The sequence below is a fragment of the Kitasatospora sp. NPDC001225 genome (assembly GCF_053597855.1).
This window is the reverse complement of sequence record NZ_JBSFJC010000080.1, coordinates 1-41,376: the sequence shown is the minus strand read 5'-3', so window position 1 is coordinate 41,376 and position 41,376 is coordinate 1. Positions and strand designations below refer to the sequence as shown.

Sequence of the window (41,376 nt, the reverse complement as noted above, 5' to 3'; positions counted from 1 at the left end):
GTACTGCAGGGGGGACCCTGTGGGAGAGTAGGACGCCGCCGAACAATTCTTCAGAAGAACCCCCATCCGGGTCCCGGATGGGGGTTCTTCGCGTTTTCAGGGACTCTTCGCGTTGTGGGCCGGTTACGGGGCGGGCCGGAAAGAATCTTGGCCGGCCGTGTCGAGAACCCGTGCCCGGCACCGTCCCCGGAGTGGACGCGGCCACAATGGGTCGCACCAGCTCCGAGGATCCGAGGAGAAGACGATGGCCAAGTACCTGTTGCTGAAGCACTACCGGGGTGCCCCGAGCGCGGTCAACTGCGTGCCGATGGACCAGTGGACGCCGGAGGAGGTCACGGCGCACATCCGGTACATGCAGGAGTTCGCGGACCGGCTGGAGAAGACCGGCGAGTTCGTCGACGGCCAGGCGCTCGCACCCGAGGGGACGTGGGTCCGGTACGACGGCGAGGGGCGTCCGCCGGTCACCGACGGTCCGTTCGCCGAGACCAAGGACCTGATCGCCGGCTGGATGGTGATCGACGTCGACAGCTACGAGCGGGCCGTCGAGCTGGCCGGGGAGCTGTCGGCCGCGCCCGGGGCCGGGGGCGAGCCGATCCACGAGTGGCTGGAGCTGCGTCCGTTCCTGGCGATGCCGGCGACCATCACGGAGTGACGTCCCCGATGGACGAGGCCCTGCTGAGGAGTCTCACACCGAGCGTCATCGGAGTCCTCGTCCGCCGCGGAGCTGACTTCGCGGCGGCCGAGGACGCGGTGCAGGAGGCGCTGGTCGAGGCGGTCCGGCTCTGGCCGGCCGAGCGGCCGCGCGATCCCAAGGGCTGGCTGGTCACCGTGGCCTGGCGCAAGTTCCTGGACGCGACCCGGTCGGAGGCCGCCCGCCGGCGCCGGGAGGACCTGGTCGACCAGGAGCCGGAGCCGGGGCCCGCGGCCGCCGTGGACGACACGCTGCAGCTCTACTTCCTGTGCGCCCACCCGTCGTTGACGCCCTCGTCGGCGGTGGCGCTGACCCTGCGGGCGGTGGGCGGGCTGACCACCCGCCAGATCGCCCGGGCCTACCTGGTGCCCGAGGCGACCATGGCGCAGCGGATCAGCCGGGCCAAGCGCACCGTCTCGGCCGTCAGGTTCGATCAGCCGGGGGACGTCGCGACCGTGCTCCGGGTCCTCTACCTGGTCTTCAACGAGGGCTACTCCGGCGATCTCGACCTCGCGGCCGAGGCGATCCGGCTCACCCGGCAGCTCGCCGCGGTGATCGACCACCCCGAGGTGGCCGGACTGCTGGCCCTGATGCTGCTGCACCACGCCCGGCGGGCGGGCAGGACCGCGCCCGACGGCGCGCTGGTGCCGCTGGCCGAGCAGGACCGCGGCCGGTGGGACACCGGGCTGATCGCCGAGGGCATCGGCATCCTCCAGGGGGCCCTGGCCCGGGACCGGCTGGGCGAGTTCCAGGCCCAGGCGGCCATCGCGGCGCTGCACGCCGACGCGCCCACCGCCGGGGAGACGGACTGGGTGCAGATCGTCGAGTGGTACGACGAGCTCGTCCGGTTGACCGCCAGCCCGGTGGTGCGGCTCAACCGCGCGGTGGCGGTCGGCGAGGCCGACGGTCCGCGCGCGGGGCTGGCGGCGCTCGCGGAGCTGGACGACGCGCTGCCCAGGTACGCGGCGGTGGCGGCGTACCTCCATGAGCGCGACGGGGACCTGGTGGCGGCGGCCCGGTTGTACGCGGAGGCGGCGCACCGGGCGCCCGACCTTGCCGAGCGCGACCATCTGACCCGTCAGGCGGCCCGGCTCAACACGCTTCTGAAGGATCGTCGGACGGACTGAGTCCGGCCGGGGGAGCGGGGCTCAGAGCCGGCCGGCGGCCTTCAGCGCCAGGTAGGTGTCGGCGAGGGCCGGGGCGATCCGGGTCGGCGGGGCGTCCAGGACGGTGACGCCGTGGCGGGTGAGGTGCTCGGCGGTGGCCCGGCGGTCGGCCCGGGTCTGTTCGGCGGCCGCCGCGCCGTAGACGGCCTCCAGGGTGCCCCGCCCGGCGGCGAGGGCGTCCAGCTGCGGGTCGGCGACCGAGGCGAGGACGACCTCGTGGCGCTTGGTGAGCATCGGCAGCAGCGGACGCAGGCCGTCCTCGACCGGGGCCGCGTCGAGGCCGGTGAGCAGCACGATCAGCGAGCGCTGCGGCGCCATCTTGAGCGCGGTGGCGACCAGTGAGCGCATGTCGGTCTCGTGCAGCGCGGGTTCCAGCCCGGCCATCGCGTTGGTGAAGGCGGGCAGCACCTCGTGGGCCGAGCTGCCGGCCACCGCGACGCGCTTGCGGGAGTCGTGGGCGAGCAGGTCGACCCGGTCGCCGGCCCGGGTGGCGAGGGCGGTGAGCAGCAGCGCGGCGTCGAGGGCGGCGTCCAGGCGGGGCGCGTCGCCGACCCGGCCGGCCGAGGTGCGGCCGGTGTCGAGGACGACGAGGATGTGCCGGTCGCGTTCGGGGCGCCAGGTGCGGACGGCGACGGTGTTGCGGCGGGCGCTGGCGCGCCAGTCGATGGAGCGGACGTCGTCGCCGGGCAGGTACTCGCGCAGGGAGTCGAACTCGGTGCCCTGGCCGCGGGTCAGGACGGAGGTGCGGCCGTCGAGTTCGCGCAGCCGGGCGAGCCGGGAGGGCAGGTGCTTGCGGCTGGCGAACGGGGGCAGCGCGCGGACCGTCCAGGGGACGAGGTGCGAGCCCTGGCGGGCGGCCAGGCCGAGCGGGCCGAGCGAGCGGACCGTCACCCGGTGGGCGTGGTGGTCGCCGCGGCGGGTGGGGGTGAGCACGGTGGTGATCCGGCGCCGTTCGCCGCCGGGGAGGGCAAGGGTGTGCCGGGAGGCGGCCTCGGCGGTGCCGGGGCGCCAGGCGGAGGGGGCCCAGGCGTCGCGGACCAGGCCGCGGAGCGGCCGGCCGGACGGGTTGGTGACGGTCAGTTCGACGGTGGCGGGCTCGCCGAGCCGGACGGTGGTGTCGCCGGCCCGCCCGAACCGCAGGCCGCGGACCGGGGCGGCGAGCACCAGGTCGACCGCGACGGCGACCAGCACCGCACCGGTGACCAGGCCGATCCCGGTCCAGGACGGCAGCAGCAGGCCCACGACGAGCGCGCCGAGTGCGGCGAGCAGGGCGGTTCGCCCGGTGAGGGCCATGCGGTGCGCTCCTTCGGAAGCCCGTGCGTCGGAACCCGTGGGCCGGCGGCCGGAACGGGGGCGGTACGGCGGGGTGGGGTCAGCGGGGTGCGGGCGTCTGGGTGAGGACGGCCTGGATGACGGAGTCGGCGGTGACGCCCTCCATCTCGGCCTCGGCGCGCAGCGCGACCCGGTGCCGCAGGGTGGGCAGGGCGAGCGCCTTGACGTCGTCCGGGGTGACGTAGTCGCGGCCGGCCAGCCAGGCCCAGGCGCGGGAGGCGGCGAGCAGGGCGGTGGCGCCGCGCGGGGAGACGCCGATGGACAGCGACGGGGACTGCCGGGTGGCCCGGCAGAGGTCGACGATGTAGGCGAGGACCTCGGGGGAGACGGTCAGCTTGGCGATCTGCTCGCGGGCGGCGGCGACGTGCTCGGGGCCGGCGACCGGGCGGACGCCGGCCGCGCCGAGGTCGCGCGGGTCGAAGCCGGCGGCGTGCCGCGAGAGCACCTGGAACTCCTGGTCGCGGTCGGGCAGCGGCAGGACCAGCTTGAGCAGGAAGCGGTCCAGCTGGGCCTCGGGCAGCGGGTAGGTGCCCTCGTACTCGACCGGGTTCTGGGTCGCGGCGACCAGGAACGGGACGGGCAGCGGGCGCGCCTCGCCGTCCACCGTGACCTGGTGCTCCTCCATGGCCTCCAGCAGGGCGGCCTGGGTCTTCGGCGGGGTGCGGTTGATCTCGTCGGCGAGCAGCAGGTTGGTGAAGACCGGGCCGGGCTGGAAGGAGAACTCGGCGGTGCGGGCGTCGTAGACGAGCGAGCCGGTGACGTCGCCGGGCATCAGGTCGGGGGTGAACTGGATGCGCTTGGTGCCCAGGCTGAGCGCGGTGGACAGGGTGCGCACCAGCAGGGTCTTGGCGACGCCGGGGACGCCCTCCAGCAGCACGTGGCCGCCGCAGAGCAGGGCGACGACCAGGCCGGTGACGGCCGCGTCCTGGCCGACCACGGCCTTGCCGATCTCGGCGCGCAGGGCGGTCAGCGCGGCGCGCGGGTCGGTGGCGGGGGTGGCGGGCGCCGTGCCGGGGACGGGGCGGAGCTGGGCGGTTGCCTGGTCGGTCACGGGTTCCGTACCTGCCTTTCGAGGGCGTCGAGGTCGTCGGCGAGCCGCAGCAGTGCGGCGTCGTCGGTCGGGGGCGGGCCGTACAGCAGGGCCCGGACGTCCCCGGCGGGCCGTTCGGACAGCCGGTCGGCCAGGGCGACGCAGAGCGCGTCGGGGTCGGGTGCGCCGGCCTGGAGCGGGACGCCCAGGGCGGGGGCGAGGCGGTGCGCGGTGGCGCCGCGCAGGGCCTCGGCGGCGCGGCCGCGGGCCTTGGCGCGCCGGTAGAGGCGGGCGCGGCCCTCGGTGGTCTCGGCGGCGCGGACCACCACGGGCAGGTTCTCGCTGACCACCGGGCCGAGCCGGCGGCCGCGCCAGAGGGCGGCGAGCACGGCGGCGACGGCGAGCTGGTAGCCGGCCCAGTGCCAGCCGCTCGGCAGGAAGTCGCCGAAGCTCTTGGTGCGGGCGCCCTCGGGGAGCGGGGCGGAGTAGTCGGGCAGGTGCCAGGTGAGGCGGGGCTGCGAGCCGAGCAGGCCGAGGGCGAGGGCGGCGTCGCCGTCCTTGGCGAGTTCGCCGTTGTGCAGGAAGGTGCCGCTGCCGAGCACGACGACGTCGCGGTCGCCGTCGCCGGCCGGGAGGACGACCAGCGGGTAGCCGTGGGCGCGCGGGTAGCAGCCGGTGCCGCGGCTGCCGCTGGTGTAGAGCATGCCGCCCTGCTGGGCGCTGCCGGCCCGGACGGCCTCGGTGAGGGCGCACTCCGCGGGGGTGGAGCGGACGGAGGCGTACGGGAGCCCGCCGGCGTCGTCGGACAGCCGGATGCCGGGGGCGAGCGCGGTGAGCGCGGCCGGGCCGGGGGCGACCAGCACCAGCCGCCGGTGCCGGGCGGCGGCGACGGCGCGCAGCTGGGCGGGGTCGAGCAGGTCGGGTTCGGGCAGGACGAGGGTGTCCGGGCCGGCCGCGGCGGTGGCCGGGTCGGTGGTGAACTCGGCCTTGAGGCCCTGGCGTTCGAGCAGGGCGACGACGGCGTGGGTGCCGTCGCGGTCGTACGAGCGCGGGTCCAGCGGCGGGTAGCGGCGGTCCTGGCCGAGGGCGGACACGGCGGCGGCGCCGATCAGCAGGGCGGCGAGGACGGCCAGGTACCAGCGGGCGCGGCGCCACAGGCCGCGGGTGGTCGGGGCGAGGCTGGTCGCGGCGGCGGCGGCGGGCGGCTCGGCGACGGGCGGTGCCGCGGGTGCGGGGGCGGGGACGGTATTGGTCATGCCGCTCCTCCCGAGGCCGTAGCCGGAGCCGGTGCGGGGGGCGCGAGGACCGGGCGGGTGCGCTCCAGCGTCCGGTCGAGCTCGTGCAGCAGCCGGTACGCGCTCTGGTCGGCGGTGCGCTCGCCGTACGCGATGTCGTCGAAGGTCCGGGCGGCCGCGGCCAGCGCGGCGGCGTGCTCGGGCAGCGCCCGGCCGGCCTCGGCGGCGGCCTCGTCGGCGGTGCGGCCGGGGCGGTTGTCGAGCAGGGTGCGCTCCTCCAGGCCGCGCACCAGGGCGCGCATCTGTTCGCGGACGGCTTCGGTCCAGCGTCCGGCGGCGGCGTGCCCGGCGGCGTCCGTCCGGTACTGGTCGGCGCTGCGCGGGCCCTCGGCGCCGTACACGTCCTGGACGGTGCGGGCGGCGCGGCGGGGTGCGCCGAGGCGCCACCAGACCGCGCCGCCGATCAGCACCGCGACGATCAGGAAGAGGACCAGCCCGGTGGTGCCGGTGGTGCCGTCGCCGGAGATGCTGTCGAGCGCCTTGGCGATGTGGTCGTAGATCCAGTCCGTGACGCGTTGCAGTACGGACGGGTCGTGCTTGTGGTACTCCGCGTCGAGCAGCTCGTCGCGGGCGGCCTCGCGCGCCGGGTCACGCGGCACGGTGACGGGTGCGCCGCCCGCGGCGAGGAGCCTGTCCCCCCAGTTAGGCATCCGGTTCAGCGCCTCGCCGGTGCCGGGTCGCCCTGCGCGCCCCAGCCGGTGCCGCTCTGCTCGGGCAGGCCGGCCGCGCGGGCGAGTTCGATGTCCAGGGCCTCGCGGCGGATCCGCTGGTCGATGTAGACCAGCACGCCGACGGCGGCGATGAAGGGGGTGGTGAAGGTGCCGGCGATGATCCCGGCGACCGCCAGCAGGAGCAGCATGGCCACGCCCTGGTCGGCGGTGTCGGGCAGGCCTTGGGCGTCGAGGCTCTCGAAGCCGAGCAGCAGGCCGAGGAACTGGAACGGGACGACCACGACCATCGCGACGACGAGCGCCAGCACGTGGCCGAGCAGGTTGATGCCGAAGACCCGCCACCAGGCGCCGCGGACCAGCCGCCGTGAGCGCGACAGCGCCGTCAGCACGCCCTGCTTCTCCAGCATCAGGGCGGGCGCGGCGAGGCTGAAGCGCATCCACAGCCAGACGGCGACCGGCACGGTCAGCAGGCCGACCAGGGTGAGCAGGCCGGCGATGGCGACGGAGCCCTGGCCGGCGAGGGAGTAGCCGATCAGCGGGGTGAAGCCGAGCAGGACCACGCCGGGGCCGAGCAGGACGGTGAGCAGGGTCAGCCCGAGCAGCTGCAGCAGCCGGGGGCGGGCGTCGCGCCAGGCCTCCCCGGCGGTCGCCGACCGGCCGAGGACGGCGCGGCTGACCACGATGGTGAGCAGCGCGGTGGCGAACACGTTGAGCAGCAGTTCGAGCGGCAGTCCGGCCAGCATCCGCAGGGTCTGGGTGGCCTCGCCGGTCTTGCCCTTGACCAGCAGGTTGACCAGGAGGCTGCCGGCCTGGGCGACCACGGCGAGGCCGAGCGAGAGCGCGAGCACGGTGCGCCAGTGCCGGCGGACGGTGGTGACGGCACCGTCGAGCAGTTCGCCGAAGCTCAGCGGGCGCAGCGGGATGACGCCCGGCTTGGGGCTCGCCGGGGCGCCCCAGCCGTACGGGCGGTGGCCGCCGGGAGGCTGCTGGCCCCACCTCTGTCCCCACTGCTGTCCGTTCCCGGGGGCGCCGGCCGGGCCGGTCCAGCCGGGGGCGGCCTGTGGTGGTGCCGACGGCCCGGGCACGGCGGCGGGCGCGTCGGCCGGGGGCCGGGCGTCGTCGCGGGGCGGCTCGGACGAGCTGGGCGAGGCCCAGCCCGGGGTGTCGGTCATCACTGCTCCTCGGAGGGCGTCACGGGCGCGACTGCGAACGGATCTTCCGCCCGCGCGCAGCGCCCATCGTGCCATGGGGCCGGAAACCGGCCCCATGGCGATCCGGTTGCTGATCGGCAACGGTCCTCCGCGGCGGGTCGGGCGGTGGTCCGGCGCGGGTTCGCGGGGGGTCCGGAGGCGTTTCCGGGGGAGCATTCGCCCGGTATGGCCGGAATGCACCGGTGGGGGAGTTGGCCGTTCTGGAGCATTGGCACTGCTGTGCGGCAGGTCACAATCCGGTAATGAGAAGATGGACGCATGAAGGGACGCGTCCTCGTCGTTGATGACGACTCCGCACTGGCCGAGATGCTCGGTATCGTGCTGCGGGGTGAGGGTTTTGAGCCGTTTTTCGTCGCGGATGGGGACAGGGCGCTAGCCGCCTTCCGGGAGACCAAGCCGGACCTGGTCCTGCTCGACCTGATGCTGCCCGGCCGGGACGGCATCGACGTGTGCCGGCAGATCCGGGCCGAGTCCGGCATCCCGATCGTGATGCTGACCGCGAAGACCGACACGGTCGACGTGGTGGTGGGCCTGGAGTCGGGGGCCGACGACTACGTCACCAAGCCGTTCAAGCCCAAGGAGCTGGTGGCCCGGGTTCGCGCCCGGCTGCGCCGCGCCGAGGAGCCGACGCCCGAGCAGCTGACCATCGGCGACCTGGTGATCGACGTGGCCGGCCACTCCGTGAAGCGGGACGGCCGGGGCATCCCGCTGACCCCGCTGGAGTTCGACCTGCTGGTCGCGCTGGCCCGCAAGCCCTGGCAGGTGTTCACCCGCGAGGTGCTGCTGGAGCAGGTCTGGGGCTACCGCCACGCGGCGGACACCCGTCTGGTCAACGTCCATGTGCAGCGCCTGCGTTCCAAGATCGAGAAGGACCCGGAGCGCCCCGAGATCGTGGTGACCGTCCGCGGCGTCGGTTACAAGGCGGGACCCAGCTGACGTGACGGAGCGGGCAGACGACACCCCGTCGGGTTCCGCGACCGACGGGGCGGGGGCCGTGCGCGGCGACGTGCTGAGTTCGACCACCCGTCGCCGACGCGGCCCTTCCGGCGTGTTCGCGCTGGTGAAGCGTCAGCTGCGCCGTCCCGCGCACCGGGTGGCCGCGCTGTACCGCCGGTCGATCCAGCTGCGCGTGGTCGCGGTGTCGCTGCTGGCGTCCATCGCGGTCGTCCTGGTGCTGGGCGTGGTCGTGGTGGCGCAGGTGCGCACCGGCCTGCTCGGAACCAAGACGGACGCCGCCCGCGCGCAGGCCCGGATCGGCTTCCAGGTCGAGCAGAAGAAGATCGACGAGGCCCGGGACCAGAAGCTGCGGGGCACCGCCGACCCGACCGTCGACGAGATCGGCACCTGGCTGCTGCGGCAGGTCAACGACCTGGCCGGGAGCGGGCAGACCGTCTACTCGGTGATCGCGATGTCCCCCGGCACCGGCGCCGTCGTCCCCGACGGGGGCGGCTTCGCGCCGCGCTACTCGGGCGACATCCAGCCGATCAGCATCCCGGACACCCTGCGGGCCAAGCTGGCCGCCGAGCCCGGCCAGATGTTCGACCAGCCGACCCGGATCCAGCGCTCGCCCGGCAGCAGCGTCACGTCCGAGCCAGGGCTGGCCCTCGGCATGCAGTTCCGCGGCCCGGCGGAGACCTCGTACCAGCTGTTCTACGTCTTCTCCTTCGGTCAGGAGACCGACACCCTCAACCTGGTCACCGGCACCCTGGCGACCGCCGGGGTGTTCGTGGTGATCCTCATGGGCGGCATCGCCTGGGTCGTGGTGCGCCAGGTGGTCACCCCGGTCCGGATGGCCGCCGGGATCTCCGAGCGGCTCGCCGACGGGCACCTGGAAGAGCGGATGAAGGTCACCGGGACGGACGACATCGCCCGCCTCGGGGAGTCCTTCAACCGGATGGCCAACGCCCTCCAGGCGCAGATCCGCCAGCTGGAGGAGCTGTCCCGGGTGCAGCGGCGCTTCGTCTCGGACGTCTCGCACGAGCTGCGCACCCCGCTGACCACGGTCCGGATGGCCGCCGACCTCATCTACGACAGCCGCGAGGACCTGGACCCGATGGCGGCCCGCTCGGCGGAGCTGCTGCAGGGCCAGCTGGACCGCTTCGAGTCGCTGCTCGCCGACCTGCTGGAGATCAGCCGCTTCGACGCCGGCGCCGCGATCCTGGACGCCGAGCCGGTCGACCTGCGCGAGATCGTCGCCCGGGTGGTGGAGGCCGCCGAACCGCTCGCCGAGGCCAAGGGCAGCGCCGTGGTGATCCGCGGCGACGGCGAGCCGGTGCTGGCCGAGGTGGACTCCCGCCGGATCGAGCGCATCCTGCGCAACCTGGTGGTCAACGCGCTGGAGCACGGCGAGGGCCGCGACGTGGTGGTCCGGCTGGGCTCGGCGGACGGCGCGGTCGCGGTCGGCGTGCGCGACTACGGCATCGGCCTCAAGCCGGGCGAGGCGTCCCGGGTGTTCCACCGCTTCTGGCGGGCCGACCCGTCCCGGGTGCGGACCACCGGCGGCACCGGCCTCGGCCTGTCCATCGCGGTCGAGGACGCCCACCTGCACGGCGGCTGGCTCCAGGCCTGGGGCGAGCCCGGCGGCGGCTCGCACTTCCGGCTCACCCTGCCGCGCACCCGCGGCGGCGAGATCAGCCGGGCGCCGTTCCGGCTGGAGCCGGAGGACTCCCGCAACAACCGGGGCCTGGGCGCGCAGGGCACGCCGTACCGGCGGGCGATCAGCCCGGCCGGCTCGACGGCGACGGCCGCCGTCGAGGAGCAGGCGGAGACGCCGGAGACGGTGAGCGGCGGCCTCGGCAGCGGGCTCGGCGGGGTGCTGAACATCGGCCCCGGGCTGGGCCGGCGCAAGCTGCCGGAGGGTCCGCGCGCGGACCCCTCGGGCGTGTGGACGGCCGCCGGGTACGGGGCCACCGGCGCCCAGGTGATGGTGGACCCGACGCCGGGACGGCCGTCGGTGGCACAGCGGACGGCGGAGCCGGACGCGACGGGTGGGACGACGGACGCGGAGGGGTCGCAGCGTGCGAAGGACGAGCAACAGGACTGAGCCGCGGCTCCTCGCGGTGGTCGGCGGGCTGCTCGGCGCCCTGGTGGCGAGCGGCTGCGCGGCCATGCCGGATTCCGGCGGCATCACCAGGGTGGAGCTCTCCCAGGGCTCGGCCGACAAGGACCTGCAGGCCCGGGTCTACCCGGTGGCGCCCGCCCGGGGCGCCAAGCCGCGCGAGCTGCTGAACGGGTTCCTGGACGCGGTGACCGCCGACGAGGGGTACGACACCGCGCGCAAGTACCTCACCGAGAGCGCCGCCGCCACCTGGAACCCGGACGCCGGGACGAAGGTGCTCTCCGCCACCGGCATCCCGGTCGGCCAGGACGTCACCGACGCGGACACCACGGCGTCGTTGCAGGTGAGCGGGCAGCTGGTGGCCGGCGTCGACGAGCGGCACTCGTACGCGCGGGTCGCCGGGCAGAACAACGACTCGTCCGACTTCACCTTCGTCCGGCAGAAGGACGGCGAGTGGCGGATCGACAAGCTGGCGCCCGGCGTGATCATGAACGAGACGAACTTCCGGAACAGCTTCCGGCAGGTCGAGCGGTTCTTCTACACCGCGCCCGACCCGTCCTCGGTGGTGTCCGGGAGCACCGGCCAGGAGGTGCTGCTCGCCGACCCGGTCTACCTGCGGCGCCGGATAGACCCGCTCACCTCGGCCGTCCGGGCGCTCGTCGACGGCCCCTCCGTCTGGCTCTCGCCGGTGGTCCGCACGGCGTTCCCGGCCGGCACCACGGTCGACAAGGTGAGCATCGACGACAACCGGGTCGCCCACGTGCAGCTCGGCAAGGCGGACACCGGCGAGCCGATGGCCTGCCGGCGGATGGCGACCCAGCTCTTCTACACCGTCGCCGACCAGGGCAAGGGCCAGATCACGCGGCTGGAGCTGAAGGGGCCGCACGGCTCCTGCACGGCCGCCCGCGGTGACTCGCCGTCCACCGGCCCCGGTGCCCTGGCCGGGTCGACGACGGCGACGCAGTACTACCAGCGTGCCGACGGAGCCCTGGTGGCGACCGACGAGGTGCGCCCCGGCGATCCGGTCCGCGGGGTCCTCGGCAAGCCGCAGTCGAACACCAAGCCGCCGCTCGGCGCCTTCGCGGTCAGCCGCACCGGCTCCCAGGCCGCCGCGATCAGCGAGGACGGCCACCAGGTCTGGTCGGTGCCGCTGTCGGACAGCGCGGTGGCCATGGGCGAGCCGGTGCTCACCTCGCCGGCCAAGGGCGGCGACAAGGAGGACGGCTTCGCCTCGCCCACCTGGGACGGCCGCGGCGACCTCTGGGTGGTGGACCGCAACAAGCAGGCCCCGCGGGTGGTGATGGTGCGCGGCGCCAAGTCGTACACCGTGCCGGTCGAGGGGCTGACCGGCCAGACCGTGCAGGCGCTGAAGATCTCCTCGGACGGCGTCCGGGTCGCCGTGGTGGCCAGGACCCCGGGCTCGGCCGTCCGCTCGCTGTGGTTCGGCCTGGTCGTGCACGACGGCACCCCGCAGGCGCCGACCGTGAAGATCACCGCGCTGCACCGGGCCGCTCCCACGCTCACCGACGTCGCCTCGGTGTCCTGGGCGGAGACCGACCAGCTGCTGGTGCTCGGCAAGGAGGCCGACCGGACCCAGCAGCTGTACTTCATCAGCACGGACGGCTCGCAGAGCACCGAGACCCAGCTGCAGAGCGCCGAGAGCATGCTGACCGTCTCGGCCTCGGAGTCCCGCGGGGACAGCCTGACCCAGACGCCGCCGGTGCTCGCGATGGGCGAGGTCAAGCAGACGGACGGCAAGCCGAGCGAGATCAAGGCCTTCCGCCTGGTCAACAACCAGTGGCGGGAGACCTCGCTGATCGACAAGCCGCGGTCCTTCTTCTACGCGGGCTGACGCCGCGTCCGGGCGGGGCCTCCGGCCCGGCCCGGCGGGGTGTCGGCGGCCGCGGTGACGGTCAGTCGGACGGGCGCACCGTGGCCGCGACGGTGGCGCCCGCCCGGACCGGGAGGCCGGCGTCGGCCAGCGCCCGGGCGGCCTCGGTGAGGCTGGCCCCGGTGGTCACCAGGTCGTCCACCAGCACCGGGTGACGGCCCGCCAAGCTCCCCGGTCCCGCCAGGCTCCCCGGTCCCGCCAGGCCCGCGCGCCCGGTCCGGGCGCGCGGCAGCACGGTGAGCGCGCCGTGCAGGTTGCGGCGCCGTTCGGCCGCGTTCAGCCCGGCCTGGTCGGCGACCGGCCGGGCGTGCCGCAGCAGCGGCGCGGCCCGCACGTCCAGGCCGGCCCTGCGCAGCGAGCGGGCGGCCGCCCCGGCCAGCCGCAGCGTCGGATCGTGCCCGCGGGCGCGGACGGCCGAGCGCGCCGAGGGCATCGGGACCAGCAGCAGAGGTGCGGCCCCGGCTCGCGCCCCCAGGGCGGAGCGCACCGCCCGGCCGAGGGCCTCGCCGAGCGGCGCGGCCAGCCGCAGCGCGCCCCGCTCCTTGTGGGCGAGCAGCAGCTGCCGGACCGGACCGGTGTACGGCGCGGCGGCGTGCGTCCAGGGCAGCGGGGTGGGGGCGGGCCGTGCGGTGGCCAGCGCGTGCCGGCAGGCCGGGCAGAGCTGGGTGCGCTCGCTGCCGCAGCCCGCGCAGTCGGCGGGCAGCAGGACGTCCAGCAGCCCGGCCAGTGCGTGGCCGAACGGCCCCTGGGCGGACGGCGGACGGGCGGGGGAGGGGAACGGCGGCACGGCTGCTCCTGGCGGCGGCAGGCACGGAGAGTCAGCACAGAATCGGCCGTACGGGGGGCGTTGTCCAGGTATTTACCCTTACTTCACCCGCGAGAGGGTAGACAGGGTGGACCAGCTTGACCGCCCGACCGCAGTATCGGGTCATACCCTCCTTATCGCCTGGGGAGGCGAAAAACCCGTGTGAGGTGTTCGATAAGGCCCAGGGGGTTTCAAACGTCCCTGGTGGGGAGGAAGTGAGGTGAGGGCCAGTCGTTTCCGCCGCTGGCGGCGGGGACGGGGGGCCGGCAGTGGATGGGCTGGTCCAGCTGGGTCTCAGTCCGGTCCGGTAGCACCCGGATCGGCGTCAGCACGAGGGATCGGAGTTCTGCGTGGACATCGTCGTCAAGGGCCGCAAGACCGAGGTGCCCAAGAGGTTCCGCGAGCACGTGGCCGAGAAGCTGGAGAAGGTCCAGAAGTTCGACGCCAAGGCCATCAGCCTCGACGTCGAGGTGTCCAAGGAACACAACCCGCGGCAGGCCGACCGCTCCGACCGGGTGGAGATCACTCTCCGCAGCCGCGGCCCCGTGATCCGGGCGGAAGCCGCCGCCGGTGACCCGTACGCGGCGCTCGACCTGGCTTCCGCGAAGCTCGACGCGCAGCTGCGCAAGTCCGCGGACCGGCGTCGGGTGCACAAGGGCGGCGCGAACGGCCGCACCCCGATCAGCGTCGCCGAGGCGACCGCGGCCCTGGCCGCGCTGCCGGAGACGACGGCGCCGGAGGGCGAGACGAACGGCGCCGTCCGCAAGACCATGATGGGATCCCTGGAAGTGGAGGGCGAAGGCCCGCTGGTGGTCCGGGAGAAGACGCACCCGGCCGCCCCCATGGCGCTGGACCAGGCGCTCTACGAGATGGAGCTGGTCGGCCACGACTTCTACCTCTTCGTGGAGAAGGACAGTGGCCTGCCGAGCGTGGTCTACCGCCGGCACGGTTACCACTACGGCGTCATCCACCTGCAGACCGACCTCGCGGCCGGCCCGGGTGGCGGGGCGGGCGGCGCGATCGGCGGGGCCGACGACGAGGACTGACCGTCCGAACAGCGATGGAGGGGTGACCCCGGCGGCCGTGGCCGCCGGGGTCACCGGCGTTCGGGGGCGGTTGGGTTCGAACGGCGGCACGGTTCGAACAGCGGTGCGTCGAGGGTGCGGTGTGGTTCCAACGGCGGTGCGTCGAGGGCGGTCTCGCGCCCCGGACGGACGGGTCACCCGTTGCGGGGGAATCGGCATCGGAGCGTGACCGGGGCGGCGCCGGGGCGTGGAATGATTGGCGCACGACGACCCGCGAAGGGGGAGGAGCGGATGGGGGATCACTTCGGGCTGGGGCCCGGGGTCGGGCCAGGGCTGCCGTTGGGGGCGGAGGATGAGCCCGCGTACGAGCCGCACCGGGGTGAACCGATCCGCGTGTTGGTGGTGGACGACCACGCGCTGTTCCGTCGGGGGCTGGAGATCGTCCTCGCGGAGGAGCCGGACATCAAGGTCGTCGGCGAGGCGGGGGACGGCGCCGAGGCCGTGCTGAAGGCCGCCGACCTGCTGCCCGACATCATCCTCATGGACGTCCGGATGCCGCGCCGCAGCGGGATCGAGGCCTGCACGGCGATCAAGGACGTGGCACCGAGCACCAAGATCATCATGCTGACGATAAGCGACGAGGAGGCCGACCTCTACGAGGCGATCAAGGCGGGGGCCACCGGCTACCTGCTCAAGGAGATCTCCACCGACGAGGTCGCCACCGCGATCCGCGCGGTCGCCGACGGGCAGTCGCAGATCAGCCCCTCGATGGCGTCCAAGCTGCTCACCGAGTTCAAGTCGATGATCCAGCGCCGCTCCGACGACCGGGACCTGGTGCCCGCGCCCCGGCTCACCGACCGGGAGCTGGAGGTGCTCAAGCTGGTGGCGACCGGGATGAACAACCGGGAGATCGCCAAGGAGCTGTTCATCAGCGAGAACACCGTGAAGAACCACGTGCGCAACATCCTGGAGAAGCTCCAGCTGCACTCGCGGATGGAGGCGGTGGTGTACGCGATGCGGGAGAAGATCCTCGAAATAGGGTGAGCCTGGCGGGACTTAGCGGTCCGCCAGCAGCTTCTCCAGGGTCGGGCGCAGCCGCTCGTCGTGCAGCGTCCCGACCCGCACCGCGTCGCAGCCGACCCAGTCGGCCGCCTCGCGCAGCGCCGTCGCCAGCGCCTCGACGTGCCGGGCGCCCCGCCCCGGACCGTCCAGGGAGACCTGCCGGGCGACCAGGGTGCGCCCCTCGCGGGCCGGGTCGACCCGGCCGACCAGCCGGCCGCCGGCCAGCAGCGGCATCGCGAAGTAGCCGTGCACCCGCTTGTGCTTGGGCGTGTAGGCCTCCAGCCGGTGCGTCATGCCGAAGATCCGCTCGGTGCGGGCGCGGTCCCAGACCAGCGAGTCGAACGGCGAGAGCAGCGTGGTGCGGTGGCGCCCGCGCGGGGCGGTGGCGAGGGCGGCCGGGTCGGCCCAGGCCGGGGCCGGGGCGCCGTCCGGGCCCCAGCCGGCCACCTCGACCGGGACGAGCCCGCAGTCGGCGAGCACCGGGTCCAACTGCTCGGCGCGCAGCCGGTGGTAGTCCAGCAGGTCGGCCCGGGTGGCCACGCCGAGCGCGGCGCCGGCCTGGGCGACCAGGGTGCGCACGCACTCCCCGTCCGACCGCTCCTGCCCCAACAGGGCGTCCGGGATGGCCTGTTCGGCCAGTGCGTAGACCCGCTTCCAGCTCCGGCGCTCGGTGCAGACCACGTCGCCGAAGGCCAGCGCGCGCTCGACCGCGATCTTGGTGTCGGACCAGTCCCACCACTCGGCGGTCTTCTTGGCGCCGCCCAGCTCGGTGGAGGTCAACGGCCCCTCGGCCCGCAGCTTGTCCAGCACGGCGCGGTAGGTCTCGGGCGGGACCTGGTGGCCCCAGAGGTGGCCGCGGTCGCGGTAGCGGCGGCGCCGGAAGGCGAACAGCGGCCACTCCTCGACCGGCAGGAGGCAGGCCGCGTGCGACCAGTACTCGAAGCTCGTGCCGCCGCCCCAGTACGCCGCCTCGACGGCCGGGCGGCCGACCGCGCCGAGGCGGGCGTACGGCACCAGCTCGTGCGAGCGGGCGAGCACCGAGATGGTGTCCAGCTGGACGGCGCCCAGGTGCCGCAGCACCCCGCGCACCCCGCCGCGGCGGTCCGGCGCGCCCAGCAGGCCCTGGGCGCGCAGGGCGATCCGGCGGGCGTCGTCCGCGCTGAGGACGGCGGCGGGGGCGGGGCTGGCGGCAGCGGCGGTCATGCCGGGGAGCGTAGTCCGGGGCACCGACAGCGCGGGCCCGGGGCCCGGACGGAGCGCCCGGGTCCGGGCGGAGGGCTCAGGCCAGGTCGGAGGGCAGCAGGGAGGCGATCCAGGAGTCGTGGAAGGCGCCGCGCTGCTCGGCGTACGAGCGCAGGGTGCCCTCGAAGCGGTAGCCGGCCTTCTCGGCGACCGCGCGGGAGCCGTCGTTGCCGACGTAGGCCAGCCACTCCAGGCGGCGCAGGCCCAGCTCGCGCAGGCCGTAGTGGGAGACGGCGCGCGCGGCCTCGGTGGTGTAGCCGCGGCCGCGGAACTCCTTCACGGCCCACCAGCCGATCTCGGCGCAGCCCGGGTCCTGGGGGCGCAGGACGAGCCCCTGGGAGCCGACCAGGGTGCCGGACTCGCGCTCGAACACGCACCAGATCAGGTTCGCCCCGGTGCGCCGGCCCTCGATGGCGAGATCGCGTACGAAGAACTCGGCGTCCTCGCGGCGGTAGGGCGACGGGACGACCGTCCAGCGCTGGATCTCCGGATCCTGGCAGGCGGCGTAGACCGCGTCGATGTCCGACTCCTGCGGGGGGCGCAGGACCAGTCGGTCGGTGGTGAGGGCGGGAAGTTCGGCGCGAAGTTCGTCCATGAACGGATTATTCCGCCAGGGGAGGAAGGCGGGCATCCGATTATTCGCCCGCCTTGGCGTCCAACTCCACGACCCGCCGACCGTTTTGTCCCGGTGGACGGTGCTATCGGGCCATGTGCTCGCCAGGGTGACACGGGAATACCGTGCTGACGCACCTCCCGGGGGGTTGGACTCCTCGCATACGATGGCCCGTGCGGTGGGGTGGACCCGCCGTGCAGTCGTCCAGTGCCAATACAGGCAAGGAGCCCGCTCATCGTGTCCGTCTTCGACAAGATCCTGCGCGCCGGCGAGGGCAAGATCCTTCGCAAGCTGCAGCGGATTGCCGCCCAGGTCAACTCCATCGAAGAGGACTTCGTCAACCTCACCGACGCCGAGCTGCGCGCACTGACCGACGAGTACAAGCAGCGGCTCGCGGACGGCGAGACCCTGGACGACATCCTCCCCGAGGCGTTCGCCACCGTCCGTGAGGCCGCCAAGCGCGTGCTCGGCCAGCGGCACTACGACGTCCAGCTCATGGGCGGCGCCGCGCTGCACCACGGGTACGTCGCCGAGATGCGCACCGGTGAGGGCAAGACCCTCGTCGGCACGCTGCCCGCGTACCTGAACGCGCTGACGGGCAAGGGCGTCCACCTGATCACCGTCAACGACTACCTCGCCGAGCGCGACTCGGAGTGGATGGGCCGGGTGCACCGCTTCCTCGGCCTCGAAGTCGGCGTGATCCTGGCCAACATGACGCCCGCCGAGCGCAAGCGCCAGTACGGGATGGACATCACGTACGGCACGAACAACGAGTTCGGCTTCGACTACCTGCGCGACAACATGGCCTGGTCGCAGGACGAACTCGTCCAGCGCGGCCACTACTTCGCGGTCGTCGACGAGGTCGACTCGATCCTGATCGACGAGGCCCGTACCCCGCTGATCATCTCCGGCCCGGCCGACCAGGCGACCAAGTGGTACGCCGACTTCTCCAAGCTGGTCCTGCGCCTGAAGATCGACCGGGACTACGAGGTCGACGAGAAGAAGCGCACGGTCGGCATCCTGGAGGAGGGCGTCAGCCGGGTCGAGGACTACCTGGGCATCGACAACCTCTACGAGTCGGTGAACACCCCGCTGGTCGGCTTCCTGAACAACGCCATCAAGGCGAAGGAGCTGTACAAGCGGGACAAGGACTACGTCGTGATGAACGGCGAGGTCATGATCGTCGACGAGCACACGGGCCGCATCCTGGCCGGCCGCCGCTACAACGAGGGCATGCACCAGGCGATCGAGGCCAAGGAGGGGGTGGAGGTCCAGAACGAGAACCAGACCCTGGCCACCATCACCCTGCAGAACTTCTTCCGCCTGTACGACAAGCTCGCGGGCATGACCGGTACCGGCACCACCGAGGCCGCCGAGTTCCACCAGATCTACAAGCTCGGCGTGGTGCCGATCCCGACCAACAAGACGCCGCTGCGCATCGACCAGCCCGACCTGATCTACAAGTCGGAGCCGGCCAAGTTCGCCGCCGTGGTCGAGGACATCGCCGAGAAGCACGAGAAGGGCCAGCCGGTGCTGGTCGGCACCGTGTCGGTCGAGAAGTCCGAGTACCTGTCGCAGGAGCTGCGCAAGCGCGGCATCCCGCACGAGGTGCTGAACGCCAAGCACCACGAGCGCGAGGCGCAGATCGTCGCGCAGGCCGGCCGCAAGGGCGCCGTCACCGTCGCCACCAACATGGCCGGCCGAGGCACCGACATCATGCTGGGCGGCAACTCCGACCACCTCGCGGCGGCCGAGCTGGCGCAGCGCGGGCTCACCCCGACGGACACCCCGGAGGAGTACGAGGCCGCCTTCCCGGCCGCGCTGGAGAAGGCCAAGGCCTCGGTGAAGGCCGAGCAGGACGAGGTCAAGGAGGCCGGCGGCCTCTACGTCCTCGGCACCGAGCGGCACGAGTCCCGCCGGATCGACAACCAGCTGCGCGGCCGCTCCGGCCGTCAGGGCGACCCGGGCGAGTCCCGCTTCTACCTGTCGCTGGGCGACGACCTGATGCGCCTGTTCAAGGCCGGCATGGTCGAGCGCGTGCTCTCGATGGCCAACGTCCCCGAGGACGTGCCGATCGAGTCCAAGATGGTCACCCGCGCCATCGCCTCCGCGCAGACCCAGGTCGAGCAGCAGAACTTCGAGATCCGCAAGAACGTCCTCAAGTACGACGAGGTGCTCAACCGCCAGCGCGAGGTCATCTACGGCGAGCGCCGCCGGGTGCTGGAGGGCGAGGACCTCCAGGAGCAGGTCGGCCACTTCATGGACGACACCGTCGAGGCGTACGTCCGCGCGGCCACCGGCGAGGGCTTCGAGGACGACTGGGACCTGGACAAGCTCTGGACCGCGCTCAAGCAGCTCTACCCGGTCACCCTGGACCTGGAGGAGCTGGAGGAGGAGGCCGGCGGCCCGGCCGGGCTGACCCCCGAGTTCCTGATCAAGTCCGTCCAGGAGGACATCCAGGGCCAGTACGGCGCCCGCGAGGACCAGCTGGGCGCGGAGATCATGCGCGAGCTGGAGCGCCGGGTCGTGCTGTCGGTGCTGGACCGCCGCTGGCGCGAGCACCTCTACGAGATGGACTACCTCCAGGAGGGCATCGGCCTGCGGGCCATGGCGCAGCGCGACCCGCTGGTCGAGTACCAGCGCGAGGGCTTCGACATGTTCACCGCGATGATGGAGGGCATCAAGGAGGAGTCCGTCGGCTACCTGTTCAACCTGGAGGTCCAGGTCGAGCAGCAGGTCGAGGAGGTCCCGGTCGAGGACGCCCAGGTGGCGCTCGACAAGCTGGAGAAGGACGCCGCCCGCCCGGAGATCAAGGCCAAGGGCCTGGAGGCCCCGAAGCCGCAGCGGCTGCACTACACGGCCCCCTCGGACGAGGTCGGCGGCGGTGTCATCGAGGGCGACTTCGACGACCTCGCGCCGGAGGACGAGGGCGACGGGATGACCCGCGCCGAGCGCCGCAAGGCCGCCAAGTCGGCCAAGGGCCGCCGCCGCAAGGGCTGAGCCGGCCGCCGGCCACCAGCCAGGACGCCACGCAGGGCGCCGTTCCCGGACCGGGACGGCGCCCTGCGCCGTTCCGTACCACCGGGCGTGTGGTCCGTACCGGCGGGTGTGCGGCGGGGCGTTCACCGGGCCTCCACGGCGGTGCACTGCCACTGCCCGGCGGGGCCGCGCTGCTCCAGCCGGAAGGCCACCATGTGGTGGCGCCGGCCGAGGTCGACCCGCACGCAGGCCTCGACCGCGTCGGGTGAGGGCGAGCGGTCGTGCACCGGGCCGAGCCGGGGCCGGTCGGCGGGGCCGCCGCGGCGCAGCGCGCCGGCCCGGACCAGCGAGGCGAGCTGCCCGTAGCCGTCCAGGCTGGTGTGCCGCATCAGCTGGCCGGAGGGCCGGGCGCCGGTGAGCACCTCGACCAGCTGGCGGGCGAACCGGGCGGCCAAGGCTCCGGAGCCCGGCCCGGCGTTCGGCCCCGAGCCCGGCCCGGGGGCGCCGGTGCAGGCGGCGCGCGGGTGGCGCGGGCGGCGGCCGGCCGGCTCGCAGCCGCCGGCGTCACGCGGACGGCGGTACGGGCGGGCGGCGGGGTGGGCGCTGTACCGGACGGTCACGGGGTGGCTCCTCGGCTGGGTGGTGCGGGTACGGACGGGTCCAGGCTGGGGGCGTCCCGCGCGGGGCGGCAACGGGTTTCCGGGGCGGCCGGGACGGGTCGCCGAATTCACCTATCCGGGGGAACCGGCCTGTGCGGCGCCGGGCCGGAGGGGCCGTCCGACGGCGCCCGGTTGACGTGCGGGGACGGGCCGTACGGTCCAAAAGGGGACGCTCCGGCTGGGCGGACCGGGTGGCGGCGCCCGGCCTCCGCATTGCGCCGTACGGGCGCGGCGCGCACCATCGGAGCCTGACCGGGAGCGGACCGCCGGGCTCCCACGACGAGGGACGGCCGGTATGACGACACGGGTGGCGGCCCCGGCGGCCGCGGGCACCGCCCCGCCTGCCGGCGAAGGCGTGCCGCGGTACGGCGTGGTGCTGGGCGGCGGCGGGATGCTCGGCGCGGCCTGGACGGTCGGCGCGCTGTGCGCCGTCGAGGAGGCCACCGGGCGGCAGCCGGGCGGGGCCGACGTCCTGCTGGGCACCTCGGCGGGTGCGATCCTCGCCGCGATGCTGGCCGGCGGCGTCCGCCCCGAGCAGCTGCGCGACCACCAGCGCGGCCTGCCGATCACCGAGGGGCCGCTGGCCGGGACGGCCTTCGACTACGACACCGCCGTCGGCGGCGCGCTGCCGCCCCGCCCCCGGGCCGGGATCGGCTCGCCCGGCCTGCTGCGGGACGCCGTCCGGCACCCGCGCGAGTACCCGCTGCTGACCATGGTCTCGGCGATCGCGCCGCACGGCCGCGGCTCGCTGGCGCCGGTCGGCGAGCTGGTGCGCGGCCTGCTCGGCGACGGCGGAGGGCCGGAGCCCGGCGGCGGGGGATCGCCGCTGCGGGTGGTGGCCGTGGACTACCGCAGCGGCCGCCGGGTGGTCTTCGGCGACCCGGACGCCCCGGCCGTCCCGGTGCCCGACGCCGTGATGGCCTCCTGCGCGATCCCCGGCTGGTTCGCGCCGGTGCGGCTGGACGGCTCGGCGTACGTGGACGGCGGCTGCTGGTCCGCCACCAACGCCGACCTGATGCTCGGCCGGGGGCTGGACGAGGTGTACGTGCTGGCCCCGATGGCCCTGCGGCTGGACCCGAGGCCGGGGCGGGCCGGGCGGCGGGGCCGGGAGGACCGGAAGGGGCAGGACGGCCGGCGCGGGAGCGACACCCTGGCCGCCCTGCGCGAGTGGCGCGCCCGGGACCGTCCGCGCGGCGTGCTCGCCCAGCTGGTGAGCCGCTACCGCCACGCCGTCACCCGGCAGCTGCTGCGCGAGGCCGCCCTGCTGCGGGCCGAGGGCGTCCGGGTGCGGCTGCTCGCGCCGACCCTGGCGGACCTCGCGGTGATGGGCCCGAACATGATGGACCCGGCCCGCCGCGGCGCCGTCCTGGAGAGCGCCCTGCGCACCAGCCGGGAGGCGCTCCGGGCCTAGCGCGGGCCCGGCACGGGCACCGCCCGGCCCCAGCCGGCCCCGGCCGCGGGCGCCCGCCCCCGGACCAGGGGTGATCACGGGCGGCCCGGCGGCGCTTATTCTTGGGGCGCTGGAGACTGTGCTGCTGGACGAACCCCGCTGGACGAACCGGAGAGTGCCCCCGATGCGCGTGTACGTGCCCACCACCCTGGCCGGCCTGGCGGCGGCGCACGAGGGCGGCGCCCTGGACCAGTCCGCCGCGTACGCGGTGACGCCCGCGCTGCGCGAGTGGTACGTCAGCGACGACCTGGAGGAGCTGGAGTACGCGGCGCTGAACCGGGCCGCCCAGTCCTCGCTGCGGCTGCTGGCCGCCGACCCGGGGGCCCCGCGCCGCCGGGTGGTGGTGGCGCTGGACGTGGCGGACGGGTCGGTGCGGCCGTTCCCCGGCGACGAGTACCAGGACCAGGCCTCGCTCGGCCGGGTGGTGCTGGCCGGCCCGGTGCGGCTGGCCAAGGCGGCCGCGGTGCACGCCGACGTGTCCGACGACGAGGTGGTCACGGACGTCGCGGCGGCGGTGGCGGCGGTGGCCGCGGCCGACGCCGGCGACCAGGACGCCCAGTTCACCGTGGACGGCGCCGAAGACCACGACCTGCTCTGGTTCGCGACCCAGGAGATCCCCTCCCTGCTCGGGTGAGTTCCGCCCTACCGGCGTGTCACCCGGCCGGGTTACCGTTTCACCCCGTGCGCACTCACATCGTTTGGGACTGGAACGGCACGCTCTTCCACGACATGGAGGCCGTGCTCGGGGCGAGCAACGCCGCGTTCGCGACCATCGGCGTCGGGCCGATGACGCTCCAGGAGTACCGCGAGCAGTACGAGATCCCGATCCCCCGCTTCTACCAGCGCCTGCTCGGCCGGACGCCCTCCGCGGAGGAGTGGCTGAGGCTCGACGACGCGTTCCACGACCGCTACCGGGAGCTCAGCCCGTCCTGCGGGCTGACCGAGGGCGTGCGCGAGCTGTTGGACGGCTGGCGGGAGGCCGGGAACAGCCAGTCGCTGCTGTCGATGTACGAGCACGACAAGCTGGTGCCGCTGGTCGACACCTTCGGCCTGAGCAGCGGTTTCCTGCGGGTGGACGGCCGCAGCGGCCCGTCCGGCGGCCAGAAGGCGGAGCACCTGACCCGGCACCTGGCCGCGCTGGGCGAGCGGGTGGACCCGGCCCGTACGGTGCTGATCGGCGACGCCGCGGACGACGCCCTGGCGGCGCTGGGCGCGGGCGCCCACGCGGTGCTCTACACCGGCGGTTCGCACACCCGGGAGAAGCTGGAGCCGGTCGGCGTCCCGGTGGTGGACAGCCTGGCCGAGGCGGTCGAGCTGGCGGGCCGGATCACGGGCTGAACCCCGGGCCCGTCCGGAAGGGGCGGGACGGGATACCGGCGGACGTGGCGGGCGCCACGTCCGCCGTCCGCGTGTCTGAGCGGGCGGATCGCGCCCCGGCTGGTCAGGCTGGTGTCACACCCGACCAGCCCCAGGACGGAGCCCGCCATGCCCATCGACGCAGTCACCGAGGTGCCGGTCCCGGTCAACGAGCCGGTGCGGGCGTACGCGCCCGGCAGCCCGGAGCGGGACCGGCTGGTGCGGCGGCTGGACGCCCTGGCGGCCGAGCAGGTCCCGCTGCCGATGACGATCGGCGGCGAGCAGCGCTTCGGCGGCGGCGAGCGGATCGAGGTGGTGCAGCCGCACCACCACGCCGCCAAGCTGGGCGTGCTCGGCAACGCCACCCGGGAGGACGCCCGGGCGGCGGTGGACGCGGCGCTGGCCGCCGGCCGGCAGTGGCGCTCGCTCTCCTTCGACGACCGCGCGGCGGTCTTCCTGCGCGCCGCCGACCTGTTGGCCGGGCCCTGGCGGGAGACGCTCAACGCGGCCACCATGCTCGGCCAGTCCAAGACCGCGCAGCAGGCGGAGATCGACTCGGCGTGCGAGCTGATCGACTTCTGGCGGTTCAACGTGGGGTTCGCCCGGCAGATCCTGGCGGACCAGCCGATCTCCTCGCCCGGCGTGTGGAACCGCACCGACCACCGCCCGCTGGAAGGTTTCGTCTACGCGGTCACCCCGTTCAACTTCACCGCGATCGCCGGCAACCTGCCGACCGCCCCCGCGCTGATGGGCAACACCGTGGTCTGGAAGCCCGCGCCGACCCAGACCCTGGCCGCGTACCACCTGATGCGGCTGCTGGAGGCGGCCGGCCTGCCGCCCGGGGTGATCAACCTGGTGACCGGCGACGGCCTCCAGGTCTCCCCGGTGGTGCTCGCCGACCCGGCGTTCGCGGGGCTGCACTTCACCGGCTCCACCGCCACCTTCCGCTCCCTGTGGCAGACCGTCGGCGCCAACATCGGCGGCTACCGCACGTACCCGAGGATCGTCGGCGAGACCGGCGGCAAGGACTTCCTGCTGGCCCACCGCTCGGCCGACCCGGAGATCCTGAAGACCGCGCTGATCCGCGGCGCCTTCGAGTACCAGGGCCAGAAGTGCTCGGCGCTCTCCCGCGCCTACCTGCCGCGCAGCCTCTGGCAGCGGATCAAGGACGACTTCCTGGCCGAGGTGGACGCGCTCGCGGTGGGCGACGTGACCGACCTGTCCAACTTCATGGGCGCCCTGATCGACCGGCGCGCCTTCGAGAAGAACCGGGACGCCATCGATCGGGCGAAGGCCGATCCGACGATCGAACTGGCGGCCGGAGGACAGTACGACGACGCGATCGGCTGGTTCGTCCGGCCGACCGTGCTGGTCTCCTCCGACCACCGGGGCGAGATCTTCCGGACCGAGTACTTCGGCCCGATCCTCGCCGTCCACGTCTACGAGGACTCCCGCTGGGACGACGTGCTGCGCCGGGTCGACGCCGGCGCCCCGTACGGCCTGACCGGCTCGGTGATCGCGCAGGATCGTTACGCCATCGCCCAGGCGGTCGAGGAGCTGCGGTTCACCGCGGGGAACTTCTACATCAACGACAAGCCGACCGGCGCGGTGGTCGGCCAGCAGCCCTTCGGCGGCGGCCGGGCCTCCGGCACCAACGACAAGGCGGGCGCCGCGCAGAACCTGCTGCGCTGGACCTCGGCCCGGTCGATCAAGGAGACCTTCGTCCCGCCGACCCACCACGGCCACCCGCACATGGGCTGAGAGTGAACACCAGGCTCCGGTTTGGACATGCTGTCCAGGACGGACCCGACTTCCTGCGGGTTTGCGCCGACCTGTCCCTGTCCACCTTCGATTGATCCGGTTAGGCTGGCTGGCGTCGTCGGGTGGCTGCAGGACGAACGGAACGTCCTACCCGCTGGGAGGGCGTTTCATGCGTGCCATGAGCCCCTTTCAGTCGGATGGTGCGGCAGGATTGCGGTGACCCGTCGGTGTACATCCACACACCACCGAGTCACGCAACGGCGCGCGACAGGAGCCAAGAAGTCATGCAGACCAAGCTGGACGCAGCCAAGGCCGAACTGCTCAAGAAGGCAGCCGCAGCCGCTGAGAACAGCCAGGTGGGGGGAGCGGCGCCGGGGGAGGGTCTGAGCAACGGCGCTCTGACCGCGTACCTGCACCACTACTACCTCCACACCGCGCCCGACGACCTGGTCGACAGAGACCCGGTCGACGTGTACGGCGCGGCCGCCTCCCACTACCGCCTGGGCCTCAAGCGCCCGCAGGGCACCGCCGAGGTGCGGGTCCACACCCCCTCGGTCGAGGAGAACGGCTGGTCCTGCGGCCACACCGTGGTCGAGGTCGTCACGGACGACATGCCCTTCCTGGTCGACTCCGTCACCAACGAGCTGTCCCGCCAGGACCGCGCGATCCACGTCGTGATCCACCCCCAGCTGGTCGTCCGCCGCGACATCACCGGCAAGCTGCTGGAGATCCTGGACGTCGACGCCTGCTCCCGCAGCCAGGCCGCCGGCACCGAGTGGCCCGCCGACGCGACCGTCGAGTCGTGGATGCACATCGAGGTCGACCGCGAGACCGACCGCGAGGACCTGCGCGCCATCGAGGCCGACCTGCGCCGCGTGCTCGGCGACGTCCGCGAGGTCGTCGAGGACTGGGGCAAGATGCGCGAGAGCGCGCTGCGCCTGGCCGACGAGCTGGCCGAGGAGCCCCCGGCCGGCCTGCCCGAGCAGGAGGTCGGCGAGGCCTGGGAGCTGATGCGCTGGCTCGCCGACGACCACTTCACCTTCCTCGGCTACCGCGAGTACGACCTGGTCGAGCACGAGGGCGAGGAGGTCCTCAAGGCCGTCGCCGGGACCGGCCTCGGCATCCTGCGCTCCGACCCGCACAGCCACGACGACGCCCACCACGCCGTCAGCGAGGCCTTCGGCCGGCTCTCCGCGCCGGTGCGCGCCAAGGCCCACGAGAAGAAGCTGCTCGTCCTGACCAAGGCCAACAGCCGGTCCACCGTGCACCGCCCGGCCTACCTGGACTACGTCGGCGTGAAGAAGTTCAACGCCGCCGGCGAGCCGGTCGGCGAGCGCCGCTTCCTCGGCCTGTTCTCCTCCGCCGCCTACACCGAGTCGGTCACCCGCATCCCGGTCGTGCGCCGCAAGGTCCAGGAGGTGCTGGAGGACTCCGGCTTCTCCAGCGAGAGCCACGACGGCCGCGACTTGCTCCAGATCATGGAGACCTTCCCGCGGGACGAGATCTTCCAGACCCCGGCCTCCGAGCTGCTCTCCATCGCGACGAGCGTGCTCTACCTCCAGGAGCGCCGCAAGCTGCGGCTGTTCCTGCGCCAGGACGAGTACGGGCGCTACTTCTCGGCGTTCATCTACCTGCCGCGCGACCGCTACACCACGCGCATCCGGCTGCTGATCACCGACATCCTCAAGGAGGAGCTGAACGGCGCCACCATCGACTACACGGTGTACGCCACCGAGTCGGTGCTGACCCGTCTGCACTTCGTCGTCCGGGTCGCCCCGGGCACCGCGCTGCCGCACCTCAGCGACACGGACATCGAGCGGATCGAGAACCGGCTGGCCGAGGCCGCCCGGTTCTGGATGGACGGCTTCCACGACCAGCTGCACACCGAGCTGGGCGAGGAGCGGGCCGCCGAGCTCGGCCACAAGTACGCCAACGCCTTCCCCGACGGCTACCGCGCCGACTTCCCGCCGCGCACCGCCGTCGCCGACATCAAGCAGATCGAGTCGCTGCACGGCGAGGGCGACTTCCGCCTGAACCTGTACCAGCCGGTCGGCGCCGGCGACGACGAGCGCCGCTTCAAGATCTACCGGGTCGGCGGCCCGATCTCGCTGACCGAGGTCCTGCCGGTGCTCCAGCGCCTGGGCGTCGAGGTGCTGGACGAGCACCCGTACGCGCTGCGCCGCTCCGACGGCAGCACCGCGTGGGTCTACGACTTCGGCCTGAAGCTGCGCGAGGCCACCGAGCTCACCGACGAGGCCCGCGAGCGCTTCCAGGAGACCTTCGCCGCCACCTGGACCGGCAAGGCCGAGAACGACGGCTTCAACGAGCTGGTGCTGACCGCCGGGCTGACCTGGCGCCAGGCGATGATGCTGCGCGCGTACGCCAAGTACCTGCGCCAGGCGGGCTCCACGTTCTCCCAGGACTACATGGAGGACGCGCTCCGCAACAACACCCACTCCACCCGGCTGCTGGTCAACCTGTTCGAGGCCCGGCTGAGCCCGAGCCACCGCGCGGGCGCCCTGGAGCTGACCGAGGGCATCCTGGAGGAGCTGTCCGGCGCCCTCGACGAGGTCGTCTCGCTGGACGAGGACCGCATCCTGCGCTCCTTCCTGAACCTCATCAAGGCCACCCTGCGGACGAACTTCTTCCAGCACGCCGCCTCCGGCGAGTGGCACTCCTACGTGTCGATGAAGTTCGACCCGAAGGCCATCCCGGACCTGCCGGCCCCGCGCCCGGCGTTCGAGATCTGGGTCTACTCGCCGCAGGTCGAGGGCGTCCACCTGCGCTTCGGCAAGGTCGCCCGCGGCGGTCTGCGCTGGTCCGACCGGCGCGAGGACTTCCGCACCGAGATCCTGGGCCTGGTCAAGGCGCAGATGGTCAAGAACACCGTCATCGTCCCGGTCGGCGCCAAGGGCGGCTTCGTCGCCAAGCAGCTGCCGGACCCGGCGGTCGACCGCGACGCCTGGCTGGCCGAGGGCGTCTCCTCGTACAAGACCTTCATCTCGGCGCTGCTCGACATCACCGACAACCTGGTCGGCGGCGAGGTCGTGCACCCGGCCGACGTGGTCCGCCACGACGAGGACGACACCTACCTGGTCGTCGCCGCCGACAAGGGCACCGCGACCTTCTCGGACATCGCCAACGGCGTCGCCGAGTCCTACGGCTTCTGGCTGGGCGACGCGTTCGCCTCCGGCGGCTCGGCCGGCTACGACCACAAGGGCATGGGCATCACCGCCCGCGGCGCCTGGGAGTCGGTCAAGCGCAACTTCCGCGAGCTCGGCGTCGACACCCAGACCGAGGACTTCACCGTCATCGGCATCGGCGACATGTCCGGCGACGTCTTCGGCAACGGCATGCTGCTCAGCGAACACATCCGCCTGGTCGCCGCCTTCGACCACCGCCACATCTTCCTGGACCCGAACCCGGAGGCGGCCTCCTCGTACGCCGAGCGCCGCCGCCTGTTCGAGCTGCCGCGCAGCTCCTGGGACGACTACGACCGGTCGCTGATCTCGGCCGGCGGCGGGGTCTTCCCGCGCAGCGCCAAGTCGATCCAGCTGACCCCGCAGGTCCGCGCCGCCCTCGGCGTGTCGGCGACCAAGCTGACCCCGGCCGAGCTGATGCGGGCCGTCCTCCAGGCCCCGGTCGACCTGTTCTGGAACGGCGGCATCGGCACCTACGTCAAGGCCTCCACCGAGACCAACGCCGAGGTGGGCGACAAGTCCAACGACGCCATCCGGGTCAACGGCGAGCAGGTCCGGGCCCGGGTCATCGGCGAGGGCGGCAACCTCGGCTGCACCCAGCTCGGCCGCATCGAGTACGCGGCCACCGGCGGCCCGGAGGGCACCGGCGGCTGGATCGACACCGACGCGATCGACAACTCGGCCGGTGTGGACACCTCGGACCACGAGGTCAACATCAAGATCCTGCTCAACCAGGTGGTCGCCGAGGGCGACATGACGGTCAAGCAGCGCAACGTCCTGCTGGCCGAGATGACCGACGAGGTCGGCCACCTGGTGCTGCGCAACAACTACGCGCAGAACGTGGTGCTGGCCAACGCCGTCGCCCAGGCGCACAGCATGGTCAACGTGCACGCCCGGATGATCAGCCGCTTCGAGTCGGCCGGGCAGCTGGACCGCGGGCTGGAGTTCCTGCCCGCCGAGCGCCAGATCCGTGAGCGCCAGCAGAACGGCCGCGGCCTCTCGCAGCCCGAGATGTCCGTCCTGCTCGCCTACACCAAGATCATCCTGGCCGAGGAGCTGCTGGCCACCGAGCTGCCGGACGACCCGTTCTTCCGCACCTCGCTGCACGAGTACTTCCCGACCGCGCTGCGGGCGAGGTTCGCCGACGCGATCGACAACCACGCGCTGCGCCGCGAGATCATCACCACGCTGATCGTCAACGACACGATCAACCGCGGTGGCTGCACCTTCGCCTTCCGCCTGAAGGAGGAGACCGGCGCGACCTACGAGGAGATCGCCCGGACGCACACCGCCGCGCGGGCCGTCTTCGACCTGGAGCCGATCTGGGCCGAGATCGAGGACCTGGACAACAAGGTCCCGGCCCGGGTGCAGACCAAGATGCGGCTGCACTCGCGGCGCCTGGTCGAGCGCGCCACCCGGTGGATGCTCAACAACCGCCGCCAGCCGCTCGACATCGCCGGCACCATCGAGTTCTTCCACGACCGGGTCAACCAGGTCTGGGCGTCGCTGCCCAAGCCGCTCCGCGGCGAGGACCTGACCTGGTTCGAGTCGATCTACGGCGAGCTCGCCGCGGCCGGGGTGCCGGAGGAGCTGGCCACCCGGATCGCCGGCCTCTCCTCGGTCTTCCCGACCCTGGACGTCGCCGAGGTCGCGGACCGCTCCGGCAAGGACGTCGCCGAGGTCGCCGACCTCTACTACGACCTGGGCGACCGGCTCCAGATCTCGCACCTGCTCGACCGCATCATCGAGCTGCCCCGCACCGACCGCTGGTCGTCGATGGCCCGGGCCGCGATCCGCGAGGACCTCTTCGCGGCGCACGCGGCGCTGACCGCCGACATCCTGGCCTGCGGCCCCGAGGGCGCCACCCCGGAGGAGCGGTACACCGCCTGGGCCGAGCTCAACGCGACCCTGCTGAACCGCGCCAAGAGCACCCTCGACGACATAAGGGGTTCGGACAACTACGAGCTGTCCAGCCTCTCGGTCGCGATGCGCGTCATCCGCACCCTGCTGCGCACCGGTTCGATGCGCTGACGGACGGCTGTACCGGAGGGGCCCGCGTCCACGGACGCGGGCCCCTTCCGCATGTCCGGCCGCCCGCCCGGAGGGCCGTCCGACGGTCCTCCGGAGAAGTCGTCCGGAGGGCCGTCCTGAGGTTCGTCAATTCCGGAGCGTGACAGCGGAATCACGCTGCGCGCGAATCGAAGTGTGGTCGGGATGTGTCCCTATGGTTAACGCGGCGTCACGAATGCCGCCATTTCTTGTCAGAGTTCCCAGCAAGTCGTGGAATTTCGCCCCAACTGCCCTTTTTGCTATCTGTTCTGACATGGCATGAGGTGCAGTAGGCTGACTCCGCGATAGGCGTCGCCGCAGGTCTCGTACCGGAACGCACTTCGATGTGGTGTGACATCGGGTGCCTTTCGGAGAGGTTCAGGCCGCCAGTCCCATTCGCGTTCCGGGGCCCGGACCGGCCCCACGCGATGCCACCTGAAGAGAGTTTCATGACGTCATTTGTGCAGGAACCCTTTTTCTGGGTCTTCATCGTGGTGATGCTCGTATCCGTCGGAGCGGCCCTCCAGGCCCGCCGGACGAACCTCGCCCTGCGACGGCGCAACGCCTCGCTGGAGGAGGAGAGCGCCCTGGCACAGCGGCAGCGCGAGGAACTCGCCGTGCTGCACGACCGCCTGCAGGGCCAGCACGCCTCCGAGCTGACGGCCGTCCGCCGGGACGCCGAGGAGGACACCAAGGCCGTCCTCAAGGCGGCGATGCGGACGCTGCAGGGCTTGGCCGACGAGCAGCAGATCGTCATCGACAAGGTGCAGCGGAAGTACGGCGACAGCCCGCAGATCCTCGCCGACCTGATGACGATCGACCACACCAACAGCCAGTTCGGCCGGCGTGCCCAGGGCATCGCGGTGCTCTGCGGCGGCTGGCTGGGCCGCCGTGAGAGCGTCGCCTCGGTCTTCGACGTGGTCCGCAGCGCCCAGGGCCGGATCCGGCACTTCGACCGGGTGCGGATCCACTCCCGGGTCAGCGTCTCGCTCGCCAGCAAGGTCGTCGAGCCGGTCGCCGTCGTGCTGTCCGAGCTGCTCGCCAACGCGACCAACTACTCCGCCCCGGACACCCCGGTGGAGGTCAGCGTCCAGGCCGTCCCCACCGGCGTCTGCCTGATCATCGACGACGCCGGCCTCGGCATGGGCCAGGAGGAGAAGGACCGCGCGTCGCTGCTCCTGAACCCGGGCGCGCCGATCAGCCTCACCAGCCTGGGCAACCCCCCGAAGTTCGGCTTCGCCGTCTCCGGCATGCTGGCCGCCCGCTACGGCTTCCGGGTCTCCGTCGACTCCGTCTCCCCGTACGGGGGCGTGCGGGCCGTGGTGCTGCTGCCGGCCGAGCTGCTCAGCAGCGAGGTCGCGGCCCCGCCCGTCGCCGAGCACACCGACTACCCCGACTACCAGGCCGCGCCGGTGGAGCAGCCCGCGCAGGCCTGGGCGCCGGGTGCCGGCCAGCGGCTCGTGTCGCTGTCCGAGCCGACGGCGCCCCTGGCCCCGGTGCCGACGCCGTACGCGGCGACGGCGGGACCGGAGACGACCGCGGACGGACTGCTGCCCCGGCGCCGCCGCCAGCGTCCCGTGTCGGTCGTCCCCACCCCGCAGGAGCCCGGTCCCGGTCGGGCCGAGGATCCGCGGGGCACCGGCCAGTACACGCCGTCCCGCCTCGGCGCGTTCCAGCGCGGCACGCTGTCCGGGCGCAACACCATGACCACGGAAGGAACCGAGATCCAGTGAGCCGCGATCTTTCCTGGGTGCTCAACGACGTACTCCAGGTACCGGGCGCCCGGCACGCTATCCTCGTCTCCGCCGACGGCCTCCTGCTCGAACGGTCCAGCGAGATCGGCCGTGACGAGGCGGAGACCAACGCCGCCGCGATGAGCTCGATGCAGTCGCTGAGCCGCGCGGTCGCCCCGTTCGTCGGCGGCGGCGCCGGGGTCTGGCGCCAGACCCTCCTGGAGTACGACCACGGCTGGATCTTCCTGATCGCGGCCGGCAGCGGCGCGTACCTGGCCGCCTCCACCGCCCCCGACGTCGACATGGAGGCGATGTCCTTCCGGATGCAGCAGCAGGTGGGCGCGCTCGGACGGGCGATGTCGGCGGCGCCGCGCCAGAGCACGCTCAGCGGCTCATGACGACCGGCGGCGAGGAACAGCGGGTCTCCGGCGGCTTCATCCGCTCCTACGTCATCACCGGTGGGCGCGCGTTACCGAGTGCGGACGACCTGTCTCTGATCACCCTGGTCACCATCGCGCCCGAGCAGGACCTCCCCGCGCTGCCGAGCCCGGAGACCCGGGCGATCTGGGAGCTGTGCTCCGGCGGCTACCTCTCGGTGGCCGAGGTCGCGGCCAGGCTGGAGCTGCCGGTGGGGGTCGTGAGGCTGCTGCTGACGGACCTGATCCGTGAGGGGCGGCTGCTGCGGCGGTCGGCCCCGCCCCCGGCCCAGGCCCCGGACCCGAGACTTCTAGAGAAGGTACTGCATGGACTTCAACGCCGGTTCGCCTGAGGACATCTACGTCCCGGGCGCGGTGACGACCGCTGTCAAGATCCTGGTCGTGGGGCACTTCGCGGTCGGCAAGACGACGCTCATCGGGGCCCTGTCGGAGATCGCCCCGCTGAGCACCGAGGAGAGCATGACGCAGGCGTCCATCCGCGTCGACGACCTCCGCGGGGCGCCGGACAAGAAGACCACGACCGTCGCCCTGGACTTCGGTCGGCTGACGCTCGGCGACGACCTGGTGCTGTACCTGTTCGGCACGCCGGGCCAGCAGCGGTTCATGCAGCTCTGGGAGGACATGGCGCGGGGGGCGCTGGGGGCGCTGCTGCTGGCCGACCCGACCCGCCTCGCGGACACCTTCCCCGTCATCGACCTGATCGAGCAGTACGGCCTGGAGTACGCGGTCGCGGTCAACAGCTTCGACCGGGAGAGCGGGTACACCGAGGACCAGCTGCGCGAGGCGCTCGACCTGCTGCCGCACACGCCGGTGGTGTTCTGCGACGCGCGGGACCAGCGCTCCTCGGCCAACGCCCTGCTGACGCTCGTCCGGCACCTGCTCGACCGCGCCTCCTGACCTCCCCACGGCTCCTCCCTCCCCCACGCCTTCCTCCCCTCACGTCTCCCGGGTCCGCACCCGCCCGGGGCCTCCTCCAAGGAACGACCCATGGAATCTCTGCAGCGACCCGTACCGCAGTCGCCTCCGCCGGGCTGCCCGATGCACGCCGGCGTGAGCACGCCGCTCTACGGGGAGATGTTCTCGGCCGACCCCGGCGCGGTCTACGACAAGCTGCGCGCCAACGGCCCGGCCGCGCCGGTGGAGTTGGCGCCGGGGGTGGACGCCACCCTGGTCACCTCGCACGAGGCCGCGCTGCGGGTGCTGCAGAACCCGGGCATGTTCGCCCGGGACTCGCGGCGCTGGGCGGCGCTGAACGAGGGCCGGGTGCCGATGGACAGCCCCGTCCTGCCGATGATGTTCTACCGGCCCAACTGCCTCTTCACGGACGGCGCCGAGCACCTGCGGCTGCGCAAGGCCGTCACCGAGAGCCTGGACCGGCTCAACGACAACCGGCTCAACCGGCACGTCGAGCGGATCGCCGGCTACCTGATCGACCAGTTCAGCGCGCTGGGCCGGGCCGACCTGCTCAACGACTACGCCAAGCTGCTGCCGCTGCTGCTGTTCAACCAGCTGTTCGGCTGCCCGGCCGACATCGGCGACCGGCTGACCCGCAGCATGTCCGCGCTCTTCGACGGCCTCGACGTGATCCAGGCCAACGAGGAGCTGACCTCCTGCCTGATGGACCTGGTCGCGCTGAAGCGCCGCCAGCCGGGCGACGACATCACCTCCTGGCTCATCCAGCACCCGGCCGGGCTGCGGGACGAGGAGCTCAAGGACCAGCTGGTCATGCTGATGGGCGCCGGCGTCGAGCCCGAGCGCAACCTCATCGGCAACGCGCTGCTCCTGCTGCTGTCCGGCGAGGGCGGTGCCGGACTGCGCATCGAGGACGCCCTCGACGACGTGCTGTGGAACAACCCGCCGATCGCCAACTACGCGACGCACTACCCGATGCAGGACCTCAACCTGGGCGGCGTCCCGATGGACGCCGGCAGCCCGGTGGTGATCAGCTTCGCCGCCGCCAACAGCGACCCGGTGCTGACCGACGCCCGACTGACCCTCAGCAAGGGGGCCCACCTGGCCTGGGGCGCCGGCCCGCACGCCTGCCCGGCCAAGTCCCCGGCCCAGCTGATCGCCCTGAGCGCGATCGAGTGCCTGCTCAACGCGCTCCCGGACGTCACGCTCGCGGTGCCCGCGGAGAGCGTCGAGTGGCGGCCGGGCCCGTTCCAGCGCGGCCTGGTCTCGCTGCCGGTGCGGTTCAGCCCGGTGGCCGCCCGCACCGCGGGGCCGGCCGTGGGCGCGGACACCGCCCCCGCCCCCGCGCCCGCGCAGGCCGCCGCCGAGCAGGTGCAGGCGTACCCGCAGGCCGCCGGTCCGGCCCGGGCCCCGCAGAAGAAGGGCTGGTGGAGCTCCTTCCTGGACGTCTTCCGGGTCTGAGGCGTCCCGGGCTCCGGGCTCCCCGGCCCGACCCGCCGTCGTGGGCCGTCCGGCTACTGGCCGTTCGGTCACGGGCCGTTCGGCCACCGGCTGTTCGGTCACGGGCCGTCCGGTCACGGGCCGTTCGGGTACCAGCCGTTCGGTCACCGGACGTTCGGTCACCGCGAGGTGAACGGCGTGCGACGACGGTGCAGTACGTGACGGGGGCAACACGGATCGACGCTTGAGCGCGCTGGTGCTGGGTAGTACGCCGCCGTACTGCCCGCCCGCGTGTTGAAGGAGCCCGTGTGACCGCCATGTTGGAAGCCCGCCCCGCGGAGTCGGAGCACCCTGACGGCAGGGTCGACCGCCGTGCCGCCGTCCCGCTGCTGCGGAGGCTGCGGTCGGCCGAGGGGCTCGCCGACCCGAGCCCGGTCTACGACGGGCTGCGGGCGCTCGGGGACCTCGTCCCGGCGCCCTGGGGCGGCTACCTGGTCACCGGTTACGAGGCCTGCGACCAGGTCCTGCGCGGCAGGACCTGGCTCGTCCCCGACTTCGCCTGGCAAGAGCGGCAGACCGGGACGGAGCGCTGGGAGGCCGTCGCCACCCAGGAGATGAGCCGCACCCTCTCCCGCCTCAACGCCCCCGAGCACACCCGGCAGCGGCGCAGCCTCGGCAGCCTCTTCGACCGCAACACCCTCCGGGACATGACGCCGCGGATCGAGGCCGACGCCACCGAACTGCTCGACCGCCTGGCCGAGCGAATACAGGCGGACGGCGAGGCGGACTTCGCCTCCGTGGTCAGCGAGCAGCTGCCGATCGGCACCATCGGGCGCTGGCTGGACATCCCCCGCGCGGACTACCCGCACATCCTGACGATGACCCACAACCAGGTGCACGCCCAGGAACTGCTGCCCACCAAGAGCCAGCTGGCGGTCTCCGAGCAGGCCACCATGGACCTTCGCGAGTACTTCACCCGGCTCGTCCGGGAACGCCGCGACAACGACGGCGACGACGTGATCGCCGGCTGGATCCGCACCTGGGACGCGCTGGAGTCCGACCCCGAGGCCACCGACCGGATGGTCTACCAGCTCACCATGTTCGTCACCATCGCCTCGCTGGAGACCACGGCGACGCTGCTCTCCTCGCTGGTGTGGCAGCTGCTGCGGTCGCCCGGGACGTGGGAGTGGCTGCGGGAGCGGCCCGAGCACATCGACGAGGCGATCGACGAGGCGCTGCGCTACGACCCGCCGATCCGCGTCAACAGCCGCGTCGCGGGCGAGGACACCGTGCTGGCCGGAACGTTCCTCCCCAAGGACACCATGGTCCACGTGATGTACGGCGCGGCCAACCGCGACCCGCGACGCAACCCGGACCCGCACGCCTTCGACCCGCTCCGCCGGGGCACCCACCTCACCTTCGGCGGCGGCGCCCACTACTGCCTCGGCGCGGGCCTGGCCCGGCTGGAGGCGCGGGCCCTGATCGGCCAACTGCTGGAGCGCTTCCCGACGCTGCGGGCGGTGAGCCAGCCGGAGCACGCGCCCCGGATGGTCTTCCACCGGGTGACGTCCCTGAGAGTGTCCGCATGAACGTCTCCCCGCAGGCTCCCCAGTACCCCCCGTACGCGATGCAGCCGCCGCCGTACGTCCCGCACCCCTCGACGACGACCGGCTGGTACCCGCCGGCCCCGCAGTCGGCGCCGGTCCCGCAGTCCCCGCCGGTCCCCGAAGGCGCTCCCGCTCCCGAAGGCGCTCCGGTTCCCGAAGCCGCGGTGGTCCCCGAACCCGCGCCCGCCCGTACGGTCCGTTCCGAGCTCCGGGGCGCGGTGCTCCACGTCGAGCTGGACAGCCCGGGGACGGGGAACGCCGTCACCTCGGCCATGCTGGACGAACTCCTCGCCCTCCTCGCCGTCCCCGACCCGGCCGTGCGGGTGATCGTGCTCTCCGCGGCCGGCCGCGACTTCTGCCTCGGCGGCGACCGCGACGAACTCCTCGCGGGCCTGGACGAGGACCCGACCGGCGGCCGCATACGGGCCTACGGGGACAAGGCCCGCCGGGTCTGCGACGCCCTCGTCAACAGCCCCGCCGTCACCATCGCCCGGGTCCAGGGCCGGGCGACCGGTGCCGGCTTCGCCCTGGCGCTCGCCTGCGACCTGCGGGCCGGCGCCGACAACGCCGTCTTCCGGCTGCCCGAACTGGCCCTGGGCCTGCCCGTGGCATGGGGCGGCCTGCTGCCCCGGCTGCTGCACGAGGTCGGCGCGGCCCGGGTCCGCGAGATCATCCTGACCGGCCGCCCGGTCGGCGCGGTGGAGGCGCGGGAGCTCGCCATCCTGCAGCGCGTCGTCCCCGAGCAGGAGCTGGACGAGGCGGTGGCCGAGTGGGCCCGCCCCATCACGCGCCGCTCCGAGGCCGCCCTGCGGGTCACCAAGACGCTGCTCGCCTCCCACGCGTCCGCGACCCGGTTGGCCGACGCCGCCGTGCTGGACTCCGAGCTGATGGCCTCCGTCCTGGCCGCCGCCCACTACACCCGGAGCCTGGCCGACCGGGGGCCGGCCTCCTGACCGGTGCGTGTGCGAAGGGGCCCGCGTCCTCGGACCCGGGCCCCTTCCACGCGTGGGGGAGCCGGTTGTCGATCGTGCCCGCACGTTCGCTACCGTGTGCGGTCGACGAAGGAGAGATGATCATGGTGGGGACGACGCGCGGCGGGCGCGTGGCCGGGGCCGTACTGACGACGGCGCTGGTCATGGCCGGAGCGGCGGCCTGCGGGGGAGACGGGGGCGGCGCTGCCGAGGCGGCGGCCAGTACACCGCCGCAGCCGTTCGGCGCCGCCGGCTACCGCGGGCTCCAGCTCTCGATGACCAAGGAGGAGGCGCTCACCTCCGGAGCCCTGGAGCCGTCGCCGGTCTCGCTGCTCAACGGCTGCACCGACTACGCGTACAAGGGCGGCCCGGCGCCGGACCCGGTCCGGATGGCGGCCGAGGCGGAGGTCCGTACGAAGGCCGACAAGGCCCTGGCCAGGATCGACGAGATCAAGGCGGCCAGGAAGCCGCTCGCGTCCCCGCCGTCCGGGGCCTCGTCGAAGGAGCTGCAGGAGTACCTCGCGGGCCTTCGGGAGCAACTCGACCAGACCGAGGCGGGGCGGCGGGAGATGGCCGTGCTCTACAAGGACCTGGACCTCCTCGGGCCCGCCCGCAAGAACCGGGACCAGGCCTTCCTGACCACCGGCCGGGTCAACTTCGGCACCGAGGGCCTGCGCCAGCTGGTCGCCCCGGCGGGCGCCCGCACCGCCGAGGGCATCGGCGCCGGCTCGACGGAGGAGGAGCTCAAGCACGCCTACGAGGGCAGGGACCTCAAGCCGATCAAGGAGGGCGGTTACGAACTCCCGTCCGAGAGCGGCAGCGGCGGCCCGGACTGGTTCTACGAGTTCACCATGGCCGACGGCAAGGTCGCCGGGCTCGCCCTGGTGAAGCACAACACCTACTGCGCCTGAGAAACCGGTTGTGGATCGTGGCCGCACCCTCGGTACGGTGACCCTCGAAAGATCATGTGGGGGTTTGTGACATGGGGAAGAACCGGGCCACGGTCCGCGCGGTGGGCGTGGGCATCTCGGTAGTACTGCTGGCCGCCTCGGCGGCGGCCTGCTCGTCCGACGACAAGAAGGACTCGGCGAAGGCCGGGGGCGCCGCCGCGGCACCCTCGGCGGCGCCCACGACGAAGGGCCCGGAGGCCTTCGCGGCGGCCGGGTACCAGGGGATCAAGCCGGGCATGGCCAAGGACGCCGCGCTGGCCACCGGCGCCCTGGAGGCGTCACCGGTCTCGCTGCTCGGCGGCTGCACGGACTTCGTCTACAAGGGCGGACCGGCGCCGGACCAGGCCCGGATGGCCGCCGAGGCGGCCACCGAGGCCCGCTACAAGGACCTCAGCGCCAAGGCCGACGCGGCCAGTGGGAAGGCGCCCGCCCCGGCGGGCACCCTGCCGCCGAACGCCTCCGCCAAGGACGCGGCGGCCGCCGCCGCGGGCTCCGCCGCCGGGGCCAAGGACTCGGCCGCCGCCGCCAAGCTGATCGCCGACTCGACGATGGCCCTGGTCGACCTGAGGGTGGCGCAGGAGGCCAAGGACAAGGCGTACCTGACCACCGGCCGGGTCTCCTTCGCGGAGGCGGGCCTGCGCGAGCTGGCCGCCCCGGCGGAGGCGAGGACGGCCGAGGGCATCGGCGCCGGCTCCACCCTGGAGGCGCTCCAGCAGGCGTACGGCGCCAAGGGCCTCCAGCAGGACAAGAGCGGCAGGTACGTGCTGCCGGTCGAGGGGCAGCCGGGCTGGCAGTACGAGTTCACGGTGGACGCCGGGAAGGTCGCCGGGATGGCCGCGGTGAACCGCGACATCAAGTGCGCCTGACCATCTGATCGTCCGACCGGTCGACGAGGGCCCCGCCGAACCGTCCGGTTCGGCGGGGCCCTCTGCCGTGCTCTGCCGTGCTCCGGCGGGAACCCGGCGGCCCGTGCGGACAGGTGGGGGTGTGGAACTGTCACAGCGGGCGCGATTGAGGAGCGGCGACCAGTGGGCGTTCGGGGAGCTGTTCGATGAGACGGCGGACGATCTGTACCGGTACGCGGTGCGGGTGGTGGGGGACCGGGCCGTGGCGGAGGACGTCGTCCAGCTGACGTTCCTCGAAGCGTGGCGCCTGCGCGGCAGGCTGCGGGAGGACGACGGGCCGGTGCGGCCCTGGCTGTTCGGGATAGCCGCCCAGGTCCTGCGCAACACGACCCGGGCGGCCCGGCGGCACCGGGCGGCGCTGGCGCGGCTGCCCGAGCGGGGCGTCCTGCCGGACTTCGCCGAGGAGTTGGCCGGGCGGCTCGACGACGACGCCCGGCTCGCCGCCGTCCGGCGGGCGCTGGGCGGGCTGCGGAAGGCGGAGCGCGAGGTGTTCGGCCTCTGCGTCCTGGCGGGCCTGGACTACGTGAGCGCGGCCGAGGCACTCGGGGTGCCGATCGGCACGGTGCGCTCCCGGCTCTCGCGCGCCCGCACCAAGCTGCGCGCGCTGGTGGACGAGGAGCTCCGGGGCGGGCGGGAACCCGCTCCGGACACCGGACAGGTACGGGGTGGCCGCACCGAAGCGGCCAGGTCGACGACACCGGGGAGGACCCGATGAGTCCGATGAATCCGATGAACGAGGACGAACTGCTGCCACCGCCCACGGGACCGGGGCTCCCCGCCGACCGCCGGCGGCAGCTGCGGGGGCATCTGATGAGCGAGTTCGCGCGCGGGCCGGCGGCCGCGCCCCGGCGGAAGCGGCTCGGCTGGGTGGCCCTGCCCGCGCTGGCGGGCGGCCTGGCGCTGTCCCTGGTGCTGGTCGGCGGGCCGACCGAGCGGGGCGCCGACCCCACGCGGCCGGTCGCGGCCGTGGTCCTGGACCGCGCGGCGCGGGCCGTCGAACAGCAGCCCGCCCCGGCGGCGCGCGGGGACCAGTTCGTCTACGTGAAGAGCCTGGACAACTGGGCGAAGTCGGAGGGCGAGGCGCCGCAGACCCGGGAGCTCTGGACGTCCGTTGACGGCAGCAAGCGGGGACTGCTGCTCGTGGACGGGCACCTGCCGAACCCCGGAGGAAGCGACGAGCACGGGGAGGCCGAACCCGTGCCGAACGCCGGGAGGTTCGGCAGCTACGCCTACGTCGCCGCCCTGCCGACCGACCCGGATGCGCTGCTGGCCAGGATCCACGCGGACACCGAAGGCCACGGGCCCGGCCCCGACGAGGAGGCGTTCAGGACCGTCGGCGACCTCCTGCGCGACCAGATCGCCCCACCGGCCGTCAGCGCTGCGCTCTACCGGGCGGCCGCGAAGATCCCCGGCGTCAGGGTGATCGACTCGGTGACCGACGCGGCAGGCCGCCCCGGCATCGCGGTCGCGCGCCGGGACAGCGGTGCGAGGGCCGAGGTTCAGTGGATCTTCGACAGCACCGACTACACCTACCTCGGCGAGCGCAGCGTCGCCGTCACCGACGGCGCGACCTTCAGGAAGGGCGACATCACCAGCCAGATGGCCGTCCTCGCCCGCGCCGTCGTCGACCAGCCCGGCACCCGTCCCTGAGGAGAGGCGCGCTTCTGCAGGCGGCGATGGTGCGATGGAGGGTCAGCCGCCGACCGCCACGGCGGACGGCGACTGCCACCCCCGTAGGGCGGCGCGGGCGCGGGCGACGCCTCCGGGGGTGGCGGGCGCGCCGGTGCCGACGGCGACGGTTCTCGTGCCGAGGCCCGCGCAGGCGCGGCAGATGCCGGGGCGGGGCACCGGGTCGTGGCAGCGGCCGCACTCGGC

At 73.4% G+C, this 41,376-nt stretch carries 33 protein-coding genes and 1 pseudogene; 24 read left to right on the top strand and 10 right to left on the bottom strand.

What is annotated here, in order from left to right; translation table 11 throughout:
• The first annotated feature begins 244 nt into the window (after positions 1 to 244).
• Together ACWDCZ_RS25215 and ACWDCZ_RS25210 are read left to right on the top strand one after the other, a co-directional pair.
• Positions 245 to 652 carry a YciI family protein gene (locus tag ACWDCZ_RS25215; protein ID WP_049659240.1) on the top strand — a complete coding sequence of 136 codons (408 nt, stop codon included), beginning with the start codon at positions 245 to 247 and terminating at the stop codon, positions 650 to 652.
• Between the two features lie 8 nt (positions 653 to 660).
• Positions 661 to 1,818 carry an RNA polymerase sigma factor gene (locus tag ACWDCZ_RS25210; RefSeq protein WP_387827581.1) on the top strand — a complete coding sequence of 386 codons (1,158 nt, stop codon included), beginning with the start codon at positions 661 to 663 and terminating at the stop codon, positions 1,816 to 1,818.
• Positions 1,819 to 1,839: 21 nt separating this feature from the next.
• Here the strand turns inward: ACWDCZ_RS25210 and ACWDCZ_RS25205 are convergent, their stop codons facing one another.
• From ACWDCZ_RS25205 to ACWDCZ_RS25185, 5 genes are all read right to left on the bottom strand, one after another.
• Entirely contained in the window at positions 1,840 to 3,150 is a 1,311-nt protein-coding gene (locus ACWDCZ_RS25205; protein WP_117488066.1) for a DUF58 domain-containing protein, read from the bottom strand.
• A 79-nt stretch (positions 3,151 to 3,229) separates the two neighbouring features.
• A complete protein-coding gene (locus ACWDCZ_RS25200; RefSeq protein WP_049659237.1) occupies positions 3,230 to 4,240 on the bottom strand; it encodes an AAA family ATPase in 1,011 nt (336 codons plus the stop codon).
• Complete coding sequence (locus ACWDCZ_RS25195; RefSeq protein WP_387968001.1) at positions 4,237 to 5,475, bottom strand: DUF4350 domain-containing protein; 1,239 nt, start codon at positions 5,473 to 5,475, stop codon at positions 4,237 to 4,239. Before ACWDCZ_RS25195 ends, ACWDCZ_RS25200 begins: the two co-directional genes overlap by 4 nt.
• Entirely contained in the window at positions 5,472 to 6,164 is a 693-nt protein-coding gene (locus ACWDCZ_RS25190; RefSeq protein WP_387968003.1) for a DUF4129 domain-containing protein, read from the bottom strand. Before ACWDCZ_RS25190 ends, ACWDCZ_RS25195 begins: the two co-directional genes overlap by 4 nt.
• Positions 6,165 to 6,169: 5 nt before the next feature.
• Complete coding sequence (locus ACWDCZ_RS25185) at positions 6,170 to 7,357, bottom strand: hypothetical protein (RefSeq protein ID WP_449817025.1); 1,188 nt, start codon at positions 7,355 to 7,357, stop codon at positions 6,170 to 6,172.
• 297 nt (positions 7,358 to 7,654) lie between these two features.
• Between ACWDCZ_RS25185 and mtrA the strand changes: the two genes are divergently transcribed.
• Genes mtrA through ACWDCZ_RS25170 form a run of 3 tightly spaced genes read left to right on the top strand, consistent with a single transcriptional unit; the run spans position 7,655 to position 12,306 of the window.
• Positions 7,655 to 8,332 carry an MtrAB system response regulator MtrA gene (gene mtrA / locus ACWDCZ_RS25180; protein WP_030247322.1) on the top strand — a complete coding sequence of 226 codons (678 nt, stop codon included), beginning with the start codon at positions 7,655 to 7,657 and terminating at the stop codon, positions 8,330 to 8,332.
• 1 nt (position 8,333) lies between these two features.
• Positions 8,334 to 10,439, top strand: a complete 2,106-nt coding sequence (gene mtrB / locus ACWDCZ_RS25175) for an MtrAB system histidine kinase MtrB (protein ID WP_449817024.1) — start codon at positions 8,334 to 8,336, stop codon at positions 10,437 to 10,439.
• Complete coding sequence (locus tag ACWDCZ_RS25170; protein ID WP_449817023.1) at positions 10,414 to 12,306, top strand: LpqB family beta-propeller domain-containing protein; 1,893 nt, start codon at positions 10,414 to 10,416, stop codon at positions 12,304 to 12,306. Before mtrB ends, ACWDCZ_RS25170 begins: the two co-directional genes overlap by 26 nt.
• A gap of 61 nt (positions 12,307 to 12,367) precedes the next feature.
• On the opposite strand, the gene ACWDCZ_RS25165 is transcribed toward ACWDCZ_RS25170, so the two are convergent.
• Positions 12,368 to 13,132, bottom strand: coding sequence for a ComF family protein (locus tag ACWDCZ_RS25165; protein ID WP_449817022.1), 765 nt, complete (start codon positions 13,130 to 13,132; stop codon positions 12,368 to 12,370).
• A gap of 368 nt (positions 13,133 to 13,500) precedes the next feature.
• Between ACWDCZ_RS25165 and hpf the strand changes: the two genes are divergently transcribed.
• On the top strand, positions 13,501 to 14,196 hold the full coding sequence (hpf, locus tag ACWDCZ_RS25160) for a ribosome hibernation-promoting factor, HPF/YfiA family (protein WP_049657308.1): 696 nt from the start codon (positions 13,501 to 13,503) through the stop codon (positions 14,194 to 14,196).
• A 270-nt stretch (positions 14,197 to 14,466) separates the two neighbouring features.
• Positions 14,467 to 15,219: a response regulator gene (locus ACWDCZ_RS25155; protein ID WP_082346073.1), complete on the top strand. Its 753-nt coding sequence runs from the start codon at positions 14,467 to 14,469 to the stop codon at positions 15,217 to 15,219.
• A 12-nt stretch (positions 15,220 to 15,231) separates the two neighbouring features.
• Here ACWDCZ_RS25155 and ACWDCZ_RS25150 read toward each other — a convergent pair whose 3' ends face one another.
• Together ACWDCZ_RS25150 and ACWDCZ_RS25145 are read right to left on the bottom strand one after the other, a co-directional pair.
• Positions 15,232 to 16,440 carry a winged helix-turn-helix domain-containing protein gene (locus ACWDCZ_RS25150; protein ID WP_449817021.1) on the bottom strand — a complete coding sequence of 403 codons (1,209 nt, stop codon included), beginning with the start codon at positions 16,438 to 16,440 and terminating at the stop codon, positions 15,232 to 15,234.
• 76 nt (positions 16,441 to 16,516) lie between these two features.
• Positions 16,517 to 17,074 (bottom strand): GNAT family N-acetyltransferase, encoded by a 558-nt coding sequence (locus tag ACWDCZ_RS25145; RefSeq protein WP_049657307.1) that lies wholly within the window; start codon positions 17,072 to 17,074, stop codon positions 16,517 to 16,519.
• A gap of 255 nt (positions 17,075 to 17,329) precedes the next feature.
• On the opposite strand from ACWDCZ_RS25145, the gene secA reads away from it, so the two are divergent.
• A complete protein-coding gene (secA, locus tag ACWDCZ_RS25140; RefSeq protein ID WP_049657305.1) occupies positions 17,330 to 20,092 on the top strand; it encodes a preprotein translocase subunit SecA in 2,763 nt (920 codons plus the stop codon).
• A gap of 122 nt (positions 20,093 to 20,214) precedes the next feature.
• On the opposite strand, the gene ACWDCZ_RS25135 is transcribed toward secA, so the two are convergent.
• On the bottom strand, positions 20,215 to 20,691 hold the full coding sequence (locus tag ACWDCZ_RS25135) for an Rv3235 family protein (RefSeq protein ID WP_375877380.1): 477 nt from the start codon (positions 20,689 to 20,691) through the stop codon (positions 20,215 to 20,217).
• Between the two features lie 334 nt (positions 20,692 to 21,025).
• On the opposite strand from ACWDCZ_RS25135, the gene ACWDCZ_RS25130 reads away from it, so the two are divergent.
• From ACWDCZ_RS25130 to ACWDCZ_RS25055, 16 genes are all read left to right on the top strand, one after another.
• Positions 21,026 to 22,141, top strand: coding sequence for a patatin-like phospholipase family protein (locus ACWDCZ_RS25130; RefSeq protein ID WP_449817020.1), 1,116 nt, complete (start codon positions 21,026 to 21,028; stop codon positions 22,139 to 22,141).
• 163 nt (positions 22,142 to 22,304) lie between these two features.
• Positions 22,305 to 22,814, top strand: a complete 510-nt coding sequence (locus ACWDCZ_RS25125) for a DUF6912 family protein (RefSeq protein WP_049653861.1) — start codon at positions 22,305 to 22,307, stop codon at positions 22,812 to 22,814.
• A 47-nt stretch (positions 22,815 to 22,861) separates the two neighbouring features.
• Complete coding sequence (locus ACWDCZ_RS25120) at positions 22,862 to 23,518, top strand: HAD family hydrolase (RefSeq protein ID WP_074005011.1); 657 nt, start codon at positions 22,862 to 22,864, stop codon at positions 23,516 to 23,518.
• 153 nt (positions 23,519 to 23,671) lie between these two features.
• Positions 23,672 to 25,297 (top strand): L-glutamate gamma-semialdehyde dehydrogenase, encoded by a 1,626-nt coding sequence (gene pruA / locus ACWDCZ_RS25115; protein ID WP_449817027.1) that lies wholly within the window; start codon positions 23,672 to 23,674, stop codon positions 25,295 to 25,297.
• A gap of 284 nt (positions 25,298 to 25,581) precedes the next feature.
• Entirely contained in the window at positions 25,582 to 30,528 is a 4,947-nt protein-coding gene (locus ACWDCZ_RS25110) for an NAD-glutamate dehydrogenase (RefSeq protein ID WP_416874806.1), read from the top strand.
• A gap of 467 nt (positions 30,529 to 30,995) precedes the next feature.
• A complete protein-coding gene (locus ACWDCZ_RS25105) occupies positions 30,996 to 32,279 on the top strand; it encodes a histidine kinase (RefSeq protein WP_049653847.1) in 1,284 nt (427 codons plus the stop codon).
• On the top strand, positions 32,276 to 32,677 hold the full coding sequence (locus ACWDCZ_RS25100) for a roadblock/LC7 domain-containing protein (RefSeq protein ID WP_049653846.1): 402 nt from the start codon (positions 32,276 to 32,278) through the stop codon (positions 32,675 to 32,677). The genes ACWDCZ_RS25105 and ACWDCZ_RS25100 overlap by 4 nt, the downstream gene beginning before the upstream one ends.
• Positions 32,674 to 33,048, top strand: coding sequence for a DUF742 domain-containing protein (locus tag ACWDCZ_RS25095; RefSeq protein WP_049653843.1), 375 nt, complete (start codon positions 32,674 to 32,676; stop codon positions 33,046 to 33,048). Before ACWDCZ_RS25100 ends, ACWDCZ_RS25095 begins: the two co-directional genes overlap by 4 nt.
• Positions 33,023 to 33,613 carry a GTP-binding protein gene (locus tag ACWDCZ_RS25090; protein ID WP_074005013.1) on the top strand — a complete coding sequence of 197 codons (591 nt, stop codon included), beginning with the start codon at positions 33,023 to 33,025 and terminating at the stop codon, positions 33,611 to 33,613. Before ACWDCZ_RS25095 ends, ACWDCZ_RS25090 begins: the two co-directional genes overlap by 26 nt.
• Positions 33,614 to 33,703: 90 nt before the next feature.
• Positions 33,704 to 35,089, top strand: a complete 1,386-nt coding sequence (locus tag ACWDCZ_RS25085; RefSeq protein WP_396276422.1) for a cytochrome P450 — start codon at positions 33,704 to 33,706, stop codon at positions 35,087 to 35,089.
• Between the two features lie 296 nt (positions 35,090 to 35,385).
• A complete protein-coding gene (locus ACWDCZ_RS25080; protein WP_449817026.1) occupies positions 35,386 to 36,657 on the top strand; it encodes a cytochrome P450 in 1,272 nt (423 codons plus the stop codon).
• Complete coding sequence (locus ACWDCZ_RS25075) at positions 36,654 to 37,628, top strand: enoyl-CoA hydratase-related protein (protein ID WP_449817019.1); 975 nt, start codon at positions 36,654 to 36,656, stop codon at positions 37,626 to 37,628. The genes ACWDCZ_RS25080 and ACWDCZ_RS25075 overlap by 4 nt, the downstream gene beginning before the upstream one ends.
• 122 nt (positions 37,629 to 37,750) lie before the next feature.
• Positions 37,751 to 38,557, top strand: a complete 807-nt coding sequence (locus tag ACWDCZ_RS25070) for a hypothetical protein (RefSeq protein ID WP_449817018.1) — start codon at positions 37,751 to 37,753, stop codon at positions 38,555 to 38,557.
• Between the two features lie 71 nt (positions 38,558 to 38,628).
• Positions 38,629 to 39,462, top strand: coding sequence for a hypothetical protein (locus ACWDCZ_RS25065; RefSeq protein ID WP_449817017.1), 834 nt, complete (start codon positions 38,629 to 38,631; stop codon positions 39,460 to 39,462).
• Between the two features lie 121 nt (positions 39,463 to 39,583).
• Entirely contained in the window at positions 39,584 to 40,216 is a 633-nt protein-coding gene (locus ACWDCZ_RS25060; RefSeq protein WP_387968022.1) for an RNA polymerase sigma factor, read from the top strand.
• Entirely contained in the window at positions 40,213 to 41,151 is a 939-nt protein-coding gene (locus ACWDCZ_RS25055) for a CU044_5270 family protein (protein ID WP_449817016.1), read from the top strand. Before ACWDCZ_RS25060 ends, ACWDCZ_RS25055 begins: the two co-directional genes overlap by 4 nt.
• A 42-nt stretch (positions 41,152 to 41,193) precedes the next feature.
• On the opposite strand, the pseudogene ACWDCZ_RS25050 reads toward ACWDCZ_RS25055, so the two are convergent.
• Positions 41,194 to 41,376 (bottom strand): annotated as a pseudogene (locus ACWDCZ_RS25050) (hypothetical protein); the annotation flags it as partial.

Coding starts and splice junctions, on each gene's coding strand:
- ACWDCZ_RS25085 (WP_396276422.1), top strand. CDS start 33,704: ATGGAATCTCTGCAGCGACCCGTACCGCAGTCGCCTCCGCCGGGCTGC.
- ACWDCZ_RS25150 (WP_449817021.1), bottom strand. CDS start 16,440: ATGACCGCCGCTGCCGCCAGCCCCGCCCCCGCCGCCGTCCTCAGCGCG.
- ACWDCZ_RS25125 (WP_049653861.1), top strand. CDS start 22,305: ATGCGCGTGTACGTGCCCACCACCCTGGCCGGCCTGGCGGCGGCGCAC.
- ACWDCZ_RS25155 (WP_082346073.1), top strand. CDS start 14,467: ATGGGGGATCACTTCGGGCTGGGGCCCGGGGTCGGGCCAGGGCTGCCG.
- ACWDCZ_RS25065 (WP_449817017.1), top strand. CDS start 38,629: ATGGGGAAGAACCGGGCCACGGTCCGCGCGGTGGGCGTGGGCATCTCG.
- ACWDCZ_RS25205 (WP_117488066.1), bottom strand. CDS start 3,150: ATGGCCCTCACCGGGCGAACCGCCCTGCTCGCCGCACTCGGCGCGCTC.
- ACWDCZ_RS25215 (WP_049659240.1), top strand. CDS start 245: ATGGCCAAGTACCTGTTGCTGAAGCACTACCGGGGTGCCCCGAGCGCG.
- ACWDCZ_RS25195 (WP_387968001.1), bottom strand. CDS start 5,475: ATGACCAATACCGTCCCCGCCCCCGCACCCGCGGCACCGCCCGTCGCC.
- ACWDCZ_RS25055 (WP_449817016.1), top strand. CDS start 40,213: ATGAGTCCGATGAATCCGATGAACGAGGACGAACTGCTGCCACCGCCC.
- ACWDCZ_RS25190 (WP_387968003.1), bottom strand. CDS start 6,164: ATGCCTAACTGGGGGGACAGGCTCCTCGCCGCGGGCGGCGCACCCGTC.
- ACWDCZ_RS25130 (WP_449817020.1), top strand. CDS start 21,026: ATGACGACACGGGTGGCGGCCCCGGCGGCCGCGGGCACCGCCCCGCCT.
- ACWDCZ_RS25145 (WP_049657307.1), bottom strand. CDS start 17,074: ATGGACGAACTTCGCGCCGAACTTCCCGCCCTCACCACCGACCGACTG.
- ACWDCZ_RS25110 (WP_416874806.1), top strand. CDS start 25,582: ATGCAGACCAAGCTGGACGCAGCCAAGGCCGAACTGCTCAAGAAGGCA.
- ACWDCZ_RS25210 (WP_387827581.1), top strand. CDS start 661: ATGGACGAGGCCCTGCTGAGGAGTCTCACACCGAGCGTCATCGGAGTC.
- ACWDCZ_RS25090 (WP_074005013.1), top strand. CDS start 33,023: ATGGACTTCAACGCCGGTTCGCCTGAGGACATCTACGTCCCGGGCGCG.
- ACWDCZ_RS25095 (WP_049653843.1), top strand. CDS start 32,674: ATGACGACCGGCGGCGAGGAACAGCGGGTCTCCGGCGGCTTCATCCGC.
- ACWDCZ_RS25075 (WP_449817019.1), top strand. CDS start 36,654: ATGAACGTCTCCCCGCAGGCTCCCCAGTACCCCCCGTACGCGATGCAG.
- ACWDCZ_RS25185 (WP_449817025.1), bottom strand. CDS start 7,357: ATGACCGACACCCCGGGCTGGGCCTCGCCCAGCTCGTCCGAGCCGCCC.
- mtrA (WP_030247322.1), top strand. CDS start 7,655: ATGAAGGGACGCGTCCTCGTCGTTGATGACGACTCCGCACTGGCCGAG.
- ACWDCZ_RS25070 (WP_449817018.1), top strand. CDS start 37,751: ATGGTGGGGACGACGCGCGGCGGGCGCGTGGCCGGGGCCGTACTGACG.
- ACWDCZ_RS25105 (WP_049653847.1), top strand. CDS start 30,996: ATGACGTCATTTGTGCAGGAACCCTTTTTCTGGGTCTTCATCGTGGTG.
- ACWDCZ_RS25080 (WP_449817026.1), top strand. CDS start 35,386: ATGTTGGAAGCCCGCCCCGCGGAGTCGGAGCACCCTGACGGCAGGGTC.